Source organism: Rhodococcus erythropolis R138, from assembly GCF_000696675.2.
In the GTDB taxonomy this organism is placed as follows: domain Bacteria; phylum Actinomycetota; class Actinomycetes; order Mycobacteriales; family Mycobacteriaceae; genus Rhodococcus_F; species Rhodococcus_F erythropolis.
The window spans coordinates 516,200-573,870 of record NZ_CP007255.1; the positions used below are offsets into that span (position 1 = coordinate 516,200).

Sequence of the window (57,671 nt, forward strand, 5' to 3'; positions counted from 1 at the left end):
TCGATGCGATTCCCCCGCACGAAAAACGGCTCACGCAATGCACCCAGATAGCGAGCAAACACCTCGCCGCCGTCCCCTGTTCCCCGCAAGACGACGCCGAATTCGTCGCCACCGATTCGGGCACACATGGCGCCACTGACCACCCGATTGAGCCGTGCAGCAACGGAAATCAACAATTTGTCGCCGACTGGGTGTCCTAACGTGTCGTTCACCGACTTGAAATTGTCCAGGTCGAGGATGCCGACAAGAACCTGCTCGCCGGTCCGGACAGCGCCGAGCGCGTTGGACAGCTCCGTGCCGAACGTCCGGCGATTCGGGAGCCCGGTCAGTCCGTCGGTTGCAGCAAGCCACAGAATTCGCCGCTCGTAGTTGTACTTCTCGGTGATGTCCGAGCCCACGCCTCGCCAACCCACGAACTCCATGGCCTCGGAAAGCCTGGGATGACCCGACAGAGACCACCATCGGTCGACGCCGCCGACACGAACGGGAATGACGACCTCTCGAAACGGCATGAGGCGGTCGAGGTGATCTCCGATGACGTGGACCGCGGCTCGTCCACTCTTCGTCGAACCGACGTCGAGCCGATCCAACAATCCGCGCAGCGACAGGGTTCGCAGGTCAGAGACAGAGACTCCCGAGATCTGCGACAGCCGAGCGGAGGTGTGCGACAACGTCCCGGTGGTGTCGACTTCCCACAGCCAGTCACGAGACCCGCCCTCGAAATCGTCGAGAAGCAAACTGACCGTCTGGCGCTCGGCAGCAGCCTCGAACTCGGCAAGACAACGACTTCGGAACGACGCCCACAGATAGACAACGCCGACGCACAGAATACTGATGTAGACAACGAGTTGAAACGAAAGGACGAAGTACTCGGCCGTCGCCCCGGCAAGCATGACGAATAACAATCCCAGGCCGTGCACCAGAATCCAGGCCAAACCCAGCGACCGAACAGTCGACAGCGCAACTGCACCGGCACCCACCACACCGGCGATGGTCGCGATCAGAACCAGCTTTCGTGAACCGTCTATCACCGGAAGCATCTCGGCCGCGAGGATCGTGTACAAAACACCCAGCAGTACCACTTCGAGCATGAGCGCCCAGTAGTCGTACCGGGTCGTGTGCTTGGGCGAATACCTCTCTCCCTGAATGGCCCTCGGCAGCCACACACGCACCGAGTTGAGGATGACTGCGAGCGCTGCCGCTCCCCAGATCAGGCGGAACTCTTCGTGTGCCGGCGGCACGACATAGGCCAACAAAGCGCACGCACTGAAGAAATTCGCGACGTTGGCCAGCGGAGCTACCGTTGTCACTTGACGGACCTGGCGAGAGAAGAGGTCGCGCCGCTCGACGTCAGACAGTTCGGCGTCGCTCGCACTCGAAGTCAGCCTGCTCAGCATGCAACACCCTCCATCGTGGAGCCGACCAGATGAAGGTAGCGCGGATGCGGGTTCGGGGCACACGATGACGAGAAACTACGAATTGAAACACACTGTTAAATAGGATGTTTCAGACAATAGCGACAGAACGGATCAGCGCTACAACTCGGAAGCCAGCGGAATTTCCTTCTCCGCGCGGTCCGTCATCCACTCACGTAGGACCTTGGTGGCAATGACGTCGTCCTCGTTGTACTGCAGGATGCGTGTCCGTTGCGTCTCGTCCGGCTCACCGTCGTAGCCGACCGCCTCGCGGTACCACGCCATCGACGCTTCACCACCGGCTTCGGCGTCACGCCAGTTGAACCCGGCGACGGGGGCAATCTTCTTGAGCCCCTTGCCGTTCGGGCAGATGAACTGATCGCTCACCGCTTGATAGATGTCGACCCACTGCGGACTGTCGATGAACTCACGGATCTCGTCCTTGCTCGGAATCCCGGGCTCACCGGCAAACCTGCGCGCCGAGTCCAACAACCACTTGTCCTCGGCCGAACGCGAATAGCAGTATGCGGCAAAGGTTTTACCCGAAGCAGCGGCTGCGGCACGCTCCGCCATCAGCCAGCCCCAGAACTCCGCGAACGACCGCGCCTCGTCACGCGTCGGCAGCGGATCCCACGTCGCAAATCCTCGATACATCGAGAAGCCACCGACATTGAGCAGCGTTCCCCACAGGTAGGCGCCGTGCTCCTGATAGCTCTCCATGTCGACGTCGATCTCGATGTCCGCCCGAGTCACCGATATCTTCTCGAACCGCCGCACCAACGGAGCATCTGCCAACCACGCCTTGGCGATCACGACTGCGTCGTCGAAATTTCCGTGCGGCCAATCCTCGAGCGGCTCACCGTCCCAGGCGGCCAGCTGATCGATCGTGTTGCAGCCGACGTCGCGCAGAAGCTCCGCGCGCGATCCGACAGCCACCAGGCTGACATCGCGGTTGCGAACCAACTCCTGCTTGCATTCGGTCCACCACGGGCACGACTTGCACTCGCTCACCTGTGAAGGAGACGTCAGCACCTCGCCGCGGGCAACAGCGATACGGTCGGCGAAACGCTCGTCGTAGTCGTCGAGAATCGCACCGAGGTCGTGGACGAGGACGCAGTCTCCGTTGTATCCGATCGCGCCTGCCGTGAGCGACGGGCTCGCCAGCCCACGACGCTCGAGCATCCGATAGACCTGCGCGACGCGCATCTGATCGCGGACCTGACTGCGGACCTTGCGCTTGGGATCGACCGCGGGCTCCCATTCGAAGAGCCCCGAGGTGATCGCGCCCTGGCCGGGATCGGTCACCTTGTGATTGACGACAATGACGGGGATGTACCCGCCGCCCTCGTCGTCACGGATGAGCATTTCGCAGCGGCCCTTGCGTCCGGTGTCGCGCTCGACCGGCAAGACCGCGCCCCAGATCCGGTCCGCGCCGGCCTCACAGGCAGCAAGAGTGTCACGAGCCTGAGCCGACGCCGATTGATCGGGGTTGATCTTCACCCAACGCTCGGGAGCAGCACCGATCACCAGTTCGGCGATCTCCGCGCGCTTCGCGATCGCGGCATCCTGGCGCTGCTTGACGCCGGTGTCGACGGGTTCCGAAGCCGATTTCCCGGGAAACAACCCGTCCAGACGCACCCGATGACGGCATCGGGTCAACGCCCCCGAATCGATGATCGGGAGCTGGGGCGCGGGGTTGTTAACGGAACACACGATGACGAAGATTATGTGCTCCCCTAGGCTGAAGCCGAAGCGCAGGTACCTGGCAACACACAAACACCTGGAAACGGGGTCCTTTTCGATGGGGTTGTTCAAGAAGCGAAAGTCTCGTGCCACCCGCAAGGCGGAGGCAAAGGCTCTCAAGCACAAGGCTGAGGTCGAGGCGAAGCTCAACGCCAAGAGCCAGCGTAAGCGCGACAAGGTCGAGACCAAGTCGCTCAAGAAGCTGGAGAAAGCCGAGATCGAGTCACAGCACAAGATCGAAAAGGCGCAGATCGCGACCCTGAAGGCGCAGGAGAAAGCCGCTGCGAATCAGGGCCTGACTGTCGCCAAGGTGCGTAAGTACCTTGGTGTGGCACGTCTGCTTGCCCCCGTTCTCCTGCCGATCGCCTACCGCGCTGCCACGGCAGTGCGCGCCCAGCTCGACACCACGCGCGCGCAGAAGATGGGCATCGCCGTCGACCAGCTCGGTGACTACACCGGTCACGGCGCGAAGTTGAGCGCTCGTATCGCCGGTGCCGAGAGCTCGGTCACCGAGATCCTCAGCCGCAAGCCCGACGATGCGGAGACGCAGCGTTTTGCCGCCGCCATCCGTGAGCGCCTCGGCGATCTCAGCACGGCAGTTCGCGCTGCCGAGCAGATGCCGCAGGCTCGCCGTAAGGCAGCTCACCAGGCAATTTCTTCCGAACTCGACGGCGTCGAAGCAGATCTGCTCGCACGTCTCGGCGTGCGCTAGACCTGAGAACGCCAGTGAGAGCAGCCGAGCAGACCGCGACCCTCCGGGGGATCTCTGTCGGTTCCGCTTCGGCTGCTCTCGCTGTCGCCGCGCATGGAATCGGCGGAGGCGAGCTGCCACAGTCGTCGTCGCTGACCCTGCTACTCGCCGTCTGCGCAACCGTCGGCGCCGTGACGGCCACCCTTCCCGCCCTCTCCCGGGGGCCCGCTGCCCTGATCGTGGCTCTTGGCCTGGGTCAGCTTGCCGCCCACACCACCATGACGCTCTCCGAGCACGCTCATTCGCCCGCTCCGGGATTGGTGATGCTCGGTGCTCACGCCGGTGCCACCGTCGCCTGTGCGGTGGCGGTCCTGGCCGCCGAGCGCCTCTACCGCGTTGTCACCCACGCTCTCCACGTCGTCCTGGCGTCCCTGGCTCCCGCCGCCGTCACTTCCCGCGGCCACACCGTCTCGACCGGAATCCATCACGGACCCGTCGACGCCCTTCTTCGCGCCAGCATCTCGCGGCGCGGTCCTCCTGCCCTGGTCTGAAGATTCGTAGAACTCCCCACCCCTTCACCAGACCAAGAGGACACTTCCCGACATGAAGAACACCCTGATTTCGCGTGCGGTTGTCACGACCGTCGCTACCGGCAGCGCTGTGCTGCTGGCCGCCGGAATTGCTTCAGCACACGTCAGCGTCGTCGCACCAGGAGCCACCCAGGGCGGATACTCCGTTCTCACGTTCCGCGTGCCCACCGAATCCGACACCGCTTCGACCACCAAGCTGACGGTGGCCCTCCCCGACCTCAAGTCGGCACGCACCGAACCGATGCCCGGTTGGACCGCCGTCGTCGAGAAGGACCCCACCTCGCTGGTCGCGAAGTCCGTGACCTGGACGGCCGACCCCGGCGTCGGAATCGCCCCCGGCCAGTTCCAGCAGTTCGTCCTTTCCGCCGGCCCGCTGCCGGAGCAGGAAGAGGTCGAGTTCAAGGCCGTGCAGACGTACAGCGACGGCAACGTCGTCAACTGGGATCAGGAAGAACTTGCCGACGGCAGCGAGCCGGACAAGCCCGCGCCGACGCTGACTCTCGCCGCATCCACCGGCGATGCTCACGGAGCGCCTGCTGCCGATAACACTGCCGAGACGTCCGCTGCTTCCGAATCTTCTTCGTCAGACAACACCGCGCGCTGGCTCGGCGGCGTCGGCCTGGTGCTCGGCGCCTTGGGCGCTGCACTCGGCCTCGGCGCACTGGTCAGGAGCAAGCGCTGATGAGTACCCGGATCAAGGTCATCACCGTCGGCATGCTCGCGATGCTGGCCACGATGCTCGGAATGGGCACGGCCAGTGCGCACTCCGCGGTTGTCGGCTCCAACCCGGAAAACGGCGCTTCCATTCAGGTTGCGCCTGACAAGGTTTCGGTCACGTTCAACGAGGCTCTGCAGGCGCAGTTCGCGGCACTGACGGTCACCGGCCCGGACGGCAACCTCTGGACCAAGAGCGATCCGTCCGTCGAAGGACCCACTGTCAGTGCAGACCTCGGCGATCTCGGGCCGACCGGCGTCTACACCATCGCGTACCGAGTCACTTCCGCCGACGGTCACCCCGTCAACGGAACTCTGACCTTCACCCTCACCGAGGCGGGGTCGGGCACTCCCGGCGCTGCCGCTGCGTCGAGTACGGGTGAGTCGGAGTCCGGCAGCATGCCGGTGTGGATCTTCATCGTCGCCGGCGTCGTCGTGTTCGGCGGTGCGCTGTTCTTCGTGCTGCGTAAGCCGAAGTCGAGCTGATCGCGTGACGGGTACGGCAAACAGGTGGTGGTTGCTGTTTGCCGTACCCACAGCTCTGCTGGGAGTCCTCATCGCCTGGGGCCTCGCGAGTCCGTCGGGACCCGAATCATCGAGCACTGTCCGCGTTCTCGCGATCGGATGCGGCTCGTTGACGCTCGGCATCGCGACGCTTGCCTGGATGGGCCGCAGTGAACGCCGTCCGGCAACAACCCCTGCGATCATGTGGACTCAGCTCACCGCGGCGGCAGCGGTTTGGCTCGTCGCCGAGATCACGCTCCTCGTGCTCAATGCCGCAGCGGCAGACGGCGCCCCGGTCACCTCACTGACCATCGGGCACTTCGGCGCATTCGTCTCCGAGGTCAACGTCGGCCGCGTCGGTGTCGCGATCATCGCGTGCGCGTTTGCCGTGGTCTGTTACGGCATCTACGGGTTCACCAATCCCGAGACGGTGCCCGTCGCACCGGCATTGGTCGTCTCCGCGTTGGCGCTCGCTGCCCGCCCGATCACCGGGCACATGGCGCAGCAGAGCTTCGGATCGATCCTCGACGCCGTTCACGTCCTCGCTGCGGCCTTGTGGTTCGGCGTGCTCGCCGCACTCGCGCTTGCCGTACCGTCGCGCGGTGCCTGGGCGATCTGGTTGCCCAGGTACTCCGCCCTCGCCTGGCGATGTGTCCTCGCGTTGGTCGTCACCGGTATCGTCAACGCCGTCGTGCGACTCGACTCGCTCTCCGCCTTCTACGACACCGCTTACGGCCGGGTGATCCTCGCCAAGATCGTGGCGATCGCAATGCTCGTCGCACTGGGATGGTGGTGGCGCCGCACATGGGTGGTCGCAAGTGCTGCACACCGCATGAGTTCGGACGGATCCCTGCGCCGCGCCATCGGTGAAGTTGTCTTCATGGCCATCGCATTCGGGCTCGCCGCGGCCCTTGCGACAACTGCGTAAGACGTGCCTCAGCACAAGATTTCGTGACCCGCACATTTAACGTTTCACGTCGAGATTTAACCTCTACGTGAGTTTATTTTCCCAGCTTGCGGCGGTTTCCGGCCACCCTTAGCGTTGCTCGCATGACGGAGGCCCAACGCTCGTTTCTCGTCTGCGCTTCGCAGCGCAGTGGCAGTACTTTGCTGGTCGAATCCCTGCGAGCAACAGGGGTCGCGGGTGAGCCGGAAGAGTTCTTCCAGTACCTCCCCGAGACCTCGCGTTCGCCGCAACCGAGGCAGTGGTTCGAAGACGTCACGGACGAGTCCGTCTTGGGTCTGCTCGCCCCGTTCCACCCGGGTACGCCGGACACCCGCACCTCCGAGCAGTGGCGCACACAACTTCTCGAACTCGGCCGAACACCCAACGGAGTCTGGGGCGGCAAGCTGATGTGGAATCAGACACCGCTCCTGCTCGGTCGCGCAGCCGGATTGCCGTGGCGCAGTGGGACAGATCTACGTTCCGCACTCCACGACACTCTCGATCACGACCTGCAGTTCATCCACGTCTATCGAGAAGATGTTGTCGCTCAGGCTGTATCGATGTGGCGAGCCGTGCAGACGCAGGTCTGGCGCGACGACGCGACCCCACCGAATCTCTCGGACGGTGCGCAGTACAACGCGCTCGGAATCGCACACCTGGTGACGATTCTCGGTGAGCAGGAACGACAGTGGAAGCGCTGGTTCGAGGAAGAGGACATCTCCCCCATCGAGATCGGGTTCCGCGATCTCACCGAAGACCCGCAGTCCGTGGTCGCAAAAACCCTCATTTCCCTCGGTCTCGACGGACAACTGGCCCCACCACCGCCGCTGCGTCGTCAGAGCGACGGACGCTCCCGCGAATGGGTGCAGCGTTATCGCATCGACGCCGAACAGAACGGATACCCCGTCACATGAGCACCGTCACCGATGTTGTCGACGAACTCCGAGTTCTCGAATCCGAAGCGGTTCACATCATTCGAGAGGTGGTGGCAGAACTCGAAAGACCGGTACTGCTCTTCTCAGCCGGCAAGGACTCGATAGTCCTGCTTCGACTCGCCGAGAAGGCGTTTCGACCCTCCCCACTCCCTTTCCCCGTCCTACACGTCGACACCGGTCACAATTTCGAGGAAGTCATCGAATTTCGCGACCGCCGAATCAAGGAGGGCGGGCACACACTTCTGGTTGCTTCCGTTCAGGATTCGATCGACCAGGGTCGAGTGCAGGAGTCGACCGAGACCAGCGGATCGCGAAACCGCCTGCAGACCAGAACTCTGCTCGACGCTCTCGAAGGCGGGCGATTCGACGCCGCATTCGGCGGCGCCCGCCGGGACGAGGAACGTGCGCGAGCCAAGGAGCGAGTCCTGAGCTTCCGTGACGAGTTCGGCCAGTGGGACCCTCGGGCGCAACGGGCCGAACCGTGGTCGCTCTACAACGGTCGGATCAGGCGCGGAGAGTCCGTTCGTGTCTTCCCGCTGAGCAACTGGACAGAACTCGACATCTGGCGCTACATAGCCCAGGAGGAGCTGGAACTGCCGCCCATCTATTTCGCGCACGAACGGCGGGTATTCGAGCGCGACGGAATGCTCCTCGCTGCTTCGGAATTCAGCACCGACACCGAGAACGCCGCGGCAACGACCGAGTGGGTGCGATATCGAACCGTCGGCGATCTGACCATCACCGGCGCCGTTCGATCGCACGCCACCACCATCGACGACGTCGTCACCGAGATCTCGGCCGCGACGGTTTCCGAACGAGGCGAGACTCGCGCAGACGACCGAACCTCGGTCGCCGCGATGGAAGACCGAAAGCGTGAGGGCTACTTCTGATGACCACCACCATCACTCGCCAACTCCTGCGGCTGGCCACGGCGGGTAGCGTCGACGACGGCAAGAGCACGCTGATCGGCCGACTGTTGCACGACACCGACAGTCTGCCTACCGATCACCTCGATTCCGTGACCGACGAGCACGGTGTCGCCGACCTGGCTGCACTCTCCGACGGATTGCGCGCCGAGCGCGAACAGGGCATCACGATCGACGTCGCGTACCGATTCTTCTCCACTCCGACCAGAAGTTACGTACTTGCCGACACCCCGGGACACGAGCGCTACACGCGCAACATGTTCACCGGCGCGTCCAACGCTCACGTAGCGGTCCTGCTGGTCGACGCGAGAACCGGCGTGCTGCGTCAGACGCGTCGGCATGCCAGAATCGCAGCGCTACTTGGTGTTCCGAACCTTGTGGCCGTGGTGAACAAGATCGATCTGGTGGGCTTCGACGAAGCGAGATTCGCTCAAGTACAGGAAGAATTGCGGGTATTGGCACGCCAGCTCGGGCGAGGCGACGTACTTGCCATCCCCGTCTCCGCGAAAGCCGGCGACAATGTCGTGACCCGCTCGGAGAACACCGCGTGGTACAACGGGCCGACACTTCTCGAATATCTCGAAGGCGTCGAACTCCATGCGCCCGCGACACACATCGAGGAACTTCGGCTTCCCGTGCAGTGGGTTTCGCGCCCCGATCCGCAGAATCGGCGCCGGTACACCGGCCGAATTTCGGCGGGCACACTGAGCGTCGGGGACGAGGTAGTGGTACTGCCGTCCGGATCGAAGAGCACCGTGATCAGCCTGGACACCCTCGACGACAACCGCAGTACTGCTGTTGCACCACTGTCGGTTTCGGTGGAACTGGCCGACGACATCGACGTCGGACGTGGCGACGTTCTGGTCAGCGGCGGTGCGCAGGCCCATTTGCCGGTTCTGGCCCGAGAACTCGAAGCCACGATCTGCTGGTTGTCGAACACTCCATTGCGCGCGGGCGATCGGATAGCGCTCAAACATACTTCCCGGACCGTGCGAGCGACCGTTCAAGAACTGCACACCCGACTCGACCCCGAGACGCTCGACGAGCAGGACAGCCCAGTCGAACTGGGGCTCAACGACATCGGAACGGTCACGCTCCGAACTAGTTCCGTGGTCGTCGCCGACACCTACGACCACAATCGGGACTCTGGCGCCTTCATCCTGATCGACGAGCAGAGCAACGACACCGTCGGCGCCGGCACCATTCTCGAGCCACGCGTCGTCGTTCCCGGTGAGCAGACCCGCAACGACATCAAGTGGCATCCGTCTTCACTCGAACGTCAGCGGCGGTGGGCGTCGACGACCCAGAAGGGCGCGACGATCTGGTTGACCGGCCTACCTGCCTCCGGAAAATCCACCGTCGCTGTGGCTGTCGAACGTGCGCTGGTCGACGCGGGACGAACCGCGTATCTCCTGGACGGTGACAACGTCCGCCACGGTATCTCCGACGATCTCGGGTTCTCGCCGGGAGACCGGGCCGAGAACATCCGGCGCGTCGGGCATCTCACTCGACTGTTCGCCGACGCCGGCGTCGTGGCCATCGCGTCGATGGTCTCACCGCTGCGTTCGGATCGAGCAATTGCGCGTGCTCTCAACGAAGCTGCCGGGCTCACTTTCCTCGAAGTTGCCGTCACCACTCCCGTCGAAGAATGCGAACGCCGAGATCCCAAGGGCCTGTATGCGCGTGCACGGGCCGGTGAACTGAAGGGGCTCACCGGAATCGACGCACCGTACGAGACTCCGGAGGACCCGGACCTGGCTTTCGATACGACAGGCGCTGACATCAACGAACTGGTCGGGCGGGTCATCGCGTTGTTGGAGGAGCGCGAAGCCGCCAGGCCCTAAGGGTTTTCGGTGTCCGACTCGAGGTAACCGCGGTCCGCACTGTAGGCGGACCGCACGTTGGGTCGGACACCGATCTTCTCGAGGTACGCCGCCATGCGATGCACCGCCATCGCGCTTCCCAATGCCTCGTCCGGGAGACGATCATCCGTTTCGGCGCGCCACGCGTGAAGCTGCGAGGACAATTCCGCCTGTATTGCCGAGACTTCCGGTCGATCGATCAGATTGATCTTCTCGTCGGGGTCGGCACGGAGGTCGTACAGCTCCCGGGGTGCGCGTACCGCCAGATGCTCGGTGCCGAGCGCCTTTCCGGAAAGACTGTCCTCGATGTCGAGCGGTAGATCCAGAGCGGGGCGGACGGCGTAGTTCTCGATGTAGCTGTAGTCCTTGGTGCGCACCGCGCGAATGGGATCGAAACTGTCGTGAAAGGTCTTCTCCGTGAACAAGGAGGTCCGGACAGGTTCGGACGACTCGGTTCCACGATCGACGAGGGCATCGGCGTGCGAGCGCCCTTCCACCTCGGTGGGGACGTCGATACCGAGGAGATCGAGAATGGTCGGAACAAGATCCACACCGCTGAACAGTGTCTCGTATTCCTTTCCGCCACTGCGATACCGAGCCGGAGGGCGAGCGATCAACGCAATGCCGGTGCCGGGGGCGTAGAGCGTCGACTTGGCACGTGGGAACGCGGCGCCGTGATCGGTGAGGAAGAAGACCCACGTGTTCTCGTCGAGCCCCTCTTCCTCGAGCGTCCCGAGCAGATCACCCACCGCGGCGTCCGCTACCTCTACGCTGCCGTGGAATTCGGCCAAGTCCTCGCGTACCTGCGGCACGTCGGGAAGGTATCCGGGAACCTCCAGCGCTGCGGTGTCCGCCGGGGTATAGCGATCGGCCGGGTACGGCCGATGCGTTTCGAAGAACCCCGTGGTGAGAAGGAAAGGCTCGGGCGGGAAGCGTCGTAGCCAGTTCTGGGCACGCGGAACCACGTAGTCGCAGAACGAGTTCGTGACGTCGTACTCGTGATAGCCAAGCCGCTTCGGGTACGCAGTCTCGTGCTGCATGCCGAAGAGCGAGGTGTACCAACCGTTGTCGGAGAGGATCTGCGGAAGCGTCTGCACCTCAGCGTGGTACTCCCAGCCGTGGTGCGCCAACCCGATCAGACCGTTGTTGTGCGGATACCTGCCCGAGAAGAGAGAACCGCGCGAAGGCGAGCACAGCGGCGCCGTCGCGTGTGCGTCGGTGAACCGGATGCCCTCTGCCGCCAGCCGGTCCAGGTTGGGGCTGTTGACCCCGGCGACACCGTAACTCGCGAGGTGTCGGCCCAGGTCGTGCCAATGAATGATCAGGACGTTATCTCGCGCAGCCGACACGTGGGCAAGGCTAGTTGCCCTGCCCACGTGCGGCAACAGCTCGAATCAGCAGGATCTCAACTGTTTCTGCCGAGCTGCCTGATCCAGGCGCGGGTGTCGGCGGGATCGATGACATCGTCCAGTTCGAACGTGGTAGCCGCCATCAATGCCTTGCCCTGTGCGTAGGCCAGTTCCACGAACTGACCGAACAGAGTTTCCCGAGCCTCCGGGTCTTCGACGGATTCGAGTTCCTTCCGGAAACCGAGGCGCACGGCACCTTCCAGACCCATCGGCCCGATCTCGCCGGTCGGCCACGCCACCGTGAACTCGGGTGCGTGGAAGGAACCACCGGCCATCGCCATGGCGCCCAACCCGTAACCCTTGCGCAGGATGATCGTTCCGAACGGCACCGTGAGGCGAGCACCGGCAACGAAGAATCTGCCGAACCTTCGGACCGTCGCCTCCTCCTCCGAGTCCGGGCCCACCATGAATCCCGGTGTGTCGCAAAGGGTCACCAGAGGAATACGGTGCGCTTCCAGCAGTTCCAGGAAATCCGAAGCCTTGTCCGAGGCTTCCGCGTCGATCGCTCCGCCGAGATGCTCGCTGCTGTTCGCCAGCACACCGTACGGAACTCCTTCGACACGAACGAGTGCCGTCACTACACCGCGACCGTAATCTCGACGCAGTTCCAGGACGCTGTCGACGTCCGCGATCGCCTCGATCGCTCCACGAACGTCGTACGAGCGCAGGCGATTCTCCGGGACCACGTGCCGGGAGAGCCGCGGATCCGGAGCCGTCCACGCCTGGCTCGCGCCCTGGAAGTAGCCGAGGTACTGCTTGGCCAGCGCCACCGCATGAGCGTCGTCGTCAGCCACCAGGTGTACGACGCCGTTACGGCGCTGCACGTCGATGGGGCCGATGTCCTCGGGGCGGAAGTTTCCGAGTCCGCCGCCCTCGACCATGGCAGGGCCGCCCATGCCGATGTTGGCGTCGGGCGTCGCGATCAGTACGTCGCAGGCGCCGGCCAGGGCCGCGTTGCCCGCGAAGCAGCGGCCGGACACGACAGCGACCATGGGTACGCGGCCGCTCAGCGCCGCCATGGCACGGAAGGTTCCCAGTTCCAGGCCCGCTCCCGCCCCTGCATCGGTGTCACCGGGGCGACCACCGCCGCCTTCCGCGAACAGCACTACCGGAACTCGCTTGCGATCGGCGATCTCGAGCAGGCGGTCGGTCTTGGCGTGATTGCGCATGCCCTGGGTACCGGCGAGCACCGAGTAGTCGTACGAGATCACGACGCTCTCGCCGCCGCTGATGGTCGCCACTCCGCCGATCAGACCGTCAGCAGGAGTGTTGGCGATCAAGTCTTCCTCGCTTCGCCGACTGCGCTGCGCAGCCAGTGCGAGAGCGCCGTACTCGACCAGGCTGTCGTCGTCGACCAGGTCGTAGACGTTCTCGCGAGCAGTCCGCCGCCCCAGCTTGTGGCGCTTGGCCACTGCCGCGGGCCGCGCCGCGTCCAGGGTCACCTCGTGGCGAGCGATGATCTCCGCCAGATCGGGACGTACGTCGTCGAGGTCTACCTCGTCGACCTCGGCGAGCTTCGATCCCGCGCTTGCGCTACGGACGACGAGCAACGGTTCGCCCGCACTCACCGATCTCCCCGGTGACGACAGGATCCGGACCACTTCGAGGTCACCGGGCGCCGAGAGAACATGCTGCATTTTCATCGCTTCGAGGACGGCGACCTGGCCACCCGCATGGACGCCGTCACCGACTGCGGCAAGTTCGACGACGATTCCCGCCATCTGTGCACGGACCACGTCCTCGTCCGGCGCGATGTCCACACTCGCGGAGGGTGTTTGTGGGCCCGCTTCGGGAACGAGGTCCGCCAATCGAGAACCCAACCAGTCGACGTCGACCAGGCCGTCGCGGAAGTCCTTGTCCGACAGTATTGCCTGCAGGAATTCGAGGTTGGTCGCCACGCCGTCGATGGTGAACTCACTCAGAGCAGCAGTCGACTTGCGCACAGCGGCAGGAAAATCCGATCGACGCGTGTGGGTGACGACCTTCGCCAGCAGCGAATCGTAACGCGCACTCGGCGAGAGTCCGACCGTACCGAAGGTGTCCACTCGCACGCCGGGTCCGCCAGGAGGAGTGAAGTTGTCGAGCGTGCCAGAGGACGGTAGCGCATTGCCGTCCGGCGTCATGGTTTCCATGTTGACGCGGGCCTGTATCGCGATCCCCGACGCCGACGCCACGGATCCGACTGTCTCCGATACCTTCTCGACAGCAGTGATTCCGGTTGGCAGGTCCAGGTCCTCGAACTGAACCCCGTCCGCGATAGCGAGTTGCACGGCGACGAGGTCGATTCCGGTGACCTCTTCGGTCACCGTGTGCTCCACCTGAATTCGGGGATTGACTTCGAGGAAGACGAATCCGCGTTCCTCGACCAGGAACTCGACCGTCGCGATGCCTCGGTAGCCGACCTCGGCGCACAGCCTTGCGGCCGCAGCGTGAAGACGCTCGCGCAGGGCCCCCGACAGCCCCTGCGCGGGCGCAACCTCGATCAACTTCTGATGCCGACGTTGGACGCTGCAATCACGGTCACCCAGAGCGATCACGTGGGTTCCGCCTTGCCCCGGCGCCGCCACGATCTGCACTTCGATGTGCCGAGCGTGCTCACTGAGTACCTCGGCGAACAGTGCCGAACTGCCGAATCCCGACTGGGCTTCGGCCGCACACACACGGTACGCGTCGTCGAGCGCTTTCGGGTCGCGCACCGCGCGCATGCCGCGGCCACCGCCGCCGCTGAGCGCCTTGATCATGATGCCGCGGGAGTTGCGCTCGAAGAATTCACGCACCTCGTCGAGGTCGGCGTTCGCCGATGTCGACGGCAGGACCGGTACGCCGGAGTCGACCGCCGCAGTGCGGGCGCTGGCCTTGTCGCCGAAAGTCCGGAGAACCTGGGCGTCCGGGCCGACGAAGACGATGCCCGCCTTGGTACACGACTGCGCGAATTCGGCATTCTCACTGAGGAATCCGTAGCCCGGGTGCACGTGCGTGGCGCCCGTTTCGGCCGCGATCTTCAGCAGTGCGCTCTGATCGAGATACGCGGATGCGCCCGAGGCTCCGAGCGGCACCGACTCCGTGGCCGCCGCGACGTGCGGACTGGACGCGTCGTCCTCGGCGTAAACCGACACCGTCTCGATCCCGAGTTCGCGGGCAGTTCGAATGATCCGCAGCGCAATCTCGCCGCGGTTCGCAATCAGCAGTCTCACTTTTCCCCCTGAGTGCGCTCGAACAGATCGCCCTTGCGCACCTTTCCTGTTGCAGTCATCGGAAGCGCCTCGAGCACTTCCACTTCGGGCACCTTGTACGTAGCCATGTTCTCCTTGGCCCACGAGACGATCTCGTCGGCCGCGGTGTCGGAACCCTCGACCAGCTGGACAAACGCAAAAGCCACCTGCCCCTTGTCCGGGTCCGGTTTCGGTACCACCGCAGCCTTTTCGATCGCGGGATGCAGCATCAGCAGCGCTTCCACCTCGGAGGGGAAGACACTCATGCCGTTGGTCTTGATCATTTCCTTGTTTCGCGCCAGGTAGTGCAAACCACCACGCTCACTGAACTTTCCGACATCGCCGGTCTGCAACCAGCCGTCACGGATGGCGTCGGCGGTGGCAGCCTCGTTGCGGTAGTACGCGGAAAGGATCGACGGACTGCGCACGATGATCTGTCCGTGCTCACCGACGGGAACCGGCCTGCCGTCGTGATCGACGATCAGAACGTCGGTACCGGGCACCGGAATTCCGCAGAACACCGGCTCGCTTTTCAGGTCGTAGTCGCCGTCCTGGAAACCGAGAGTGATCGTGTCCGCGGTGTGGGTTTCGGTCATTCCGTAGCTCGCTTCACGCAGAACACCGCCGGTAGCCTCGCGCCACCGCTGGCGCGTGGCCGGATCGAGTTTGAGAACAAACGAGACTGCCATGGCGTTCTGGAGTGTCGAGAGATTTCGCTCCGAGAACCCTGATGTGTCCATCAGTTCGACGTAATTGTCGACGGTTCCGACCAGCGAAGTCACACCGTAGGTCTCGACCGCGTCGAGCGTGGTCTCCGCATCCCAACGATTCAGCAGGACAACGGTTCCGCCGTTGACGAGCGGAACCAGAATGCCGAAGTCCTCACCCGCGATCCAGAAGATCGGCAGAAACACCAGCGATACCGGCGGATTGGCACCCACCTGGTCACCACCGGCAAGGGTCGCGGTGGCCGCGGTGTAAACCATGTGGCGCTGAGTGTGCTCACAGCCCTTGGGCATTCCCGTCGTTCCGCCCGTGTAGTTCAGGGCGGCGAGGGAATCGAGTTCGGTGGCAACGGGAGTCGCCCGCTCACTGGTGATGATCGACTGCCAGTCGCTCAGGCGCGGATCGTCGACCTCGAAGGGCAGTTCGACGGTGGGGATCGCAGTCAGCATGTCCGATACTGCGGTCTTCGCGACGTGTTCGAGTGAAGTCTGTGAGCGAACCTTCTTCACCAGCTTCGAGAAAGTGTTCTGCGTCAGTAGGACCTTGACGCCGGCATCGTTGAGTTCGTGAATCAATTCGTGTTCACGGAAGAGCGGATTGATGGGCACGTGAACCGCACCGACCTTGAGAATGCCGAGCATCGCGATGTGGAACTGCGGGCAGTTGACCAGGTGAACGCCGACACGATCACCTCGTTCGACTCCGAGTGAAAGCAGCCATCCGGCAAAACGATCCGAAAGCTCGTCGTACTCGGCGTACGTGATGACGCGGCCGTAGAAGACGATTGCGGGAGTATCCGGCCGCTCGAGCGCCCAATGCCGCAAGTAGTCGACAAGTCCCCCGCCTTCGAGCGGATACTCGACGGCGCGGGGAATCCCGGCGGGCCAATGCGCCTGCTGCAGCGCAGTGATTTCCGCCAGAGCCGCTTCGAGCACGTCTTGTTCTGCCACCGATCACTCCATTCGTAAAAGAAATCTATTTCGACTCTTCGAACCCGATCAACCGTTCGGACATCGTCGTCATATCTGCAATGAACTGTTTCTGCTCTTCGACACTCGCCTTACTCAGTCGTGCTCCACCGGCCATCTGTGCGTCCGAGATCATCTGAACGAGCACCGGGGGCGAAACGCAGGGATCTACATCGTGAACCTGTCGAATACGTTCGACGAAGCGTACGTAGCGGCTCACGAGCTTTTCGCGAACTGCTGACCAACTGCGCTCGACCTCGGAATCCACCCGCGCCCGGTGCTCGATCACCGCGAGCAGGTCCCCGTAGGTGTACACGGCCGTGATGAACGCCGACGTGGTCGTTCTGAGAACTTCGCGTAGATCCTCGGCCGCTGGCCCCTCCATGTGCTGGGCGTCGAGAAACCGTCGGCACATCATTTCCGCGACGGCACGAAAGACCTCGTCCTTCGACGAGAAGTACGCGTAGAAGGTCGCTCGGGACACATCGGCCCTGGTGGTGATGGTCTCGACGGTCACGGCGTCGTATCCGAGTTCGCCGAAACAGAGGGCAGCGGTGTCGAGCAGGCCCGCCCGACGTGGACCGTCCCCGAGCTTGCGGGCTGTCCGCGCTCGCTCCTGCGTTTCGCTGGTGGTCACCGTCACAGTGTGTGTTGACGTTGACGTCAATGTCAAGAATCGCGGGACCGACACCTCACTTCGGCCTTTTGTTCGGGTCACCCTTTCACGGCACATATATCGGGTGTAAGACTCTGCTCTAATGTTTTCCGCCTTTCCCAGAAGGAGTCAGTTCCGTGCCGGAAGAATTCGCGTCACCCTCGTATTCCACAATCAAGGAAACAGTGGCGGGTTTGATGCCGGCACTGGAGTCGGAACTCGTCGAACTTGTTCGTATCCCGTCGATAGCAACCGAGGGTTTCCCCAGCGAACCCCTGTTCGAGGCTCACGACCTGATCGTTTCTCTACTGGAGAAGGCCGGAGTCACGAAGATAGAGAAACTCGAAATAACAGGTAAAACTGCGCCCGTCATCATCGCAACAGTTCCCGGCCCAGAGGGAGCCCCGACCGTACTGATGTATTCGCATTACGACGTCGTTCCTGCCGACGACGTCGAACTCTGGGAATCTCCCCCTTTCGAACCGACCAAGCGTGACGGCGCGATATACGGCCGCGGCACTGCAGATTCGAAGGCAAATGTCATCGGCATGATCGGCGCACTTCGCGTATTCGACGGAAAGCCGCCGGTGACCGTCAAGCTCGTCATCGAGGGCCAGGAAGAATTCGGCAGCCCCTTCGACAACTATCCGCCGGAGGCCCCCGAATTGTTTGCGGCCGACGCAATGGTCATCGCCGATGTCGGCAGTGTTCGCCCCGGCTCACCGACCTTGACCGTCGCATTGCGCGGATCTGCCCAGGTGATCGTCGAACTGACCACTCTCGGCGCCGACAAGCACAACGGCCTTTACGGCGGCGCTGCACCCGACGCCCGCCTCGCGCTCATCCGCGCACTGGCGTCCCTGCATGACGATAACGGTGACGTGGCGGTCGACGGCCTCCTCCGCGAACCGTGGACCGGCAGTTCGTACACCGAGGAAGAGTTCCGCACCCTCGCCGAGATCCGCGACGGGCTCCCACTGCTCGGAACGGGCGGCATCGGCGAACGCATCTGGTCGGGCCCGGCAATCACCGTGACCGGTATCGACGCTCCCCCGGTGGACGGCGCCGTCAATGCTGTCGCCAGCACTGCCCGCGCTGTGGTCAATCTGCGCGTGCACCCACGCCAGCCGGCAGCGGACGCGCAAGCTGCGCTGATACGGCATCTGGAAGCCCTGCGCCCCTTCGGTTTACAACTGACAGTCACCGCAGGAGAAACCGGCGACGGATTCGCGGCAGCCGAAGGCGGACCGGCCTTCGACGCGGCACTGTCGGCGCTCTCGCAGTCGTGGGGTGAGCCGGCCGGGCTGATGGCAGGCGGCGGCTCGATCCCCCTCGTCATGGCCTTGGATACAGCAGTGCCGACCGCCGAGAAGTTGTTGTTCGGCGCCACCGACGGCTACGCGAACATCCACGGCCCCAACGAACGCGTCCTGCTCGACGAGCTCGAGAAGGCCGTCGTCGCCAAGGCACTGTTCTTCCAGGAATACGCACACACCTTCGAGGGGAAGAAATGAGCACCGAGACCGACACGGGATCCGCACCTACTCCGGCCAAGAAGAAGTTCGAGTTTCCCGGTGCGGTCACGATGCTCGCGATCGTCACCGTCCTGGTCTGGGTTGCAGCACTGTTCATTCCGGCCGGACGCTTCGGCGTCGACGTGGACGGCTCACCCGTTCCCGGCAGCTTCGAGACCGTCACGTCTCCGCTCTCGTTCTGGGAACGAATCCAGCAACTGATCCTCTCTCCCGTGAACGGCCTGTACGGCGTACAGGATTCGATCACCGGGTTCGTCGACACCGACAACATCGGACGGCTCTTCGGTTCGGTCGGCGTAGTCCTCTTCATCATGGCGCTCGGCGCCTTCATCTCCGTCAGTTTTGCCACACGCAGCCTGGAAACCGCTGTCTCCCAACTTGCTACCAAGCTCAGCGACAAGGGCTGGCTGCTCATCACCGTCATCATGGTGCTGTTTTCACTGCTCGGTTCGACGATGGGCTTCTCGGTCGAGACCTTCGGCTTCTACGCCTTGCTCATACCGCTGATGACGGCACTGGGCTATGACCGCATGGTCGCGGCCACCATGATCATCCTCGGCGCACTGGTCGGAAACATGGCGTCGACGGTCAACCCGTTCTCGATCGGCGTCGCCTCCGGCGAAGCAGGTGTCTCCATCGGTGACGGCATCGTGCTGCGCGTGATCCTGTGGATCGTATTGACCGCAGTGGCAGTGGTATTCGTTCTCCGCTACGCCGCAAAGGTGAAGAAAGATCCGTCCAAGTCGCTTGTCGGTTTCGACATCGAGGACGACGAAGACGAGGAACCGGCCGAGCCGGTGGACATCGACGGCAAGCTCACCGGAACTCAGAAGCTGGTACTGCTCATCACCGGACTCACCTTCGGACTGATGATCTTCTCCGTCATCCCCTGGTCGAGCATCTTCGGCGCCACCACCGGACCCGCCGAGTACGACGCGTACCACGTCACGGCAACCGAGCCCTACTGGTTCGAGTTGAACTGGTGGTTCCCACAATTGGCGATGTTGTTCATCCTCGCCGCCGTTCTCGTCGGCATAGTCGCGAAGATGGGTGAGAAGAAGATCGTCTCCCTGATCACGCGTGGAGCCGGCGACATGGTCGGCCCGGCGATCGTCATCCTGCTCGCTCGCGGCGTCTCGGTGATCATGACCAACACCGAAACCCTCGACACCATCCTCAACGCGATGGAGCAATTGGTCAGCGGCGCTTCGGCCGGAGTCTTCGCCATTCTCGTGATGCTCGTCAACATCCCGTTGGCGTTCCTGATCCCGTCCAGTTCCGGTCACGCCACCCTGGCGATGCCGCTGCTCGCCCCGCTGGGCGACTTCGCCGGAGTCAGCCGCGCACTCGTCATCACCGCCTTCCAGATGGGCCACGGCCTCATGCTGATGGTCGCCCCGACCAACGTCGTCGTTGTCGGCGGGCTGGCCATGGCGAAGGTCGGCTACGACAAGTTCCTGCGCTTCGTCTGGCCACTGCTGCTGATCAACTTCGTGATCGTTGTCGTGGTGATCGGCGCGGCAGCGGTATTCGAGTAGTTCAGGCGTGGTGGGCCTCGCGTGCCGCCGTCTCCAGACGGTCGTTGTACTCGGCCCACCACGCCTCATCACCGGGAGCCAGATTGTTGTCGCCCGCCTTCATCCCCGCGGCGCCGTCGATCAGCTCCCGCACGACGTCCGCGTGGCCGGCGTGCCGATGGATCTCGGTGACAACGTGAACGAGTATCCGGTGCAATGTGACGTCGCGACGATCCTCCGGCCAGTGCTTCACGAAGCCGGGGGCGTCCAGATCGTGCTGCTCGATCGTGGCGTCGGCGAAAGCCCAGGTGCGGCGATAGGTTTCGACGATGTCGGCACTGGACTCATCGGCGCGGGCCCACATGTCGACGTTGAGTTCCTCCGAACGCAACCACGCCGGTAGATCGGGAACCCGACGGCCGAACGTCGGACCGAAATACCCGAGCTCGACGCCGATCATGTGTTTGACCAGTCCCAACAAGTTGGTCCCTGTCCGGGTCATCGGACGCCGAATGTCATACTCCGACAGCCCGTCGAGCTTCCAGACGAGCGCGTCACGTGCTGCCTGCAGGTACCGCTGGAGATCTTCCTTTTCCGAGTTGGTGGTCATGAAACCAACCTAAACCGAGTGGAGCAGACATTGACAGCGGTGGAGGATCTGACCGAGGTTGCCTCCCGGGCCGTCGCCGCCGAGCGTGACGCCCGGTCGGTGCGCTGGCACAACCCGGCAGCCGTCCGCAAGGCCGCCGCGTCCGTGCGTGATTCGCTCGACGACGAACGATCAGCGCTGAGCCGACCGTCGTACAGCGGTTTGTCGCCGTCGCCGCACATGGCTCGCCAACTCGAACTGATCACGACGTTGCAGCCGCCGCTGCCCGCCGACGCCGGCATCAGCACCGCCGCGCAGGCCGAGGCCGACGCCGTCGCCGCGGTGACCACCGCGCGGATAGCCTTGCGCGCCGCCCACCTTGCGGTTCTCGAAGCACGCGTCGCCGCGCTCGATGCCGGAGATACCGATACCGTCGCCGCCGCGATCCGCGGTTACGTCCCGCTGAACTCGGGCAACCCCGTCGTCCGGCACGTGCAGGATCTCGGCTCCCGGATCCGTGAGGAAGCACGGCACGTCGTGAGTGGCAAGCCTCGGTCGATCGCTTTTCGGCTGGGGCTGAGCCTCGGAGTGGGCTTGGCGTACCTGGCATTCATTCGCCTCTTCCAGTGGGACTCCAAGGAAGATCGACTGCCTTACCTTGCGCTATACGCACTCTCGGGTGTGGTCGGAAGCGTCGTGTGCACCAATGCGCTCAGCTTCGACGCCGGCCGCGTCCGTGCTGCTTTGTCCGGCGGAACCAGGCTCTGGCACGTCCTCGTCGCGAAGAATACGATGATGCTGCTTCTCGTCGGCAGCGCCGGGTTCCTGCTCAGTGCCATCCTCGCGTGGCGCTCCGGAAGCAGTGCTGATCTGGTGAAGGCGTGCGGTCAGGTACTGACCATGATCCTGCTGTGGCTCGGTGTCGCCAACGTGATGTCCGTGGCCTTGCCGCTGCGGGCCGAACCGATGACGGCGAGGCGCCACGACGGCACGTGGAAGCAGTTCCTGCTGTCTTTCGTCATCTCGTACGGTGTCGGACTGATCGTCAATCTGATGCTCTATTGGCGAGTCTGGGCCAAGACGACGCTGCTCGAACGAATGGGCGGGCCGTGGATTCCGGTCCTGCTGCTCCTCGCGAGCGCGGCCGCGACGTGGCTGTTGCTGACCGTCCTGGCCGTACTCCTGGCCGAGCAACCACGCTTCCGGCGCGCCTTGCAACGGGAGATGGTGGTCTACCGCGAAGAAACCAACCACTTGCAGGCGACCATTCAGCACAATTCCGGCTAATGTAACCGTGCGTGGCTGATCCGGGCACGCCGCGAGTACACGCAGTGTCGAGGAAGGCGTGACCCATGATGTCCGTAAAGCCTGGCGCAGCCGATACGTCGGCCGCCGTAACCACCGCCTCCTGGCTACCACTGATCGTGGTGGTCCTCACGCAGATTCAGGCGTCGTTCGCCGTCAATGCGCTGACCGTCTCGATGGCCGGCATCACCACCGATCTCGACACTCCTGCAACAAGTGTCGGCACCGCGATCACCGCAGGCACCTTTGCCATGGCTGCCTTCATTCTGCTGGGTGCCAAGATCGGCGCCCGCTACGGGACGCGTTTGGTCTTCCAGATTGCCGTCGCGATTCACGGTCTCGCGATGGCTGCGGTCGCTCTGAGCCAGAGCCCGGCAATGCTGTTCGTGGCGCAAGCCGCGTCCGGCGCCGTGATCGCTCTCATCGCCCCCGCGTTGACGGTTTTCATCGCCACGAACTTCAATGGCGATCAGCAGGCAAAGGCCATCGGTTACCTGGCAGCAGCAATCCCCGCAGCCGGTGTGCTGGCACTACTCATCGCCGGTTCCTTCGCGACGACCATCGGGTGGCGTTACTCCTTCGCCCTCGTCGTGGCGCTCGCCGTGGTCAACCTGGTCCTGAGTTTCCGTGTCAAACCTGTTCCCCCGCAGAAGGACATCACCATCGATTGGGCCGGCGCCGCACTGGCTGCCGTTGCCGTCATCCTGCTCAGCTTCGGTTTCAGCGGCCTGAACTCGTGGGGCGTCATCCTGGCCACCGACGCTGCGCCGTTCTCGGTCATCGGTGTTTCACCCGCGGCCATCCTGATAGTCCTCGGCACCATCTGCGCGCAGGGATTCTTCCAGTGGACGCGAAGCCGCAAGGCGCAGAACAAGCCTCAGCTCTTCAATCTCGACGTCCTCAAGACCGGCGCCGAGCGCGCCACCACGATTTGCATGGCGACGATGATGTTCGTGGGAACCGCGGCCAACTTCCTCATTCCGCTGTACATGCAGATCATCCAGGGCCGCAGCAGCTTGCAGACGTCGTTCTCGATCATCCCGTACACACTCTCGATCTTCATCGCGAGCACCGTCGTCGCGCGCCTGTACAAGACGTACTCCCCGCGTCTGATCGCACGAGCCGGGTTCGTCGTTGTTGCCGCTGGACTCATCCTGTTGGCCTTCACCATTCGTGGTGACTGGCATCAGATCTTTGTTGTCATCGGCCTGATCACCCTCGGCCTCGGGCAGGGCGCCATCGTTGCGCTGGTGTTCAACACCCTCCTCACCGCAGCTCCCAAGGAACTGGCCGGTGACGTCGGTGCCTGGCGAGGACTGGTACACAACATGTCCGGCAGCGTCGGCATCGCGGTGGCCAGCGTGTTCGCCGTCGGAATCCTCGGTACCCTCGTCAGCTCGCAGCTGATCGACAACCCCACCATCCCGGCATCCCTCAAGGTCGAGTCAGGGATCAATCTCGACCAGGTCAACTTCGTCCCCAACGATCAACTCGTCGTGACGCTCGAAAACACCTCCGCGACACAGGCACAGATCGACGAAGCCATCCGGATCAACACCGAAGCGCGCCTGCGCGCACTGCGAACCTCGCTGCTCGTACTCGCCGGGCTCTCTCTGCTCGCCATCATTCCGGCCGGGCGCATGCCCAACGAAGTACCTGCTCTGGAAGAACCGCAACCCACGAAGGGCAAGAAGTAACCGATGTCCAACCAAGACCAATTCGGTCCGATCGAGTACGTTGCTGTCGAGTTTCCCGGCGGTGCACCGACCTCCGCGGGATTCGAGCAGCTGCTCGCTCTCGTCGACTCCGGAGTGATCCGCATCCTCGACCTCGAGTTCGTCACCAAAGCCGCCGACGGATCGGTATCCGTCGTACCCGCGTCCACCTTCGAACTCGCAGATTTCGATTTGGCGCAGTTCGACGGCGCTGCCTCCGGACTGCTCGACGCCGGCGACATCGCTGCCGTTGGTGAAGAGTTGGCTGCCGGAAGTGTTGCCGCCGTACTCGTCTACGAGGAACTGGCAATACTGCCGGTCATCGAGGCCTGGACCCGCAGCGGCGCAAAGGTTGTCACCGAAGGTCACCTGAGCGTGGACGAACTGGCTGCTGCACTGGACAACACCGCACCGGATACCACGAAGAAGGACGCATGAGTTTCTTGAGGCGAGCCGGCCGGGTAGCCGTCGCAAGCTCCATTCACGGCAATGTTCAGCGCCGTCAGCGGACCCGTTGGGCTGCCGAAGATCAGGCCCGCGCAGCGCAGGTCCAGCCGGTGCCGCCGATTCCCGATCTACCGCCCCTCCCGCCGCAGGCAGCTCCGGCAGAATCGGAAATGTCGATGGACGCGAAGCTCGAACAGCTCACCAAGCTGGGCGAACTCAAGAATGCCGGCGTATTGACGGAGGCCGAGTTCGAGACCCAGAAGGCGCGCATCCTCGGCTGAACTAGCTGGGCCGCCCGAGTGCAAAAGCCATGACGGGAAGCTGCGTCGTCGCGAGATTCAACAGAGATGCCACTCGCGCATCCGTGAATCCTGCGATGGCGCAGCCCACAAGTCTCATCGCCTCGGTCACAAGGTACAGATTCTGAACCAGCACACCGGCATCCACGTGCATCGTGCGGTAGTGCCGCATCGCGTACTTCTCGAGCGGCGCTTCCACGTTCGCGACGACAAACAGAAGAACCGGGAACACGTCGACGAACTCGGGCTGGAGAAGGCTCGCTCGAAGGTTTCCTTGTACGTCACCCGGCCGGACGGCCTCAGCACGGCCTTCCTGGATGTACCGGTACACCCCGGCTCCAAGCGAGTGTCCGGGTTGGCTGACAACAAACGACAGCGTCAGTTCGCGCATCCCACCGGCCGTCGGGCTGCTGACCAGACTGTGGTGCAGCACATTTGAAAGTTCATCGATTCCCAAAGCATCTTGCGCTGGGTTGTAGTGGCTCCGTCGTGCCTGCAAGATATCCGGAAAGTCCCGGGCCGGCAGTGGCGTCGGCGCCGGTAATTCAACGAACTCAGACGTCACCGGGGGCAGTGCGCCCTCGTCGAACGGTAGCTCCGACGGAGCCACCGTCCGGTCAAGCGCAGCATGCAGCGATACGACGGCCTCGACCCGCTCGAGGGCGGTCAAGACCTCACGAACCCGGGTGCAGCAGGCGAGATACCTCGGCAGCTCCGTCGATCGACACCAATTCACCGGCGAACCACGCCTCCGGAACGGCAAAGATCGCATTCGACGTCGCGGCAGGCGTCCCGGCAAATGCCGTGCGGGCAGCCTCGAGTGTGGATTCCCGAGCCGACTCGGTGGAGTAAACGACAAGAATTGCCTGCGGCGACTTCGCGAGTATCGATTCGGTGGCTACCTGGCCGAAGTACTTCCCATCCGGAAGGTCGCTCTCGTAGAGGTTCTTTCCCCCGGCCGCCTCGAGCACGCTGCTGTAGAGGCCCCTCGCCAGAGCGTAGGACTGCCCCTCCGAAACCTGAACCATCACAGTGGCAACCGGCTCCTTCCCGGCCACGGATGCCTCGGTTTCTGCGAGCGACTTCTTGCCATCTGCCAGGAGAATTGCTGCTTCGTCACTTGTTCCGGTCAGGGCACCGAGACCGTCGATGTCGGACCAGACGTCGTCGATCCGCCCCTCGGTGACCGCCTTGTGGCAGTAGCCGCTGTTCACGAAGATCGGGATGCCGAGGTCACGCAATTCGTCCATGCTCTGCAGTCGGTCACCGTCGAACCAGTATTCCCCGTCGGAGACGATCAGATCCGGACGGGCGTCGAGCAATGCTTCTTTCGCGGGAACTCCGGTGCTCAGTACCGGCACGGCCGCGAACTGATCCGCGAGTTCGGGGCTGGGAGGAGAGAGATCGGTATTCGATTGTCCGACAATGCGGTCGGCGGCACCAAGTTGAATCAGAAGCTCTGTCATCGACGGATACAGCGAGACAATCCGCTCCGCCGTCTTGGGCAACGTGACCTCGCGGTCACAATTGGTGACGGAAATCTTCTCGGACGACGACGTCGCCGAATCCGCCGTGGAGTTTCCGCATGCGGTCAGTACTGCAGTGGCGGTAACGGCCGAGCACAACAGCGCGGCAGTACGTATCGAGGATTTCAAGACACTGCTTCTTTCGTGTGTAGGAGCGGAGGGGCGAACGAGAGCAAGGGACGCCCGGTCAAGGGGTGAGTGCCGAGATGCACCTGAACCCCGAATACTTCGGACAGCAGGTCCTCGGTGAGGACCTCGGCCGTTGGTCCTGTCGCGACAACTACCCCGCCGGAGAGCAGACAGACGTAGTCGCAATACGCTGCGGCCAAAGCGAGTTCATGGATCGCGACAATCGTCGTAGTACCGAGTTCGGCGACCAATTCCATCAGTTCGAGTTGAGCTCGGATGTCGAGGTGGTTGGTGGGCTCGTCCAAGACCAGCACCGACGGTTGTTGAGCGATCGCCCGGGCCAACATCACACGCTGCTTTTCTCCGCCGGACAGTTCGGCGAAGAGTCGTGATCCGAAGCCGTGCATACCGGTTCGTGCCAGTGCGGCACTGACGATGTCCCGGTCGATTTCACCGAGTCGAGAGAATGCGCTGTGATGCGGCGTCCGGCCCGTCGCCACCACCTCGCGGACGCTGAACGAGAAGTCGGATGAATGCTCCTGCCCCACAACACCGATGATGCGTGCTGCGGATCGTGGCGAGAGATCGTCCCAAACATTCACCTCGTCCACCTTCACGATTCCGCTTCGCGGCTTCATCGAGCGATACAACGCGCGCAGGAGCGAGGACTTTCCACTACCGTTCGGCCCGACGAGCCCGACCACGCTCCCCTCGGGTGCTTCGAGATCTACGCCGGAAACCACCTGACGTCCACCTCGAACGACGTGAATCCCGCTGGCCGACAATCTCATGACTGCGCACCTCCGTCGCGTCGAAGTAACCAGAGGAAGAACGGAGCACCCAATCCGGCGGTGATGATTCCGAGCGGTAATTCGTTGGGCGCATCCAACATCCGGGCCGCAAGATCGACGATCACCAGGAAGGTTGCACCGACCAGCGCGGTTGCCGGCAGCAGCTTGCGGTGGTCGGATCCGACGAGGAGTCGTACGGCGTGCGGCACGAGCAGCCCCACGAAACCGATTCCGCCGGCAACGGATACAACAACCGCGGTCAGCAACGACGCGATCACCAGTAGTAGCAACCTGGTACGGCGCACGTCGACGCCCACCGATTGCGCGCTCTCGTCTCCCATCGCCAGCGCGTTGAGTTGGCGAGACTGCGTCAACAGCACTGCCGCACAAACGGTGATCACCGCGGCGGGCACACCGAGATCCGACCAACCTGCCCCGCTCACCGAACCGAGTAACCAGAAGAGCACTCCCGAAAGCTGACTCGGATCGGCGCGCAACTGCACGAAACTTGTTGCAGCCGAGAGCAGATAGCCGATGGCAACTCCGGCCAAGACCATGCGCAGCGGGACAAGCATTCCCTCGCGCCGACCCAGTACGAGAACCGCGATCAGGGAAACCATGGCCCCCAGGAAGGCTGCCACCGGAACACCGATCGACAGGCCGGTTCCGATGCCCGTCGTCATGATCAGCACTGCGCCGAAGGACGCTCCCGAACCGACACCCAAGATGTACGGATCGGCAATCGGATTGCGCACCAACGCTTGCAGTACCGCGCCGGCCAGTGATAACCCGGCACCTGCCAGTGCCGCGATCAGAATGCGCGGGACCCGCAGTCCCCACACGATCCGATCGAGCAGCGGGTCGACCGGCGGCCCACCGACGTGCGCGTACAACACCGCAAATACGTCGGCGAAGGACAGCGACGCAGCGCCCGACCACACCGCGACGGTAGAGACGGTGGCAAGGACCACGGCCGTGGCCAACAGAAACGGGACGTATCCGCGGTCGCCGACGGGATGCGCACGCGACGGGGCATCAGGTACTGCTTCGCTGGTCAGCGTCATCGCACTCCTGAATAGGTGGGGTTCACAGGGATGAACAGGTGGATCTAACCATAACGACAGTCGTTTTCATTAATAGTGACATGCTCATCTGTGCGGACAAGGATCGGTCCGCAGGGCGCTCACCCACGCGAAGAGTGCCCCGACCAGCGCAAAGCTGCACGCAACGAGGTAGGCGGTGCCGATATCCCAACGTCCTGCAATTGCCCCGGCAATCAAGGCACCCACCGGCGAACCACCCCAGGCGACCATCCTCGCCGTGGTGTTCACGCGCCCCTGTAGACGATCCGGAGTCAGACGCTGACGTGCACCGATGCCGTTGAGGATGGTGACAGTCGCACAGCCGGAGTAGACGGTCAGAGCGGTGATCGCTGCGGCGGTGTTGCCGGTTGTCGCAACGACGAACAGCACCACCGGGGCGATGGTCAACGCACCGACAGTGATCGCGCCGACCGGCCATTGCGCCGGTAGGCGTGGGAGCAAGACTGCGCCGACCACGCCACCCACGGAGACTGCTGTCCACACGGCCCCGATCATCGGACTCGACGTCGAAATCCCCAGCCTCTCGGTCGCGTACACCACCAGGAGCGCCGTGACAGCACCCTGCGTCAGCGAATTGACGAAGCCGACGCCGGTCAAGGCTCGCAGGAGCGGAGACTGCCAAAGGAAGCTGAGGCCTTCGCGTATGTCACGCGCAATTCCGGGTTCCGACCTCTTCGGCGCCGCAGGAATACCCGAGAACGAGGCTCCGATCGACGCCATGGCCAGCCCGGCCAATACGTAGGCCAGTGCATCAGCACCCAATGCGTAGGCCGGGCCGATCGATGCCACGAGCACTCCGGCAATAGCCGGAAAGGCAACATCGACGAGCGTGCTGGAAGTCCACAGCGCACTGTTGGCGGCCGGTATTCTCTGCCGACCGACCAGCGCAGGCAAGGCTCCGAAAGCTGCGGCATCGAACCACACGAAACACGTTCCGATGCACATCGATACGCCGACCGCGTGCCATGCCGTCAACACACCGAGCGCCTGAGCCGCCGGAATACTCGCCAAGGCAAGAGCAGCGACGGCCTGCGCACACAGGATGACCGTCCGCCGGTTGACTCGGTCTGCCACGGCGCCCGCGAACAAGCCGAATACGAGGTACGGCAGAACCGTCCCCGCAGCCGCGAGCGAGGTGAGAAACGGAGACCGGCTGATGTCGAACACCAGAATCGGCATTGCCACACCGGTGACCGCCGCACCGGCCACGGCAATCGTGCGAGCCGTGAAGAACAATCGAAACGATCTGTCCCGAAACACATGTGGTTGCGCTTCGGCGGATCCCGTCGTCGAGGTCTCGCTCATGTATGCACTCTCTTGTACCTGTTGCTCTCCGTGGCGATCTTTCGTACGGTGGCATCGTAATGGAAATGGTTTCCATTACGGAAGGGATGACAATGAGCAACATTTCGTTCGACAGCGTCTCCAACTCGGCTCCGGCCAATGCACTCCAGGGTGTCGGCACCAACGCCCTCGTCGACAACCCGTTCACCTTCGAGCCGGTTGCCGAGGCGACGTCCGCACATGCTCTGCAGGGTGTGGGCACCAACGCCCTCGTCGACAACCCGTTCAGCTTCCAGAGCTGAAACCTTCCCTGATCCAGACCGTTTCGACGGTCTGATCTGCCGATGACCCCGCCCGCATCCGACTCGTCGGGTGCGGGCACCGACAAGGAGATCCGTGTACGCCCTCGCCGACGGACACCACCTGTATCCGACACCGGACGGTGTTTGGCATTACCTGACACCGGACGAGAACGCAGTCACGATCGGTGCGCCGGCCGAAGCTCTCGCAGAACTCGACAACTTTCTCCGGCGGTCTGGTTCGGTGCTCGGCGCGGGAGCGATCGAGATCGCCGACGCTCTCGTCTCTCGCGGCGTGCTGGCTGTTCCAGGTCAAGTGCCAGAGATTCCGGGACCACAGCGTGTGCTGATGGACGGGGTCGGACCCGTTGCCGATGCCTGCATCGCTCTGCTCTCCAAGGCTCTTCCGGACCTCGACGTCGTATCCACCACTGCGCCAATCGAAGACGACGTTGCGTCTTCGGACCTCGTACTGTCGGTTGCCGACGCTCCTCCTCACGACGCGTGGTCGGAACTCGATACCTGGTGCCGCCACAGCCGAACTCCGTGGCAACGCGTCCACGCGGAACTGGGTGAGATCTGCATCGGTCCCTTCTTCGACGGCATCGACAGCGCGAGCTACCGGGACGTCTGCGGTCGACGCCTTGCCGCGTCACGTGTACCGGATCACCTGCTGGCGCTGTGGAACCACCTCGCCGACAGTGAACGTCGTCCGCTTGGACTTTCACCCACCGCAGCCGCAATGGTCAGTGCATTTGCATGTTCGGACGTCGTGGCTAGTTCTTACGGCGCACCGCAATCACACCTTCACCACCAGATCCGGATGAATCCACGAACCCTGATGATGACTCGACATCCCGTGCTACCACTGCCAGGCGGCGTTCTCGAACCTTCGCCGACGCTCCGGTGATCTCACTCGGAGTGAAGATCCCGGCAGCAGACGGTTCTTCGCTGGCTACGGATGTGCTTCTCCCAGATTCTTCACCTCGGGGACTGATCGTGATCCGCACCCCGTACGGACGCGGGTGGCATCTGGCCGAGGGGGTCGAATGGCGATCGCGAGGAATTGCCTTCATCTGTCAGGACGTACGTGGACGGCACGATTCCACCGGATCTTGGGAACCGTACCTCCACGAGCGCGAGGACGGCGCCGCCCTTGCCGAGTGGCTGCAGGATCAGCCGTGGACACCGGAGTGCGTCATCGCAAGCGGGGCTTCGTATGCGGCAGGAACTGCGTGGGCGTTTGCTGCCGAGACCAATGGCGCCGATCGGGCATTTCGTGCTCGCGGTGTCGTCTCCAAAGTGCCGACCATCGGAAGCGACCGCGTCAAACGTGATCCCTCGGGGATACTTCTTCTCGCCGAGCATCTGGCGTGGTGGGGCGAGCACGGAGGTTCGTCTTCCTCTCGTGAGGGTTTCATCCCTGCCCTGATGCGCTCGGATTCGTCTTTGCTGGAACATCTCCCGGTGCAGTCGATGATCGAGGAGGTTGGCCTGACCTCCGATTCACCGGGCTGGTTGACGCCGATCCGTCGCGCTCGTGAGCGCGAAGACTTCGGTGGCGATGATCTGGTGTCCGCGGACGAACTCTCCGAACTCGACGTCGCCGGGCTGCACATCGGCGGTTGGGACGATGCGATGATTCGGGAGACACTGCGACACTTCACGTCCCTGGGGCGCGGGCCGCAGAGTTTGATCGTGGGCCCCTGGGCGCACGACCTCCGCCCTGGAATGGTCGGCGAGACGAGTTTCGGCCGCCTTCAGGTCGAGTGGATGGAATCGATATTCTCGGCGCGGCCCGTGACCATCAATCGGGTGTTCGACCGGGGTGCAGGCGAATGGTCGACCGAACCGTATGTCACGGGTGCGAATCGCGTTCGTCTCGAACCAGACCCGAGGACGGCGCCTTTCAACTTCACGCACCACGCAGACGAGGGCCGAAACGACTGTGTTGTCTGGACTTTCGACATGGAGGTCGAGTGTGTGCTGTCGGGAATGCCTTCGGTGGAGTTGACAGTGCATTCGCCCGAGGGCGAAGCTGACTGGATCGTCGAGCTGAGCATCGTCGATAGCGCCGGAGTCACCAGGTCGATCGCTCGTGGGGCCGGCGTCAGCCTTTGCTCCGGCACGTTGACCATAGATCTCGATCCCGTGTTGCACACTGTGCGCGCGGGTGATGTCTTGACGCTGCGGATCGCCGGCTCGGACTTCCCACGGCTCGCACGCAATCTCGGAGACGGTGATCGCTATCGAGGAACACGCAGTACCGCACTGCACCAATCATTTTCCGGGTCGTTGACCCTGCCCATACTCGGAGGAACTGCCGGTGGATGACTTGCTGGTCGACGCCCGAAGCGGCGTGCTGACCTCACTGGAACCACACATTCGCTCGGACATGCCGACAGGCTGGGTCGGTTGGGCCGCGAGGGTGGCCGACACCAGAAACTTCGGCGGCAGCGGTTCACTGTTTCGCGCGGACCCTTACGGATTCGGGGCTTCGATACGCGACGACGCAGCAGCTCGCGGTGCGGCAACCGGTGAGGCTGTCGAAAGATATTGCGGCAACGTAGTCCCCGAAGATCTGATCCGCAGCAGTGCGTCAGCGCTGGAACTGGCAGGCTCACGGGTCGTCGATCCCGCGAAATTTGCGTTGTACAGCGAGGACCAGTACCGCCTTCCCGGATTCCCCTTTGTTCCCTTCACATCGGCTCTGGAAATCCGCTGGGCGCTGGGTCACACCATGGACGAAAAAGTGCCCACCTATGTGCCGGCCGCCCTGACCTATCTCGGGTACTACACCGGCACCCGTCGCGGCGAACCACCGATCGCGTCGTTGCAGTACGCCGGAATCGCCGCGGGACGCTCACGCGCCGAGGCCGAGATGTCAGCTCTGCTGGAACTTCTCGAACGCGATGCCACCGCACTGTGGTGGTGCGGGGACCGGTCACAGCCGGCAATCGAACTCGCCGACTGGGAGCGGTTACCTGTGCACCGCCAACTCGGGGATCTGGAGAGCGACACTCGGAGCGTTCGAGTGCTTCTGCTTCCCTCCCCCTTCGGCATTCCCGTCGCCGCAGTGTGGATCCGGGATGACCGACGTGGATTGGTCGCGCTGGGCACAGCTTGTCGACCAACGGTGGAGGCGGCAGTCTCGAAGGCCCTTGTCGAGGCGTACGCCGTACTTGCCATCACGATCGACCTCGCCGACCCCGACGGGCCGACCTGGCGCAGCGTGGCGGACGGAACGCTGCCGGCGCACCTGTACAAACCCTTTCGGGCCGACCGTCGTTACCGGGACGAGTTCGATGCGCAGTGGAAGGACGTCGTCGATCTGCCGACCGTCGCCCAGCTGTATCTCGACCCCGTGATGGCTGAGGCAGCGGAAGAGCATCTTTTCGACTACACCGAAACACGCTCGGTATCAGAGGTTCCCGACGAAGATCCTGTGAATCTTGATTCTCTGGTAGTCCTTCTGACGTCTCGAGGGTACCAACCGATTTCCGTCGATCTCACTACTCGCGACATCTCGATTGCCGGGTTACACGTCGTCCGTGTCCTCTCGCCCGGTCTGTACAACAATGCCCCGGCAGCTTTTCCCCTTCTTGGAGGTAGCAGATTGACCAGCGCATCGACCACCCATCTGCATCTGCCGGTCCCTCTCGCATGAGGTCTTTGCTCGTCGACCGCCGAACTGGGATCATTCGAGAGTTGGTCGACGCCGTTGTTCCCCAGCACTTTCCGCCGGAGTTCAAGCTGATTCACTCGTATGTCTGCGATTCGGCACGCTTTTCACCCTGGTCCAGCGACTCGGCGGGTGCCGGATACTGCTTCGATCTAGGTGACCGTGCGCGGCCTACCGCAGCTGCGATAGGCGAAGCGGTGGAACGATATTGCGGGAACATCGTCACCAAACCGATCGTCCGCGGGTCGGCCGATGCATTGATCGGAGCAAGCATCGACCTGTCACAACTCGCGCGTTTCGACGCCGCCCAGTACGCGCGGCCACAGTTCCCGTTCGTCGCACCAACCGACGATCTCGAGTTGGACTGGACTCGCGGAGTCGACCTGATCACGGGTTCGGATATCTGGGTACCGGCCGAACTCGTCTGGGGTTCGTATCCTCATTTCGTCGCCCGGACGGGTCCGGCGATCTCTCCAGTAGCGCAGGCGGGTCTCGCCGCCGGTCCCACGACGGAATTCGCGATACGGAATGCATTGCGCGAGATAGTCGAGCGCGACGCGATGACGCTTTCCTGGACCGGAAGACGCGGCGTTCGGATTGTCACCGGGATGCCAGAGCAGCTCCTTCGACTGGGCAATCACGAAACCCTGTCGACGAGATGGCTGGCATTCGAGAGTGATTTCGGGATCCCGGTACTCGGCGCCCTCGTCCGCGACCACCGCACTGGATACTCGACCATGGGAACCGCCTGCCACGAGGACGCACAGACCGCTGCGTTCAAGTCGCTCGGGGAAGCGCTTCAGCTGCAACTTCTTTCCGCCGACTACGACGACCCGGAGAGCGGCATCGGTCGAGCCGCGGCCTCCCCGACCAGCCCGCTTGCGCCTTGGCGAGCTGACCGAAGCTATGCTGGCGCCTACCGATCGGACTTTGCCGACGTGATGGACTACGGATGCCACTTGCAGCTCCACCTGGACCCGGAGATCCAAGCACGATTCAAGAGTGAGCTGGCAGGTGCCGTCGTCGGCGAGGTGGACCTCGACTCTCTGACGTCACCCATCGACACCGAAAGCGCACTGAAAGGCTCGGGTTTCAGGCCGGCATGGGTCGACCTCACCACTGCTGATGTTCTCCGCGCTGGCTTGCATGTCGTCCGCGCCGTCGTACCCGGCTGTCTCACCAATGCGGCCGCCGGATTGCCGTTTCTCGGATCACCACGACTAGTCGACAGTCTTGCCGGACATCCAATTCGCACCATCCCATTGCCGCACTGACAGTTCCGGAACTGCTAGTTGTAACGACTCTGCGGTCTCCACCGCGTGAAACCACGTCGGCTTCGAGATTGCACGGTCTCGAATCACCTGCACGGCACGCGCGGCGATGGTTGCCGTCGCGGCCGACTGGCTACGCCCCGAAACCCACAGCGCCGGAGCGGTATCCGTTTGTGCCATCGCGACCCAACGATCCGAGCCCCACAGCTTCTTCGGCACTACCTTCTGGAGGGCGGGCGCCCACGTCATGGCCGCAAGCCCGAGCGTCGCGGCGGACGTGTCCAATCGCAGGTACGTCCGCACCGGTACGCCAAGGTCGCGCGTCAGGGCATGTTGGTCCGAAAAATCGGCCCGCACAGCAGGACCGGTGCGGTAGCCGGTCGCATCGTCCGGCATTCGAAACGTCTTCATCCCGGCGTAGTTCCGGATCGATCGCCCGTCGGGATCGGGAAACCTCGTCCCCAACATCCCGTACGTCCACGCCGTCGCGGCCGGTCCGTGTAGTTCTCCGCCGCCGAGGCCGATCACGATGTCCACGGGTCCCCCGCCGAGTCGATGCGCCTCGGCGGCAAGGACACTGGTCAATCCCGGTGCCAATCCGACGCCCATCAGGACGGGTCCGTCGACCGCTTCCAGTTCTTCGCAGTAGCTCGAGGTTGCCGTGACGTCGACGAATGCCGCCCCACCGCGTACCGCTTCTTCTGCCAGGCGAACATCCTCGAAACCCGAGGCATTCACCACCACATCGAAGTCTCGAACCGCAGCCGAATACGCGCCTGGTTCTTTAAGATCAACGACGACGTCAGCGCGAGCACGATCACGCCCGGCAGAGTACGCGGAGATTTCGGGGACCTTCGCGAGTTGTTTCATCAAGGGAATCCCGACGGCACCGTAGCCGCCGAGTACAAGAACCTTCGTCATTATTTCGCCTCCCGAGTCGCTAGAGTTCGACTCTAGAGTTAAACTCTAATCATGACTGAGGTTCTTCGGGAAGACACGTCGGCGCGGCGCAAGATCATCGAGGCAGCGCGCGAAGTTTTTGTCGATCCCGGCTACGCGGCCGCCACGATCAAACAGCTTGCCGCGGCGGCGGGCGTGTCGGTGCAGAGTGTCTATTTTGTGTTCGGCAACAAGCCGAGCGTGCTGTCAGCACTGCTCGACGTGGCCGTTGCGGGCGACGAGGAAAAGACGGCAACTCTCGACCGTCCGTGGGTGGCGGCGGCACTGGGCGCCCCACATCCACTCGGGCAACTCCGGATTCAGGTTCACCACGGACGGCTCATTCTGGAGCGCACCGCAGACATCCTGTTGGCCCTGCGGGCCGCTGCTTCCGCGGACGAGGACGCCGCCCGCCTGTGGCAAATCAACCGCACTCAGCGACGCACGGTGCAGGAACATCTGATGGTTGGCATCGTCGAAAAAGCGCCAGCCGTCGACCTCGAAACAGCCGTGAACGTCGCACTCACGCTGCTCAGTCCGGAGACGTACACAGACCTCGTGGTCGGCGCGGGTTGGACCGGCCAAAAGTACGAAGAATGGGTGGTCAACACCCTTGCCGCCACCCTGGGCCTGGACCGAACCGTCAAATCCCGGAAGTAGCTGGGACCTACTTGGTGGGCTTGTCGTCGATGTGCCGTGGGTTGTTCCACAGGCGTTCCGTCAGATCGTGAAGGACGGCGAGGGTGATCGTGTCGTCGTCCCGTCGGAGCAGAGACTGACTGACCGTCGCGCGCACCAACGTGGAGTCGGAGTGCACGAACTCCTTGACCGAGCCCGGCTCGGAACTCAGTTCACGATGAGCCTGCTCGGCACTGACGTCGTCGGCATCCTTGTCGTAGAGAATGTCCTGCAAACGCAACGCCGAGACGGCCTTCTTGGGATATCCCAGCATGTCAGCGAAGGACGGGTTGGCAAAAACGATGCTGCCGTCGCGGTGAACGGCCATGACCGGCACCGGAAGCCTGTCGAGGAGAATCAGAGCAGGCATCTGCTCCAGATCCGCAATCGGCGATTGTGGCGGCTGCGCAACATTGCGGCGGCGTTCCATAACACGTCCTCTCAAGTTGCCCGAGTCGACAACAGTCTAACTGCCCAGCAAATCGCGGGTTGACTTCCCGCCCGGATGCAGTGACGAATGCCCGAATCGTGCCCGCCTGAGTTACGCCGCGAGCGCCTCCTGGTCCTCCGCCAAGGAACCGTCAACAACACGATAGACAGTATCCATCCGAGACAGGTGACTTCGGTCGTGTGTCACGAGAAGGGTTGCCGCCTCGTGTTCCCGCACCACCCCGATGATCAGATCCATGACAGCGGCACCGCGCTCCTGATCGAGCGCGCTGGTGGGCTCGTCGACCACCAGAAGCTGCGGATCGTTCATCAATGCTCGCGCGAGATTGACGCGCTGTCGCTGCCCACCCGACAGCTGAGACGGCCGTTTTCCGCTCTGATCCGCGAGCCCGACAGCGTCCAGCAAATCCATCGCTTTTGATTTCACGGCTTTGCGACGGGTCCGTGACGTGAAAACGGACTGCCCCAGATGCGCCATCACCTCGAGCTGTTCCAGAGCCGTCAGCGACGACACGAGGTTGGACTGCTGGAAGACGATTCCGATCGACGAGCGTCGCAGCTCCGACGCCGCCCGCCGACTCAGCGCCGCGATGTCGGTGCTGCCTTCCGGCGTCCGGAGATAGACGTGCCCGGAATCCGGACGGATCAGGGTCGACGCCACCGCCAACAGGCTGGACTTGCCTGAACCCGAAGGTCCGGTGATTGCGGCGATCTCGCCGCGGTGCAGTCGCAGAGACACGTCGTCCAGCGCCGTCACCCGCGATTGCCCGTCGGGAAACGTCAGATCGACGTTCTGGATGTCGAGAACTGTGGTGCCGGTTGTCATGGTCATCGTGCGCTCCCCAATGCTGTGAGTGGATCGGTGGTCGAGAGGAATCGAAGTGCAAAGGCCGCGCCGAGCAGACCGAGCCCGATCAATGCCACGGCAGGTACGACGGTGGTCGATGCGTCCAGGACAAACGGCATGGCGTCACCGATCAGCGAGCCGGCCACGGCCGTCAGCCCGATTCCGACGGTGACGCCGGCAATCAGGACGATGAGGGCCTGACCCAGTGCGTCGCGCACCAGAGAACCGGTGGTTGCGCCGAGCGCTTTCAACGTCGCGATGTCCGGGGTTCGCTGGATCGTCCACACCGTGAAGAACGCACCGATCACCAGGGCCGAGATCGCGAACAACATGAGCGTCATCAGGGTCAACGACCCGTTCTCCGATTTGTACGAACCGATCGCGTCGAGCGAACCGCTGACCGTCGTCGACGTCGTCACGGCTGACTTGTCCGTTGCGGAAGCGTCAGAGGCTCCGGTGACAGCCAGTACTGTCGCAACTCCGCCGCGTGGATTGGCCGCCTGCCAGTCACCGAGCGTCATCCAGACGACGGGCGAATGGCTGTACCAGTCGTCACCGCGAACGTCGCTGACGGTGAACTGCTGCGTACCGACGCTCACCTGATCGCCGGCGCCCGCCCCCAGATCGCGGGCGGCACCTTCGCTCAACACCACCGTGCCTGACGCCGACGGCGTCACGTCACCGAAACCGCCGTCAGCACCGAACAGGGCCACCGACTTCTGATTTCCGTCGGCCAATCCTGCCTTCCCGCGGCCGATTCCGATGGGATCGACATCCTTCGCGGCCCCGGCCCAGGCGTTGACCTGGTCCTGTGTGAGCGCCGACTCGTCGAACGACGCCCCAGCTCCGGTGTCTGCAAACACCACCGTGTCGGCATTCATGGCCTCGATGGCCGACACGTTCTGATGGCGAAGTCCTGCAGTCAACCCGCTGAGAAAACTGACGAGAAGTGCAACCAACAGAACCACGACGGAGATCAGCGCGAAACGACCTCGCGCTGCCCGTAAGTCCCTCATTGCGACAAACACTGTGAATTCCTTTCCTGTGCTTGCCTCTACGCTCTCGCGGATGCAGACTCTTTCCATCGCACCTCGGATCGACATTCCAGCGCTCGAAAGAACCATCCCGGTTTACAACTTTTGATGGATGAACCAGGCCCGAACCTCGCTAAGCTGGGCGAGATGCACCGATCTCCGCTCACGCCTGTCTTCGCCGGCCTACAACTGGGCCTGCATGTCCTTGTCATGGCGCTGGCCGGTGTGGTGTTTCTTCGAGCGCTGATCGACGAATCCGACCTCACCGCAACAATCATCGCGTTGGCCGTGATCTTTGTTGCCGTCTATCTTTTCGGCGTTGCCAAAAGGCTGCGCGGCAACGCTGCCCGCTGGTGGCTGGCCGTGCTGACCCTCGTCTGGATCGCGACGATGGCGGTATCCGCCGACGCCGCCTACCTCGCATTCGGACTCTTCTTCCTCTATCTCCATATTCTGCGGCGCCCCTGGAGCCTGCTGGCCGTCACCGCGGCAACGGCTGTCGCCGTGATCGGCACCGGATTGCATCGCGGGTGGACAGTGGCCGGCGCCGTCGGACCGATCATCGGCGCCGCCGTAGCCGTTGCTATCGGTCTCGGATACCAAGCGCTGTACCGGGAGGCAGCCGAGCGCGGTCGTCTCATCGACGAATTGATGAACACCCGTGAAGAATTGGCGTCGACGTCTCGCGATGCCGGAAAATTCGCCGAACGTGAAAGGCTCGCGGCCGAGATCCACGACACCGTAGCCCAAGGACTTTCGAGCATCCAGATGCTCCTCCACGCTGCCGAACGCGCCGATCCGGAGAGCCCGGCCATCCGGCAGATCAGCCTCGCACGGGAAACTGCAGCGGACAGTCTTGCCGAAACCCGCCAACTCATCGCCGAATTGACACCGGCGGCCCTGGACGGTCAGTCGCTCGCCGATGCGCTTCGTCGAATCTGTGAACGCGCGAGCAGTCCTGAACTGGAAGCGCGATCCGTGGTCGAAGGTGAGGCAATCCGGCTGCCGATGCCTCTCGAAGCAACACTGGTGCGCATCGCCCAGGGTGCGGTGTCCAATGTTCTCCGCCACGCGGATGCAACCAGAATGGCTGTGACACTGACGTATTCCGACAACACCGTCAGCCTCGACGTGGTCGACAACGGCCGCGGCTTCGACGTGGCAGTTCTCGAACGTGGACCGGCGGAATCTTTTGGCCTCAATGCAATTCGACGACGCGTCGAACTGCAGGGCGGAACGTTCTCAATCGAGTCGGAGCCGGGACACACGGCCGTCGCGGTGACGTTTCCCCTCGATGTCGGTGAACAGTGATCCGCCTGCTGCTCGCCGACGATCACGCGATCGTGCGCGCCGGGCTGCGAGCGCTGCTCGAAAGCGAATCCGACATCGAGGTGGTCGGCGAAGCAGGGACCGCCGAGGAAGCCATAGCCTTCTGCGCCACCACGCCGGTCGACCTCGTGCTCATGGACCTGCGGTTCGGGCCAGGCAAGACCGGGGTCGACGCCACCCGCGCGGTATGCGCGCTGCCGAATCCGCCGCACGTACTCGTTGTGACCAACTACGACACGGACGCGGATATCTTGAGCGCCGTCGAGGCCGGAGCCAGCGGCTATCTACTCAAGGACACACCCCCGGTCGAGTTGCTGTCGGCCGTCCGCGCCGCTGCGAGCGGGGACAGCGTTCTCTCCCCTGCCATCGCGTCGAAGCTCATGACTCGGGTACGCAAACCCGAAACCAGCCTTAGTCCAAGGGAAATCGAAGTGCTGAAGTTGGTGGCGGCGGGTCGATCCAACCGAGAGATCGGTAAAGAACTTTTCCTGAGCGAGACCACGGTCAAATCGCATCTGGTCCACATCTTCGGCAAGTTGGGCGTGAAGTCGCGGACGTCGGCGGTAGCTCGTGCGCGGGAGCTGGGTTCGATCTGACGTTTGTCCGAATTGTCGAAAGTAGCTGGACAGCAGTAATTTTCGCCTGTAATTCTCTTGTGTTCGAAACTCTGTTCGAATATGATTGCTTCATGAACAGTCGGGATGCGTGGCAACTGGATGGTGAGGACCTCAAGAGTGAGGTTTTCGATCTGGTGCGTGCCCGGCACGAGTTGCAGTCGCGGATGGTGTTGCTGATCGTGGAGATGTTTTCCCGTGAGGTTCTCGGCGGGAAGGGTTTTCGGGCGATCGCACAGTGGTTGCACGGGTCGACGAATTTGGAGATCGGTGAGTGCAGTCTGCTGGTCGGGTTGGCGCGGTTGCTGATGCTCGAACCTGTGGTCGGCGATGCGTTTCATCGTGGTGACGTTGATGCGTTGAAGGCGCGTCAGGTGGCGTCGTTTTGTCAGCATCCACCGAAGAACATGACCCTGGCGGATGTGGACAAGGCCCGCGGGATTCTGCTTGGCCTGGCGTCGAAGAACATTGCGGATTGTGATGCGGTGCGGGCAGCGATCCGCCGAATCGAGAAGCAGTACGGCAAGCGTGAGGACGGCGTTCCGGTCGGGGAAGATTCCGAACGCAACGAGTTCTACGCCTCGAAAGGCTTGTACGGGCGGGTCACGGTGAAGGGCGATCTGGATGCGGTCAACGGGGCACGGTTGATCACGTTGTTGTCGAGCCTGTCCGCTCCGACACCGGAGAAAGACGGTGTCAAGGACACCCGCACGCCTGCATTACGGCGGGCGGACGGGTTTTGCGAACTGTTGCGCCGCTACGAGCGAGCGGGGTTGGGTCCGATCGAAGGCGGGGTGAAACCGCACATCACGGTCACCGCGTCCGCGAAAGACATGACGGATCTGCAAGCGTTGAAGGACTTGCTGCCGTCGACTCAGGAACTCGGGTTCGCGTGGACGGATTGGGTGGGCCCGATCAGTATCGATACTGCCCGGATGCTGGCGTGCGACTGCACCGTGACGCGGATTTTGTTGGATGAGAATGGTGTTCCGCTCGAGTGCGGTAAGGAAGCGAGAACGGCGACGGTGCCGCAGCGGCGGGCGTTGGCGGTTCGGGATGGTGGGTGTGCGTTTCCGGGGTGCGGGACTCCGTCGGGGTGGTGCGATGCCCATCATATTGTTCACTGGAACGATGGTGGCCCAACAGATCTCGACAACCTGATCTTGTTGTGCGGTCATCACCACCGCACGATGCACCACACCGAATGGCGGGTGGAGATCGGCCCGGATCGGAAAACAGTGTTCTATCCACCGATGTCGATCGATCCGTATCAGCAGCCGATCGGCGGGAACAGCCCACCGACAGCCGCCTGAACGGGCATAACTGAAAATGCCAGCGTATGCACCGAGGAATAACCATGCCTCGGGGCATACGCTGGCGTTTTCAGCTGCTTTCGATGTCCGTCTTGCGACAGCATCTGTCTCCACTTCGACACGCAGGACCAATAGGGTCGAGGCATGTCTTTCTGCGAACCCGCCCGCGTTGTCACCGTCACGTCCCTGACCCCGCACATGCGGCGAATCAGCATCGAGGCAGAAGGCGACTGGCACTGGCCGACTGGCGGACAAGGCGACGAGCGCATCGATATCGCGTTCCCGAAACCCGGTGAAACAGAAGCAGATTACGACTACTTCAACAATCCCGACTACGGCAAGGCCGATCTCGGAACCGAGCCACCGTGGCGGCACTACACCGTGCGCAAGGTGCACGACGGCGGCCGTCGTCTGGACATCGACTTCGTCGTGCACCCTGGCGGTATTGCAGCGGATTGGGCCCTGCGGGCCGAACCAGGTCACCTACTAGGCGTCTTCTGGTCGGACAGTTCGCGGTCCCACTACCAAGCACCGGCGGGTCCTCGCTGGCAGCTGCTGGTCGCAGACGCCACGGGTCTCCCCGGACTGGGCAGGATTGTCGAAGAACTTCGAGAGGGCGATGTCGCACAGGCGATCATCGAGGTCGAAACCGAAGAGGATCGACAGGAATTTGTCACTCGCGGCGACGTCACGTACACGTGGCTCGTGGGGAGTGGCCTCGGAAAGGCGCCGAGCGCGCTGTTCGAAGCTGTGGAGAAGGTCGAGTTTCCCGAATCCGAATCGGCCGACATCTACGCGTGGGTGGCGTGCGAAAGCGCAACCAGCCGTCGTATTCGTAAGCATCTGAGGGAAGTTCGAGGAATTGCTCGCGACAAGCACAATGTTGTCGGGTACTGGCGAGAGGGCGCCGACGGCCACGTTTCCGGCATGAACAGCGAGGAAGTCACCGTCGGCGCCTGAGCGCCGTGATCACTCTACCGGCAGTGTGTCGGTAGATTCTGCGTGAGCCTGCTGCACGTCAGCCGGCTTTTCCGCCAGCATCTCGAACAGTGCACGGCGTGCCTCGGCAAGAATTGCCTCTGCCTTGGCGACCTGCTCAGCGGTCCCACCTGCGGCTACCGCGACAGCGGCACCTCGGAGTAGACCCATCGCGGGACGGAGCGCTGCGCCGGCTTCACCTAAGTGAGGGCGGCCGTGTCCGCGCTGGTCGGGTCGACCAAATCCGCGCTGGTCGGGCCGACCGCGTCGGCCTTCGGGGCGTCCTTCTGCTCGGTCTTCGAAGCGACCCTCGGGGCGCTCTCCATCGAATCCTCGACGGAAACCGTGTCCGCGATGCGGGCCTCGGCGGCCATGCTCGCGACGTTCTTGCATTTCTGGGTTGTTGTGTGGGGCGTACATGTTGTCCTCCTGGACTGTCTGTGTTTGTTTGACGTATCGACGATATATCGACAATAGATCGAACGCAAGGGTCCGGAGAATAATTCCCGCACTCTCGTCCGGATACGCTGAAGCCGTGAACACGGATCTACAAGCCCAGGCCGCGGACGTCCTACGCCGCCTCGCACTCGACGAATCCCTGAAAGAACGCACCATGGCGGACGCTGCGACTGCAGCACTCGCACGGAAAGTCGCCGCTCGCTACATCGGCGGCGAAACCATCGACGACGCTTTCGACCGCCTCCCCTCGATCTTCGCGCGAGGACACAAGGCGAGCATCGAATACACCGGGGAAAGCGTCCGGGATCCCGAGCTCGCGAACGCCGAAACCGATGTTTTCGTGGAACTCGCGGAACGAATCGGCACGTCGGGTGTCGAGAGCACCGTGTCGTTCGACCTCTCGCACATCGGCTTGGTGATCGATCCGGAGCAGTGCTTTCGCAATGTCGTGCGCCTGGCCGAGACCACGGAACGCGCAGGTGCCGAGCTGATCATCTCCGCCGAAGCGTCCGATCGCACCGACCTGGTCCTCGACATGCACGCGCGGCTGGCCGAGCGCTTCACTCACGTGGGGATCACCGTTCAGGCCCGACTGCACCGGACCGCAAAGGATCTCGCCGCTCTGCTGGACCGACCCGGCCGCATCCGTCTCGTGAAGGGCGCCTTCCTCGAAGCCGAATCCGTCGCCTACCCGCGCGGTAGTGCCGAACTGCGAAGCGCGTATCTCGACTACGCTGCCCGAATCGTCGAATCGGGTCACCAGGTTTCCATCGCGACGCATGACCGCGACATCCTCGAAGCATTACGTGCCGAGCATGATTCGAAGCTCAGAGGCGAGCACGTCGAGTTCGAGATGCTGCTCGGTCTCGGTACCGAGCAACTGGACGCACTCCGAGCCGCGGGCTTCACCACACGCGAATACGTCATCTTCGGAACACAGTGGTGGCTGTACGTACTCAATCGCATCGCCGAAGAGCCGGAGCGTGTCTACACCGCGCTCGTCGACGCCGCGCTTGTCACCACTGCAAACTGATCCGCAGCAACACAAGTGGGGCTGCACTCGATTCGAGTGCAGCCCCACTTGTGTATGTTTCTAGCTCTCCAGAAACGCCTTGATGCGCGCCAGAGTGGTTTCCATTCCGGTCTGCATCAGCTGATCTCGACCCCGACCGAGCAGGCCGCTAACCGACATCATGCGGACGTAAAGCGCAGGCGTCGCATAGATTTCACGAGTCTCGGTAAGCACAGTGCCCGTTCCCGAAGGCTCGAGCACGTACGTCCACCGAGCCTTCGGCTCGTCCGATTCGAAGGAGAACTTCCGGCAGTCGACCACGTCGACCACCGTGCAGTGCGTGCTCCACCGAATCAGGCCGTGCTTGTTGGTGCCCTTGAACTTTGCACCCACGGTGCCCGGGGTTCCGGAAGTCCATGTTCCGCCGGTGTTTTCAGGGCTGAAGCGACCCATACCTTCGATGTCGCTGACAACCTTCCACACCGATACGGGAGTTGCCTCGATGTACGCGCTGGCGGTTTCCACCCGTTACCGGCCCGGAACCCAGGACATGATCTTGATTGCGTGAGGCATGAGCTTTGCCCACACCTTGGCCGGAAGTCCGCGCGGTCCACCGAGATTCATGACGCGGGTGGTGGCAACGGTCTGCGGCTCGGTGTACTTGATCAGCCCCTCGGCGCCGTGACGACGACCGACGCCAGAGACACCCATGCCGCCCATCGGTGCTGCGGTGCTGCCCCAGGTGGGTGCGTAACCCTCGTCGACGTTGACGGTGCCGGCGTGGATGCGCGCTGCGATGGCTTCGCCGGCAGCCTTGCTTCCCGCCCACACACTGGCGTTGAGGCCGTACTCGGTGTCGTTGGCCGCAGCGATGGCCTCTTCGACGTCCTTGACGGGGTAGATCGAGACGAGCGGCCCGAAGGTCTCGTCGCGGTAGCACTCTGCGTCTTCGGGAACCCCGGTGAGCAGGGTGGGCTCGTAGAACAGCGGTCCGATGTCCGGGCGGGCCTTGCCGCCGGCAATGACGGTGGCGCCCTTGACCACTGCGTCGTCGACATGCGCGGAGATTGCCTTGACCTGGGCCTCGGAGACGAGGCTGCCCATCTCGATTCCGAATTCGTAACCAGCGGCGAGGTTCATCTTCTTGACGCGGTCACCGAACATACGGATGAACTCGGGTGCGATGGACTCTTCGACGTAGATGCGCTCGATGGAGATGCACAGCTGACCGGAGTTGGAGAAGCACGCACGCACAGCGGCGTCGGTGACCTCGCGCAGGTCTGCGCCGGCCGCGACGATCATCGGGTTCTTGCCACCGAGTTCGGCGGAGAAGCCGATCAGTCGACGGCCGGCCTGCTCGGCGAGGAGCTGACCGGTCGCGGTGGAACCGGTGAACATGAGGTAGTCGGTGTTCTCGACCAACGCGGTGCCCACGACGGAGCCCGGTCCGGGAACCACGGCGAAGAGGTCGCGGGGCAGTCCCGCCTTGTAGAGCAGTTCGACGCAGGCGAGCGCGCAGTACGGCGTCTGGCTGTCCGGCTTGAGGACAACGGCATTGCCCGCGAGCAGCGCGGCGATGGCGTCGGACACGGCCAGCGTCATCGGGTAGTTCCACGGCGAGATGACGCCGACGACACCCTTCGGCTGGTAGCGGACGACGGTCTTCGTCAGACCCGGAAGCATGCCGGAGACGCGACGCGGACGCAGCAGCTTCGGAGCCACACGTGCGTAGTGACGCGACGTCATCGAGATGTCGAGGACTTCTTCCTGAGCTGCGGTACGCGACTTTCCGGTCTCGGCCTGAGCCATGTCCATGAGGGCGTCGCGGTTCTCCAGGATGAGATCGCGGTAGCGGTGGAAGACGGCAGCGCGGTCGAGGACGGAGCGCTTGGCCCATTCCTTCTGGGCGACGCGCGCACGGGCGATGGCCGCAAGTGCGTCGTCGGCGGTGCCAACGGGGATGGTCGCCAGCTCCTTGCCGGTGAACACCTCGGTGATGGACTTCGTCGGGCGATCGGCAACATTGTCGATGGCGATCAGATCGGCGAGCCGCGAGAAGGTCGCAGCGGACGGAGCAGGCATTTCAGTACCCCTACTGGTGAGTAGTTCTTGGAGTTACACACAACTTACCCCGTCGGTGGTACCGATCACAGTGCCGAATCAGACAGAGTCAACCAATCCTGCCTCTTTCGGACGTTTTGCGATCAACAACGACATGACTGCAGCGATCGCGCAGAGCGCGCCGGCCACCAAGAATGCAGCGTCGTACGAGCCGATCTGATCACGAACGAGGCCGGCCAAGAAGGCCACCAGACCTGCACCGATCTGGTGCGATGCCAGCACCCAACCGAACACGATGGGGGCATCGGCGCCGAAGTGTTGACGGCACAGCGCGACCGTCGGCGGAACCGTCGCCACCCAATCGAGCCCGTAGAAGATGACAAACGCGATCATCGGCGGATTCACGGTGTTGGCGAGCAGCAGCGGCAGGAAGAGCAGCGAGATTCCGCGGAAGAGGTAGTAGATGCCGAGAAGTTTTCGCGAGTCCATCCGGTCGGTGAACCAACCCGAAGCAATGGTGCCGACCATGTCGAGGATTCCGATCAACGCCAACAGGGACGCGGCCGTCGTGATCGGCATTCCGTGATCGTGCGACGCCGGGACGAAGTGCGTTCCGATCAGTCCGTTGGTGCTCGCGCCGCAAATCGCGAAGGTACCGGCGAGAAGCCAGAACACCTTGGTCTTCGACGCCATCACCAGCACCGAGATCGCCCGGCCTCCGGCGCCGCCGCGCTGGTAGACAGGCTTGGCGGGTGGGGCGTAATCGGCGGGCGCGCCGTACGGCGTCGTTCCCACGTCTGACGGATAGTTACGCAGGAACAGCAGAACGAACGGCACGACGGCCAGTGCGGCAAACGAAACTGTGAAGGCGACGCTCTTCCAGTCGTACGTTTCCGCGAGCTTCGCCAGGACGGGCAGGAACACCAGCTGACCGGCAGCACCACCGGCCGTCAGGATGCCGGTCACGAGACCACGCTTTTCGACGAACCAGCGATCGACGACGGTGGCGACAAACGCCAGCGCCATCGAACCCGTACCGAGGCCGACGAACACACCCCACAGCAGAATGAGCTGCCAACTCGAGGTCATGAAGATCGTGAGACCACTGCCGAGCGAGATGAGCGCCAACGCCGAAGTGACGACCGCCCGGATACCGAACCTTTCCATCAGGGCAGCGGCGAACGGCGAGGTCAGCCCGTACAGGATCAGGTTGACCGAGACGGCGGCCGAGATGCTGGCGCGCGACCACCCGAAATCCTCGTGCAGCGGATCGATCAGCACCGATGGGGCAGCGCGGAAGCTCGCCGCTCCGACCAACGCCAGAAATGCCACGATCGCGACGGACCACGCGCGGTGAAAGCGCGGCGGGCTCACCTGCTGCGGGCCCGATTCGGGGAGAGCGGTCTCAGAAGTCACAGAGAGAATTCTGCAGTTCGGATTCGATCGAGAACAGTGGCCAGATTGCCAATATATGAAAGAATCGAGCCATGTCTGGTCCGCATCGCGTCGCCGTACTGGCTCTGAACGGAGTCATTCCCTTCGAACTCGGGATCCCCGCGCGTATCTTCGGGCGTGCAATCGACGTCGAGGATCGGCCGCTGTACGAGATCCTGACGTGCACAATCGACGGCAATCCCGTGCGGACCGACGCTGACTTCAGCATCTCGGTCGACCATGGGAGCGAGTTGCTCGCCACCGCCGACACCGTCGTCATCCCCGCGTCGTACGAATTGGGCCCGGCCTTCGACGAGGGGTATCTCTCCCCCGAATTGGCCGCAGCATTCGAACACATCCGCCCGGGGACCCGGCTGGTCTCGATCTGCACCGGTTCGTACATCCTCGCCGCGGCCGGTTTGCTCGACGGACTCCGCGCTACGACGCATTGGCGCAACACCGACCATTTCCAGCGTGTCTATCCCAAGGTGAACGTGGATCCCGACGTGCTGTTCGTCGACGAAGGCCACATCCTGACCTCGGCCGGCGTGGCGTCAGGCGTCGATCTCTGTCTACACATCGTCAGGCGCGACCACGGCATGGAAGTGGCGAACACCGTCGCGAGGCGTTGCGTCGTACCGCCGTGGCGCGACGGTGGCCAAGCGCAGTACATCCGCCGCCCACTTGCCGACAAGCCTTCGGAATCGACTGCCGACGCTCGGCACTGGGCCCTCGAACATCTCGGCGATCCGATCACGCTGGCAGACCTGGCGACGCGTGCCAACATGAGCGTCCGCACCTTCAGTCGTCGATTCCGCGACGAAGTCGGAACCACACCGAACCGCTGGTTGACCAGCAGACGCGTCGATCGGGCACGTGAATTGCTGGAGGAATCCGATCTGTCGATCGATGCAATTGCAGCTCGAACCGGCTTCGGGACCGCGACATCAATGCGTCAACACATGAACGAGGCGCTCGGCGTTTCACCGAGCGCCTACCGACGCACGTTCAAGGCACCGGCGTAAGCGGCAGTACCAGGCACTATCCTGGAGGCCATGGCCGAACAGACTCGCCCGAACTTTCCCCAGTACTGCGGATACCTCCTGGGGAAGACGCTCCCCGACCGGTACCAGGACTGGGTGCGGAACGATCTGGTCGGACCGGGTGCGCAGGCTCGCTACATCATTCGTTTCACCGTGCCGGCGACGCTGATTCTTCTGCTGTTCCTGTTGATTCCGGGACCGATCTGGATTCCCTTGGCCATGATGGCTTTGCTGCTCATCCCGCTCGCGTACTTCGTCGTGGCGCTCGGGACCATCTACCGCCGTCACCGCCTGCTGAGCCACGGACTCGATCCCGAATTGCTCGACGAGAAGGCCCAGCGCCGTGCCGATCGCACTCGCGAGGACTACGAGAAGCGGCACGGTCGCTGAGCACCCCTCAGCGGAACATCGTCACTGCGGCCTTGGCGAGGACCTTCGGATCCTTCTCGTAGTGATGCATCTTGGTGAGCTTGTCTTCCGGAATCCCCAGGAACTTGTAGACGGCTACCTGAGCGCAGCGCACCGAGTACTGCTCGGTGAACACCATGTCGAACGGCAGCTCCGCGAACTGACTGATGAACGCCAGGTTCTTGGAGTGCTTCGGCACCACCAGCGGCCGGTCGCCGACGGCTCGCCGATTGAACAGCGCACTGGCGTAAGGCATGTGGCTGGGAATCGAATTCACGACGCTGTCCATAATCTCTTGTCGGCGCGCGGCCAGCGTCCCGCTCTCGTCGAGCGCCTCGAGATGCCCGAGAGTCTCTTCCAGCATTTCGCGCCCGGTCATCTCGATGAACGGCTTCTTCACGTAGTCGCCGTCCTTGCGCGGGAACAGACAGTAACCCCAGAAGACTCCTTCGTTCTCCTTCTGCGCGTGGTAGTGCGGCTGATGGTGAACCACGATCGACAGAAGCACGTTCGAGTCCACGAACGTGTTGAGTGCATTTCCGGGGAGCTGCTTGGTGATTCGGGAAATCTCGTTGATGAGCTCGTGTGACGAAGTGGTGACGGTGAAGCTGGTCCACTCACCCTGCGCCCGGTCCCCGAAGAACTTGTCGGGATTCCCGAGATCGTAGAAATGCTCGGTGGCCTGCTTCCACAGCAGCGCACTCGGCGCGTATCTCATGTCTTCGACGATCGGGGTGTCGAGATCGCCGATCGACGAACTGTCGGTGATGCTGCCGTTGGTGTCGAAGACGAAATCGCCCTCCGCCACGTCGATTCGGCCCTTCTCGCCGGTGCGGACGTTCTCGTAATCGAGTCCCGTCACGATGATCTCGTCTCGAAGCGGGGTGTCCTTGAACACGAACTCCGTGATCTTCAGTTCGTTGACGAACTTCACGCCCCTACCTTCGAGGAAGGTCCGCATCGGCAAGATGATGCTCTCGTACTGGTTGTACGGGGACCTGGTGACACCCGCAAGCGTCTGAATACGGCTGAACTCGAGAATCATTCGGTTCATGTACCGGCGAAGCTCCATCGCCGAACTCACCCGCTTGAAAGCGAAAGTGGTCTCCCACATGTACCAGAAGTTGGTGGTGAAGAAGTGCGGAGTGTCCTCGAACCACTGCTCGATGCTGATGTCGTCGAGTTTTGCCTCGTCCGACTCCGGCATCGTCATCAGCTTCGTCAACAAGTACCGGTCCTTGTTGTCGAATTGCATGTGCTTGTAATCGTTCTCGCCCTTGTTGCGAATACCGTCTCGGTCGATCAACCGTGCGACGTCATGCGTGGGGTGCGCGTGGTCGAAGTCGAGAATGTCATCCGTCACCGACTTTCCCGGGTTGTCCAGCGACGGAACCGCACTCAATATGTCCCAGAGGTTCTCGTAGGTTTCCTCGTTGAGCATGCGGCCGCCGCGGTTGATGAAACCCGCGTCGTTACCGAGTTCGCGATGGCCGTACTGGTGCTGAAACGTAGCGGCGGATTCGCCGTCGTTCGCTCCGTGCATGTCCAGGCCCATGATGGTGATGTCCTCACCGTTCCACTCACCGTCTCGAATCAGATAGACGGCAGCCGAGAGGTTTCCGATGCCGGCACCGATCATGTAGGCCTTGTGAGACAGATTGGAAGACATTGGGTTTCGTTCCTTACTCGAGTCGCGGTACGGATACCTTCCAAGCATGGACCCGTTTGCCCGCAGGCGCATCACCCGAACCGGATGACGTCCGTCACGGTCGCTGAAGGCGCACCAGATCGAGCGCAAAACGAACGTAGTCACGTGCAATTTCCTCGGGCGTTTGCGGCCCACTCGGCCGATACCATTGCGCGACAGAGACACACATCACGACAATCGCACGCGCGGCCTGTCGCGGCCGATCCGTCTCGAACACACCGGCGGCGATTCCGTCGTCCACTTGCTTCGTCATCAACCATTGCTGGTAGTTGCGTGATTCCGTGATGCGCAACCTGTTCTCGGCTGTGAGACTGCGCATTTCACTGGCGCCGAGAAATCCTTGATCACGCCGATAGATATGGAACAAGGTCACACATTCGACAAGGAAAGCCAATCTTTCGTCGGGACTTTCGCCCTCTTCGATAGCCGCCAACGATCTCGTGTTGAGTTCAGCCATGGTGAGGTCGAGAATTTCGGCCAACATCTGTTGCTTACTGGAATAGTGGTGATACAGACCCGGAACACTCATCTGCGCACGTTTGGCGATCTCACGCATCGCAGCGCCGTGATATCCGGTCTTCACCATCTCCGCGAGCGCGGCAGCCAACACCGGATCGAACGAACTCGGACCGAACCTTCGCCACTCGTTCGGGCGAAAATGTGCGTCCGGGTCGGCGTCGTCGCCTCCCCATCGCGGCTGTTCCGGCGGACGCACTATCGCAGCCGGGAGCAGAGCGTCGAAACGCACTCCGAGAATCCCGCCGATTGCCGCCAACCGGTCGACGCTGACTCTGGTCTTTCCGGTCTCGACAGCGCTGAGGGTGGCCGGGCTGACATCGAGACGCCTGGCCAATTCACGCAGCGAGAGCCCGCTGTGACGCCGCGCTTGCCGGATCGACGCCCCGATCAGGACAGCATTCTCAAATTCGGTCACAGTGTTCAGTATTGCCGAACATAGGATTTCCAACAATGCGATGACCACGGAAATCTATGAACGTGTTGACTACTAGTTATCGGCCTGAACATGATGTGGATCACAAAGACCCAGGTCCGCCCGAGCGATCGTTCGGTGTCGGTAGCGAGAGGATCGAATCACCATGACCGAGGCGCCATATCTTGGAGAACTCCTGCGCGACGCACCCAGTAACTGGGGCAAGTGGGGAGAGTCCGACGAGGTCGGTTCACTGAACTACCTCGACGCCGGACAGGTGCTTCGCGGCGTCGGAACCATCAAGCAGGGTTCCGTGTTCACACTCCAACGTCTTATCGGCGATCCCAAGGGTGATCCGGTCTGGCCGGGACGGAGCCCCGCCGAGCGCACACAGATCTTCGACGAGAGCAGCTGGGACGGCGACGACGCCCCCAACTTCCCCGGCGGCCTGCATTACGCGGACGACAAGATCGACGCGTTCCTGCAGGGCTCGACGCAGTACGACGCACTCGGCCACGTCTGGTACGACGGCGCCCTGTGGAACGGATACTCGGCTGATACCACTGTCGGCGGCCTGGAGAAGGCCAGCGTCGAACCGATTGCCGACCGCGGCGTCGTCGGACGCGCAGTACTTCTCGACATGGCGAAGTTCCGCGGCAAGGAAAACCTCGACAAGGCCGAAACCTTCACGCACCATGATCTTTTGGCCTGTGCCGAAGCGCAGGGCGTCACCATCGAGAAGCGTGACATTCTCGTCATCCGCACCAACTTCCTCAAGCTGTTCTTCGACCAGGGCGAAGCCTTCTACGAGGGCTTCTGCGAGCCCGGCTTGATCTACAGCCCCGAACTCGTCCAGTGGTTCCAGGACATGGAGATTCCGAACCTCGTCACCGACACCATTGCCAACGAGGTCACCACCGACCCCGAAAACGGTGTGGCACTGGTTCTCCACAACGCATTGATGCGCAACCTCGGTGTGGTGTTCACCGAGATCTGCGATCTGGAGAAGCTGGCCGCGGACTGCGCGTCCGACGGCCAGTACACGTTCTTGTACGTCGCCGCACCGCTCAAGGTTGCCAAGGCCAGCGGCTCTCCCGTGAATCCGGTTGCCATCAAATGACATACGAAGATCGCCCTTGGTTGGCGTTGTACCGCAACGACGTTCCCCCCGACATCGACGTCGAACAGCCCACAATGCTCGAATTGTTGGCAGCGGCGGTCCGCTCTGATCCGGACGCCACGGCCGTGAAGTACTTCGACGGTCAACTCAGTTTCGCCGAACTGGATCAGCAGAGTGACGCCCTGGCCCGCGCACTACGAGCAGGTGGTCTGACGAAGGGAGACCGTGTCGCACTCTTCCTGCAGAACGTTCCGCAATTCGTGCTCGCCCTCGCCGGAATCTGGAAAGCCGGCGGCGTCGCAGTCTCGATCAATCCCATGAGCCGTGAACGAGAACTGGGATACCAACTCGAAGATTCCGGAGCAGCGGTTCTGATCGCTCTCGAGGGGCTCTACGAGTCCGTCGGCCGCAACGTCGTCTCCGACTCGCCGGTCAGGCGAGTCATCACCACCTCGGAACTCGAGTACCAAAGCCGCAACGATCCACGGGTTTTCGACGGAATCGTGAAGAAGGATCTCGGTACCGACGATCTCGCGACGCTGATCGACCAGCATCGTCTCGGCGATCCGATCACTACCGACGCTGCACCGGAAGACATTGCGGTACTGACCTATACGTCGGGGACCACAGGTCCGCCCAAGGGAGCGATGACCTCTCACGCGAACATGACCTTCAACGCCCAGGTCTACCGTGACTGGCTGGGGCTCACCCCGAAAGACACGGTTCTCGGCGTCGCACCGCTCTTCCACATCACGGGGTTGATCGGTCACATCGCGGTGTCCGTCTTGGCGAGAATGCCGCTGGTGCTTGCCTACCGCTTCCAGCCCGAGGTGATGCTCGACGCGATTCGTGAGCACCGCCCGACATTCACAGTCGGCGCCATCACTGCGTTCACCGCACTGCTCAACACTCCGGGTTGCGCGCCCGAAGACTTCACCTCCATGCGGTTGCTGTATTCCGGCGGCGCACCCATCTCGCCGACAGCCGCCGAGGCAGTCCGCGCCATGACCGGTGCTGCGCTGCACAACATCTACGGGCTGACCGAGACCACGTCGCCCACTCACGCCGTTCCCGTCGGGGCGGACACGCCCGTCGACCCCACGTCCGGGGCACTGTCCGTCGGCGTTCCAGTACCCAACACCGTGGTCCGCATCGAAGACGAGGGCGGTGCGGTCCTGCCGATCGGAGAGATCGGTGAATTGGTCGTCCGTGGTCCACAGGTGGTGCGCGGTTACTGGAACAAGCCGGAGGAGAGTGCGTCGGCCATTCGCGACGGGTGGTTCCACACCGGCGACGTCGGTTTCATGGACGAAGCCGGCTGGTTCTACGTCGTCGACCGTAAGAAGGACATGATCATCGCGTCCGGTTACAAGGTGTGGCCACGCGAGGTCGAGGACGTTCTTGCCGAGCACCCCGCAGTCCGTGAGGCGGCAGTCGTCGGGATCGCCGACGAATACCGCGGTGAGACGGTGAAGGCGTTTGTCAGCCTCGTCGCGGGGGCGTCCGTCACCCCGGAAGATCTGATCGATCACTGCAAGCAGCGGATGGCGGCGTACAAGTACCCACGCTCCGTGGTGCTGGTGGAGGAACTGCCCAAGACCGTCACCGGCAAGATCTTGCGACGGGAGCTGCGCACGACCTCCTGATCACAGGGCAGCGGGCGGACTTCACGGTCCGCCTGCTGTCTGATCGCGCACAGTTTTAGGTCGACCACGCAATCGGGGTAATGGAACAGTAATATGTGCTGAGTACCCACGGACAAACGGGAGACATCAGTGAGCAAGTTCGGACGTAAGAAGCAGCCCACGCCCAAGAGCTACCAGTGGCTGGCCATGACCCTCATCGCGTTGTCGCTCTCCGTGTCGATCGGGATTGCCGCCAAACCCTCCTGAGCTCGGCGGATCCGAAACTTGTAACCCCGCGTCCATCTGCACATGGGCAAATAGGAGCAATTCGGACGCTTAGCTGTTCTAACTTTCCTTCCGTCGTGTCACCTCGGCACCGACGGAGAGGATCAACTCACCATGCGAAGCTCACGCTTCGGCGTGCTGGCCGCTGCCGGCGCTGTCGGACTCGTGCTTGTCACCAGCAGCGTCCAGTCGATCGCCACGGCGTCACCGTTCGGTTCGCTCGACGCCGGTTCGAGTTCCGGTTCGACAGAGACACCGACCGTCAGCGACGGCGGCTTCACGTCCAAGACGCCCTACACTCCCGGCCAGCGCATCGCCGACTATCAGGTGCCGCCGACCGGATACATCCCGGTGTACACGGAAAGTGTTGCGCGCCATGGCTCTCGGGCACTGTCGAGCCTGAAGTACGACGACCTGAGCCTGCAGCTGTGGGAAATCGCCGAAGCCGAGAACGCATTGACACCAGTCGGCAAGGAATTCGGCCCGGCGCTTCGTGATCTCATGGCAGCCAACAAGAAGCTCGGGTACGGCAACCTCAGCGGACTCGGGGTCACCGAACATCGGCAGCTCGGAGCGCGCGTCACCGAGCGCCTCCCTCAATTGTTCGACGCCATCGCAGCGCAACAGGGCACCATCACTTTGACTTCGTCGGGCGTCGACCGTGCCGTGGACAGCGCCGAGAACTTCGCTCAGGGCCTGACCGGTGCGTTTCCGGCCGTCGCCGGCGATGTTGCGCCGGTGACCACGGATGCCGACCTTCTCTACTTCCACGACTCGAATGCAAACGCCGACTACAAGGACTACGAAGAGTCCGATCCTCGACTGAAAGCCGTCGACGACCAGATCGCCGATCTTCCCCGCACCCGCGAGGTCTCGCGGCACATGATGCTCAGGCTCTACTCGGAGGACTTCGTGAACCGGCTGAGTGCGGGCGAGTTCTCACTCGTCGACCGTGGCAAGGGTTCCAGCACGATCGACAACGAGGTCGACGCCGCGTACATGCTGTACAACACGTACATCATCACTCCGGGCATGGCCGAAGAAGGCAAGTGGAATTTCGAGCGGTTCATCGACTCCGACGACGCTCAGTGGCTCGCGTACACGAACGACGCCGAGGACTTCTACGCCAAGGGCCCTGGCTTCACCGGTGAAGACGTCACCTACCGGATGGCAACCGTCCTGCGCGACGAGTTCCTGCGCGGCTTGCAGGAACACACCGGCGACGCCGCCGTACCGGGAGCAGACTTCCGGTTTGCACACGCAGAAACGATCATCCCCTTCGCTGCGCTCCTGAAACTGCCGGGGAGCACCGTCTCGCAGGCCGAGGGTGATCTCTACACCTATGCGAACAACCCCTGGCGCGGAGCGAATGTCAGCCCGATGGCCGCCAACGTGCAGTGGGACGTCTACGCCGGACCGGACGGTGATCGGCTGGTCCGAATGCTCTACAACGAGCGCGAGACAGCATTTGCTGCCCCGTGCGCTCCGGTGAGCGCCGGGAGTTTCTTCTACACGCCGGCCGAACTGGCCCGCTGCCTACCGGAGATTTCACCGGCGGCCTGAGGTCCGGCAACTCGGGATCCAGCCAGCGGTCGACGAGGGCGCGCCCATGCCTGGTGCAACGCCAGCATGCGCGCCTTCTCGTCGTCTTCCATCAACAAGGCGTCGCAGATACGTACGATGACCGGAGCCGAAACACCAACGGACGTACCCTGTTCCAGCCGCTGATAGTGATTGAAACTGATGTCGGCTATCTGCGCGACATCACGCCGACTGAGGCCGTGCATGCGGCGAGCACCCTCGCAGCGCATGCCGACCATTTCGGGCGCAAGACTGTTTCGTTTCTCGACGAGCATCTGGCTCATCAACTGACGCGCGCTCGACCCGTTCACGTCGCCACCTTTTCCATCCCTGAAATATGCTTTCAACTAACACGTTTCAGAATATGGGATGGGACGGACACGGCGGTATCTCCGAGATGACAGATAATCACGCGATACCGCCAACCCTGTGCCCGTTCAGGCTGTGACGATCAGGGGCCGAAGATCAGGCTATGAACCTGCCGATCGTCGGATTCGACTGGCAGATGGGACTACTGCCCCAATTGATCGAACCGAACGCCGTCGCAACGACATTGCCGACGCCGGTATTCACCGTCGCAGAGAGATACGGGTACGCCCCTACCAGGTCGACGATTCCGGACTTACCCGTGTCGGTGTTGACCCACGCAACGGTCACCTGACCCGCCGCCGGAATGGGCGCGGCTGCCGGGAACGAATCGAAGCGAATATCACCCTTGGCGATGGGCGGATTGGACTCTGGTCCGGACTGGCCGGTGAGCCCGGTCAAGGAGGCCAGTGACCCCTGATTCGGGCACCCGATGGTGACGGCTGCGCCGCCGAAAGGGTGGGGCGGATCAGCCGAGGCGACTCCGGCGAACATGACGCTCGCGGCAATCGGTAATCCGATGGCCGCAAAAACCCCGGCCGTGCGTGTGACGCTCATAGCTGCTCCTCGGGTCGACAACACTTTCCGGATACCCCTGGTACAACGCCCGAAACGATGGAAAGTCGACTATTCACACCCCTAGACAACGCGTGTTGTCAGAACTACAG

Annotated in this window: 55 protein-coding genes (1 of these 55 cut by a window edge); 30 read left to right on the forward strand and 25 right to left on the reverse strand. The window is 62.8% G+C overall.

The features are described 5' to 3' along the window. Positions 1-1,397 carry the 5' portion of a putative bifunctional diguanylate cyclase/phosphodiesterase gene (locus H351_RS02355; RefSeq protein ID WP_029254162.1) on the reverse strand. Its footprint begins 931 nt before the window's first position, so 1,397 of the gene's 2,328 nt are visible here — the first part of the coding sequence; the start codon lies at positions 1,395-1,397; its stop codon lies beyond the left edge, outside the window. 138 nt (positions 1,398-1,535) lie between these two features. Next, positions 1,536-3,092, reverse strand: coding sequence for a TM0106 family RecB-like putative nuclease (locus H351_RS02360; RefSeq protein ID WP_029254161.1), 1,557 nt, complete (start codon positions 3,090-3,092; stop codon positions 1,536-1,538). Between the two features lie 124 nt (positions 3,093-3,216). Between H351_RS02360 and H351_RS02365 the strand changes: the two genes are divergently transcribed. The 8 genes from H351_RS02365 (at position 3,217) to cysC (ending at position 10,308) form a co-directional block, all read left to right on the forward strand. Next, positions 3,217-3,870, forward strand: coding sequence for a DUF6474 family protein (locus H351_RS02365; protein WP_003944178.1), 654 nt, complete (start codon positions 3,217-3,219; stop codon positions 3,868-3,870). A 14-nt stretch (positions 3,871-3,884) separates the two neighbouring features. Further along, positions 3,885-4,400 carry a hypothetical protein gene (locus tag H351_RS02370; RefSeq protein ID WP_019746333.1) on the forward strand — a complete coding sequence of 172 codons (516 nt, stop codon included), beginning with the start codon at positions 3,885-3,887 and terminating at the stop codon, positions 4,398-4,400. Between the two features lie 52 nt (positions 4,401-4,452). Next, positions 4,453-5,121 carry a YcnI family copper-binding membrane protein gene (locus tag H351_RS02375; protein ID WP_020905708.1) on the forward strand — a complete coding sequence of 223 codons (669 nt, stop codon included), beginning with the start codon at positions 4,453-4,455 and terminating at the stop codon, positions 5,119-5,121. Then, positions 5,121-5,639 (forward strand): copper resistance CopC family protein, encoded by a 519-nt coding sequence (locus H351_RS02380; protein ID WP_029254160.1) that lies wholly within the window; start codon positions 5,121-5,123, stop codon positions 5,637-5,639. Before H351_RS02375 ends, H351_RS02380 begins: the two co-directional genes overlap by 1 nt. A 4-nt stretch (positions 5,640-5,643) precedes the next feature. Continuing rightward, positions 5,644-6,585: a copper resistance D family protein gene (locus H351_RS02385; protein WP_019746330.1), complete on the forward strand. Its 942-nt coding sequence runs from the start codon at positions 5,644-5,646 to the stop codon at positions 6,583-6,585. A gap of 122 nt (positions 6,586-6,707) precedes the next feature. Next, positions 6,708-7,517, forward strand: a complete 810-nt coding sequence (gene stf0, locus H351_RS02390; protein ID WP_029254159.1) for a trehalose 2-sulfotransferase — start codon at positions 6,708-6,710, stop codon at positions 7,515-7,517. Further along, positions 7,514-8,428 (forward strand): sulfate adenylyltransferase subunit CysD, encoded by a 915-nt coding sequence (gene cysD, locus H351_RS02395; protein WP_029254158.1) that lies wholly within the window; start codon positions 7,514-7,516, stop codon positions 8,426-8,428. The genes stf0 and cysD overlap by 4 nt, the downstream gene beginning before the upstream one ends. After that, on the forward strand, positions 8,428-10,308 hold the full coding sequence (cysC, locus tag H351_RS02400; protein ID WP_029254157.1) for an adenylyl-sulfate kinase: 1,881 nt from the start codon (positions 8,428-8,430) through the stop codon (positions 10,306-10,308). The genes cysD and cysC overlap by 1 nt, the downstream gene beginning before the upstream one ends. On the opposite strand, the gene H351_RS02405 is transcribed toward cysC, so the two are convergent. The 4 genes from H351_RS02405 to H351_RS02420 are packed head-to-tail and all read right to left on the reverse strand — an operon-like array spanning position 10,305 to position 17,284. Further along, complete coding sequence (locus tag H351_RS02405) at positions 10,305-11,675, reverse strand: sulfatase family protein (RefSeq protein WP_029254156.1); 1,371 nt, start codon at positions 11,673-11,675, stop codon at positions 10,305-10,307. The genes cysC and H351_RS02405 overlap by 4 nt on opposite strands. 56 nt (positions 11,676-11,731) lie before the next feature. After that, positions 11,732-14,929, reverse strand: a complete 3,198-nt coding sequence (locus H351_RS02410; protein ID WP_029254155.1) for a carboxyl transferase domain-containing protein — start codon at positions 14,927-14,929, stop codon at positions 11,732-11,734. After that, entirely contained in the window at positions 14,926-16,623 is a 1,698-nt protein-coding gene (locus H351_RS02415) for an AMP-binding protein (RefSeq protein WP_029254154.1), read from the reverse strand. The genes H351_RS02410 and H351_RS02415 overlap by 4 nt, the downstream gene beginning before the upstream one ends. Before the next feature lie 25 nt (positions 16,624-16,648). After that, positions 16,649-17,284, reverse strand: a complete 636-nt coding sequence (locus H351_RS02420; RefSeq protein ID WP_029254153.1) for a TetR/AcrR family transcriptional regulator — start codon at positions 17,282-17,284, stop codon at positions 16,649-16,651. 149 nt (positions 17,285-17,433) lie between these two features. On the opposite strand from H351_RS02420, the gene H351_RS02425 reads away from it, so the two are divergent. After that, positions 17,434-18,810: a M20/M25/M40 family metallo-hydrolase gene (locus tag H351_RS02425; RefSeq protein ID WP_020905700.1), complete on the forward strand. Its 1,377-nt coding sequence runs from the start codon at positions 17,434-17,436 to the stop codon at positions 18,808-18,810. Then, entirely contained in the window at positions 18,807-20,369 is a 1,563-nt protein-coding gene (locus tag H351_RS02430; protein ID WP_020905699.1) for a YfcC family protein, read from the forward strand. The genes H351_RS02425 and H351_RS02430 overlap by 4 nt, the downstream gene beginning before the upstream one ends. 1 nt (position 20,370) lies before the next feature. On the opposite strand, the gene H351_RS02435 is transcribed toward H351_RS02430, so the two are convergent. Further along, on the reverse strand, positions 20,371-20,958 hold the full coding sequence (locus H351_RS02435) for a DinB family protein (RefSeq protein WP_029254152.1): 588 nt from the start codon (positions 20,956-20,958) through the stop codon (positions 20,371-20,373). An 18-nt stretch (positions 20,959-20,976) separates the two neighbouring features. Here H351_RS02435 and H351_RS02440 point away from each other — a divergent pair, with 18 nt between their 5' ends. From H351_RS02440 to H351_RS02455, 4 genes are all read left to right on the forward strand, one after another. After that, positions 20,977-22,224 (forward strand): hypothetical protein, encoded by a 1,248-nt coding sequence (locus H351_RS02440; RefSeq protein ID WP_029254151.1) that lies wholly within the window; start codon positions 20,977-20,979, stop codon positions 22,222-22,224. A gap of 65 nt (positions 22,225-22,289) precedes the next feature. Continuing rightward, complete coding sequence (locus H351_RS02445; protein WP_021332682.1) at positions 22,290-23,939, forward strand: MFS transporter; 1,650 nt, start codon at positions 22,290-22,292, stop codon at positions 23,937-23,939. A 3-nt stretch (positions 23,940-23,942) separates the two neighbouring features. After that, the gene (locus tag H351_RS02450; RefSeq protein ID WP_029254149.1) at positions 23,943-24,395 is read left to right on the forward strand and encodes a DUF6325 family protein; all 453 of its coding nucleotides are present in this window, start codon (positions 23,943-23,945) and stop codon (positions 24,393-24,395) included. Continuing rightward, positions 24,392-24,685 (forward strand): SHOCT domain-containing protein, encoded by a 294-nt coding sequence (locus tag H351_RS02455; RefSeq protein ID WP_019746316.1) that lies wholly within the window; start codon positions 24,392-24,394, stop codon positions 24,683-24,685. Before H351_RS02450 ends, H351_RS02455 begins: the two co-directional genes overlap by 4 nt. A gap of 1 nt (position 24,686) precedes the next feature. On the opposite strand, the gene H351_RS02460 is transcribed toward H351_RS02455, so the two are convergent. The 5 genes from H351_RS02460 to H351_RS02480 all read right to left on the reverse strand — a co-directional run bounded on the left by H351_RS02460 (position 24,687) and on the right by H351_RS02480 (position 29,557). Continuing rightward, positions 24,687-25,373: a SagB family peptide dehydrogenase gene (locus tag H351_RS02460; protein WP_029254148.1), complete on the reverse strand. Its 687-nt coding sequence runs from the start codon at positions 25,371-25,373 to the stop codon at positions 24,687-24,689. 4 nt (positions 25,374-25,377) lie between these two features. Continuing rightward, positions 25,378-26,358 (reverse strand): ABC transporter substrate-binding protein, encoded by a 981-nt coding sequence (locus tag H351_RS02465; protein WP_029254147.1) that lies wholly within the window; start codon positions 26,356-26,358, stop codon positions 25,378-25,380. Next, on the reverse strand, positions 26,355-27,149 hold the full coding sequence (locus H351_RS02470) for an ABC transporter ATP-binding protein (protein ID WP_021342372.1): 795 nt from the start codon (positions 27,147-27,149) through the stop codon (positions 26,355-26,357). The genes H351_RS02465 and H351_RS02470 overlap by 4 nt, the downstream gene beginning before the upstream one ends. Next, positions 27,146-28,213 carry a FecCD family ABC transporter permease gene (locus H351_RS02475; protein ID WP_019746312.1) on the reverse strand — a complete coding sequence of 356 codons (1,068 nt, stop codon included), beginning with the start codon at positions 28,211-28,213 and terminating at the stop codon, positions 27,146-27,148. The genes H351_RS02470 and H351_RS02475 overlap by 4 nt, the downstream gene beginning before the upstream one ends. An 84-nt stretch (positions 28,214-28,297) precedes the next feature. Then, positions 28,298-29,557: an MFS transporter gene (locus H351_RS02480; protein ID WP_029254146.1), complete on the reverse strand. Its 1,260-nt coding sequence runs from the start codon at positions 29,555-29,557 to the stop codon at positions 28,298-28,300. Positions 29,558-29,649: 92 nt separating this feature from the next. Here H351_RS02480 and H351_RS02485 point away from each other — a divergent pair, with 92 nt between their 5' ends. The 5 genes from H351_RS02485 (at position 29,650) to H351_RS02505 (ending at position 34,791) form a co-directional block, all read left to right on the forward strand. Further along, positions 29,650-29,838: a streptamidine-related RiPP repeat protein gene (locus tag H351_RS02485; RefSeq protein ID WP_003943543.1), complete on the forward strand. Its 189-nt coding sequence runs from the start codon at positions 29,650-29,652 to the stop codon at positions 29,836-29,838. Positions 29,839-29,932: 94 nt separating this feature from the next. After that, positions 29,933-30,745, forward strand: a complete 813-nt coding sequence (locus tag H351_RS02490; protein ID WP_029254145.1) for a hypothetical protein — start codon at positions 29,933-29,935, stop codon at positions 30,743-30,745. Then, positions 30,742-32,169, forward strand: coding sequence for a CocE/NonD family hydrolase (locus H351_RS02495; RefSeq protein ID WP_029254144.1), 1,428 nt, complete (start codon positions 30,742-30,744; stop codon positions 32,167-32,169). Before H351_RS02490 ends, H351_RS02495 begins: the two co-directional genes overlap by 4 nt. Continuing rightward, positions 32,162-33,502: a YcaO-like family protein gene (locus H351_RS02500; RefSeq protein WP_029254143.1), complete on the forward strand. Its 1,341-nt coding sequence runs from the start codon at positions 32,162-32,164 to the stop codon at positions 33,500-33,502. Before H351_RS02495 ends, H351_RS02500 begins: the two co-directional genes overlap by 8 nt. Further along, entirely contained in the window at positions 33,499-34,791 is a 1,293-nt protein-coding gene (locus H351_RS02505) for a YcaO-like family protein (RefSeq protein ID WP_029254142.1), read from the forward strand. The genes H351_RS02500 and H351_RS02505 overlap by 4 nt, the downstream gene beginning before the upstream one ends. Here H351_RS02505 and H351_RS02510 read toward each other — a convergent pair. Next, a complete protein-coding gene (locus H351_RS02510) occupies positions 34,738-35,709 on the reverse strand; it encodes a saccharopine dehydrogenase family protein (protein ID WP_029254141.1) in 972 nt (323 codons plus the stop codon). The two genes, H351_RS02505 and H351_RS02510, sit on opposite strands and share 54 nt — an antisense overlap. A gap of 51 nt (positions 35,710-35,760) precedes the next feature. Here H351_RS02510 and H351_RS02515 point away from each other — a divergent pair, with 51 nt between their 5' ends. Beyond that, a complete protein-coding gene (locus H351_RS02515; RefSeq protein WP_029254140.1) occupies positions 35,761-36,387 on the forward strand; it encodes a TetR/AcrR family transcriptional regulator in 627 nt (208 codons plus the stop codon). Positions 36,388-36,394: 7 nt separating this feature from the next. Here the strand turns inward: H351_RS02515 and H351_RS02520 are convergent, their stop codons facing one another. From H351_RS02520 to H351_RS02530, 3 genes are all read right to left on the reverse strand, one after another. Continuing rightward, complete coding sequence (locus H351_RS02520) at positions 36,395-36,835, reverse strand: PAS domain S-box protein (protein ID WP_003943598.1); 441 nt, start codon at positions 36,833-36,835, stop codon at positions 36,395-36,397. 111 nt (positions 36,836-36,946) lie between these two features. After that, positions 36,947-37,687: an ABC transporter ATP-binding protein gene (locus H351_RS02525; RefSeq protein WP_020968047.1), complete on the reverse strand. Its 741-nt coding sequence runs from the start codon at positions 37,685-37,687 to the stop codon at positions 36,947-36,949. Then, a complete protein-coding gene (locus tag H351_RS02530; protein WP_029254139.1) occupies positions 37,684-38,730 on the reverse strand; it encodes an ABC transporter permease in 1,047 nt (348 codons plus the stop codon). Before H351_RS02530 ends, H351_RS02525 begins: the two co-directional genes overlap by 4 nt. 114 nt (positions 38,731-38,844) lie before the next feature. Here H351_RS02530 and H351_RS02535 point away from each other — a divergent pair, with 114 nt between their 5' ends. The 4 genes from H351_RS02535 to H351_RS02550 all read left to right on the forward strand — a co-directional run bounded on the left by H351_RS02535 (position 38,845) and on the right by H351_RS02550 (position 42,952). Then, entirely contained in the window at positions 38,845-40,047 is a 1,203-nt protein-coding gene (locus H351_RS02535) for a sensor histidine kinase (RefSeq protein ID WP_029254138.1), read from the forward strand. Continuing rightward, positions 40,044-40,661, forward strand: coding sequence for a response regulator (locus H351_RS02540; protein WP_019746299.1), 618 nt, complete (start codon positions 40,044-40,046; stop codon positions 40,659-40,661). Before H351_RS02535 ends, H351_RS02540 begins: the two co-directional genes overlap by 4 nt. Positions 40,662-40,753: 92 nt before the next feature. Then, on the forward strand, positions 40,754-41,992 hold the full coding sequence (locus tag H351_RS02545) for an HNH endonuclease signature motif containing protein (protein ID WP_029254137.1): 1,239 nt from the start codon (positions 40,754-40,756) through the stop codon (positions 41,990-41,992). Positions 41,993-42,136: 144 nt separating this feature from the next. After that, positions 42,137-42,952 carry a siderophore-interacting protein gene (locus H351_RS02550; protein WP_019746297.1) on the forward strand — a complete coding sequence of 272 codons (816 nt, stop codon included), beginning with the start codon at positions 42,137-42,139 and terminating at the stop codon, positions 42,950-42,952. 9 nt (positions 42,953-42,961) lie between these two features. Here H351_RS02550 and H351_RS02555 read toward each other — a convergent pair whose 3' ends face one another. Next, a complete protein-coding gene (locus H351_RS02555; RefSeq protein ID WP_029254136.1) occupies positions 42,962-43,141 on the reverse strand; it encodes a hypothetical protein in 180 nt (59 codons plus the stop codon). A gap of 29 nt (positions 43,142-43,170) precedes the next feature. After that, on the reverse strand, positions 43,171-43,344 hold the full coding sequence (locus H351_RS02560; protein WP_244891424.1) for a hypothetical protein: 174 nt from the start codon (positions 43,342-43,344) through the stop codon (positions 43,171-43,173). Between the two features lie 161 nt (positions 43,345-43,505). Here H351_RS02560 and H351_RS02565 point away from each other — a divergent pair, with 161 nt between their 5' ends. Beyond that, positions 43,506-44,462: a proline dehydrogenase family protein gene (locus tag H351_RS02565; protein ID WP_029254135.1), complete on the forward strand. Its 957-nt coding sequence runs from the start codon at positions 43,506-43,508 to the stop codon at positions 44,460-44,462. 60 nt (positions 44,463-44,522) lie between these two features. Here H351_RS02565 and H351_RS02570 read toward each other — a convergent pair whose 3' ends face one another. The 3 genes from H351_RS02570 to H351_RS02580 form a co-directional block, all read right to left on the reverse strand. Beyond that, complete coding sequence (locus H351_RS02570; RefSeq protein ID WP_029254134.1) at positions 44,523-44,966, reverse strand: SRPBCC family protein; 444 nt, start codon at positions 44,964-44,966, stop codon at positions 44,523-44,525. Between the two features lie 3 nt (positions 44,967-44,969). After that, positions 44,970-46,523: a succinic semialdehyde dehydrogenase gene (locus H351_RS02575; protein WP_003943578.1), complete on the reverse strand. Its 1,554-nt coding sequence runs from the start codon at positions 46,521-46,523 to the stop codon at positions 44,970-44,972. Positions 46,524-46,601: 78 nt separating this feature from the next. After that, entirely contained in the window at positions 46,602-47,918 is a 1,317-nt protein-coding gene (locus H351_RS02580) for an MFS transporter (RefSeq protein ID WP_029254133.1), read from the reverse strand. 71 nt (positions 47,919-47,989) lie between these two features. Here H351_RS02580 and H351_RS02585 point away from each other — a divergent pair, with 71 nt between their 5' ends. Together H351_RS02585 and H351_RS02590 are read left to right on the forward strand one after the other, a co-directional pair. Continuing rightward, positions 47,990-48,961 (forward strand): GlxA family transcriptional regulator, encoded by a 972-nt coding sequence (locus H351_RS02585; RefSeq protein ID WP_029254132.1) that lies wholly within the window; start codon positions 47,990-47,992, stop codon positions 48,959-48,961. Between the two features lie 30 nt (positions 48,962-48,991). After that, a complete protein-coding gene (locus H351_RS02590) occupies positions 48,992-49,369 on the forward strand; it encodes a DUF5313 family protein (RefSeq protein ID WP_003943558.1) in 378 nt (125 codons plus the stop codon). Between the two features lie 7 nt (positions 49,370-49,376). Here the strand turns inward: H351_RS02590 and H351_RS02595 are convergent, their stop codons facing one another. Together H351_RS02595 and H351_RS02600 are read right to left on the reverse strand one after the other, a co-directional pair. Then, entirely contained in the window at positions 49,377-51,128 is a 1,752-nt protein-coding gene (locus tag H351_RS02595; RefSeq protein ID WP_338051103.1) for an oleate hydratase, read from the reverse strand. Positions 51,129-51,150: 22 nt separating this feature from the next. Next, positions 51,151-52,077 carry a TetR-type transcription factor C-terminal domain-containing protein gene (locus tag H351_RS02600; protein ID WP_029254130.1) on the reverse strand — a complete coding sequence of 309 codons (927 nt, stop codon included), beginning with the start codon at positions 52,075-52,077 and terminating at the stop codon, positions 51,151-51,153. A gap of 115 nt (positions 52,078-52,192) precedes the next feature. On the opposite strand from H351_RS02600, the gene H351_RS02605 reads away from it, so the two are divergent. The 3 genes from H351_RS02605 (at position 52,193) to H351_RS02615 (ending at position 56,619) form a co-directional block, all read left to right on the forward strand. Continuing rightward, positions 52,193-53,146, forward strand: coding sequence for a cyclase family protein (locus H351_RS02605; protein WP_003943547.1), 954 nt, complete (start codon positions 52,193-52,195; stop codon positions 53,144-53,146). Next, positions 53,143-54,792 (forward strand): class I adenylate-forming enzyme family protein, encoded by a 1,650-nt coding sequence (locus H351_RS02610; RefSeq protein ID WP_029254129.1) that lies wholly within the window; start codon positions 53,143-53,145, stop codon positions 54,790-54,792. Before H351_RS02605 ends, H351_RS02610 begins: the two co-directional genes overlap by 4 nt. A gap of 378 nt (positions 54,793-55,170) precedes the next feature. Further along, a complete protein-coding gene (locus tag H351_RS02615) occupies positions 55,171-56,619 on the forward strand; it encodes a histidine-type phosphatase (RefSeq protein WP_029254128.1) in 1,449 nt (482 codons plus the stop codon). Here the strand turns inward: H351_RS02615 and H351_RS02620 are convergent. Both H351_RS02620 and H351_RS02625 read right to left on the reverse strand, forming a co-directional pair. Beyond that, positions 56,565-56,948, reverse strand: coding sequence for a helix-turn-helix domain-containing protein (locus H351_RS02620; protein ID WP_029254127.1), 384 nt, complete (start codon positions 56,946-56,948; stop codon positions 56,565-56,567). The genes H351_RS02615 and H351_RS02620 overlap by 55 nt on opposite strands. A gap of 154 nt (positions 56,949-57,102) precedes the next feature. After that, positions 57,103-57,561, reverse strand: a complete 459-nt coding sequence (locus H351_RS02625) for a hypothetical protein (protein ID WP_019746277.1) — start codon at positions 57,559-57,561, stop codon at positions 57,103-57,105. Positions 57,562-57,671: the final 110 nt, after the last annotated feature.

Coding starts and splice junctions, on each gene's coding strand:
- H351_RS02485 (WP_003943543.1), top strand. CDS start 29,650: ATGAGCAACATTTCGTTCGACAGCGTCTCCAACTCGGCTCCGGCCAAT.
- H351_RS02475 (WP_019746312.1), bottom strand. CDS start 28,213: ATGACGCTGACCAGCGAAGCAGTACCTGATGCCCCGTCGCGTGCGCAT.
- H351_RS02375 (WP_020905708.1), top strand. CDS start 4,453: ATGAAGAACACCCTGATTTCGCGTGCGGTTGTCACGACCGTCGCTACC.
- H351_RS02480 (WP_029254146.1), bottom strand. CDS start 29,557: ATGAGCGAGACCTCGACGACGGGATCCGCCGAAGCGCAACCACATGTG.
- H351_RS02510 (WP_029254141.1), bottom strand. CDS start 35,709: ATGACGAAGGTTCTTGTACTCGGCGGCTACGGTGCCGTCGGGATTCCC.
- H351_RS02555 (WP_029254136.1), bottom strand. CDS start 43,141: ATGGGTCTACTCCGAGGTGCCGCTGTCGCGGTAGCCGCAGGTGGGACC.
- H351_RS02535 (WP_029254138.1), top strand. CDS start 38,845: ATGGATGAACCAGGCCCGAACCTCGCTAAGCTGGGCGAGATGCACCGA.
- H351_RS02505 (WP_029254142.1), top strand. CDS start 33,499: ATGAGGTCTTTGCTCGTCGACCGCCGAACTGGGATCATTCGAGAGTTG.
- H351_RS02575 (WP_003943578.1), bottom strand. CDS start 46,523: ATGCCTGCTCCGTCCGCTGCGACCTTCTCGCGGCTCGCCGATCTGATC.
- H351_RS02615 (WP_029254128.1), top strand. CDS start 55,171: ATGCGAAGCTCACGCTTCGGCGTGCTGGCCGCTGCCGGCGCTGTCGGA.
- H351_RS02595 (WP_338051103.1), bottom strand. CDS start 51,128: ATGCGCCTGCGGGCAAACGGGTCCATGCTTGGAAGGTATCCGTACCGC.
- H351_RS02470 (WP_021342372.1), bottom strand. CDS start 27,149: ATGAGATTGTCGGCCAGCGGGATTCACGTCGTTCGAGGTGGACGTCAG.
- H351_RS02610 (WP_029254129.1), top strand. CDS start 53,143: ATGACATACGAAGATCGCCCTTGGTTGGCGTTGTACCGCAACGACGTT.
- H351_RS02550 (WP_019746297.1), top strand. CDS start 42,137: ATGTCTTTCTGCGAACCCGCCCGCGTTGTCACCGTCACGTCCCTGACC.
- H351_RS02545 (WP_029254137.1), top strand. CDS start 40,754: ATGAACAGTCGGGATGCGTGGCAACTGGATGGTGAGGACCTCAAGAGT.
- H351_RS02605 (WP_003943547.1), top strand. CDS start 52,193: ATGACCGAGGCGCCATATCTTGGAGAACTCCTGCGCGACGCACCCAGT.
- H351_RS02435 (WP_029254152.1), bottom strand. CDS start 20,958: ATGACCACCAACTCGGAAAAGGAAGATCTCCAGCGGTACCTGCAGGCA.
- H351_RS02445 (WP_021332682.1), top strand. CDS start 22,290: ATGATGTCCGTAAAGCCTGGCGCAGCCGATACGTCGGCCGCCGTAACC.
- H351_RS02590 (WP_003943558.1), top strand. CDS start 48,992: ATGGCCGAACAGACTCGCCCGAACTTTCCCCAGTACTGCGGATACCTC.
- cysD (WP_029254158.1), top strand. CDS start 7,514: ATGAGCACCGTCACCGATGTTGTCGACGAACTCCGAGTTCTCGAATCC.
- H351_RS02515 (WP_029254140.1), top strand. CDS start 35,761: ATGACTGAGGTTCTTCGGGAAGACACGTCGGCGCGGCGCAAGATCATC.
- cysC (WP_029254157.1), top strand. CDS start 8,428: ATGACCACCACCATCACTCGCCAACTCCTGCGGCTGGCCACGGCGGGT.
- H351_RS02560 (WP_244891424.1), bottom strand. CDS start 43,344: ATGGCCGCCGAGGCCCGCATCGCGGACACGGTTTCCGTCGAGGATTCG.
- H351_RS02450 (WP_029254149.1), top strand. CDS start 23,943: ATGTCCAACCAAGACCAATTCGGTCCGATCGAGTACGTTGCTGTCGAG.
- H351_RS02430 (WP_020905699.1), top strand. CDS start 18,807: ATGAGCACCGAGACCGACACGGGATCCGCACCTACTCCGGCCAAGAAG.
- H351_RS02455 (WP_019746316.1), top strand. CDS start 24,392: ATGAGTTTCTTGAGGCGAGCCGGCCGGGTAGCCGTCGCAAGCTCCATT.
- H351_RS02625 (WP_019746277.1), bottom strand. CDS start 57,561: ATGAGCGTCACACGCACGGCCGGGGTTTTTGCGGCCATCGGATTACCG.
- H351_RS02585 (WP_029254132.1), top strand. CDS start 47,990: ATGTCTGGTCCGCATCGCGTCGCCGTACTGGCTCTGAACGGAGTCATT.
- H351_RS02525 (WP_020968047.1), bottom strand. CDS start 37,687: ATGACCATGACAACCGGCACCACAGTTCTCGACATCCAGAACGTCGAT.
- H351_RS02380 (WP_029254160.1), top strand. CDS start 5,121: ATGAGTACCCGGATCAAGGTCATCACCGTCGGCATGCTCGCGATGCTG.
- H351_RS02365 (WP_003944178.1), top strand. CDS start 3,217: ATGGGGTTGTTCAAGAAGCGAAAGTCTCGTGCCACCCGCAAGGCGGAG.
- stf0 (WP_029254159.1), top strand. CDS start 6,708: ATGACGGAGGCCCAACGCTCGTTTCTCGTCTGCGCTTCGCAGCGCAGT.
- H351_RS02520 (WP_003943598.1), bottom strand. CDS start 36,835: ATGGAACGCCGCCGCAATGTTGCGCAGCCGCCACAATCGCCGATTGCG.